This window comes from Paenibacillus xylanexedens, assembly GCF_007680605.1.
GTDB lineage: Bacteria > Bacillota > Bacilli > Paenibacillales > Paenibacillaceae > Paenibacillus > Paenibacillus xylanexedens_B.
This window is the reverse complement of the sequence record NZ_VEIO01000007.1, coordinates 1-57,671: the sequence shown is the minus strand read 5'-3', so window position 1 is coordinate 57,671 and position 57,671 is coordinate 1. Positions and strand designations below refer to the sequence as shown.

Annotated in this window: 51 protein-coding genes, 1 tRNA gene and 1 rRNA gene; 14 read left to right on the top strand and 39 right to left on the bottom strand. The window is 45.1% G+C overall.

Annotated features, from left to right (window positions below):
• Positions 1–132 precede the first annotated feature (132 nt).
• The 22 genes from FS818_RS22930 to rpsF form a co-directional block, all read right to left on the bottom strand.
• On the bottom strand, positions 133–891 hold the full coding sequence (locus tag FS818_RS22930) for a class I SAM-dependent methyltransferase (protein ID WP_145335254.1): 759 nt from the start codon (positions 889–891) through the stop codon (positions 133–135).
• A gap of 405 nt (positions 892–1,296) precedes the next feature.
• Positions 1,297–1,983, bottom strand: a complete 687-nt coding sequence (locus FS818_RS22925) for a hypothetical protein (protein WP_145335023.1) — start codon at positions 1,981–1,983, stop codon at positions 1,297–1,299.
• A gap of 161 nt (positions 1,984–2,144) precedes the next feature.
• On the bottom strand, positions 2,145–3,431 hold the full coding sequence (locus FS818_RS22920; RefSeq protein WP_145335021.1) for an adenylosuccinate synthase: 1,287 nt from the start codon (positions 3,429–3,431) through the stop codon (positions 2,145–2,147).
• Positions 3,432–3,872: 441 nt separating this feature from the next.
• Positions 3,873–5,234, bottom strand: coding sequence for a replicative DNA helicase (gene dnaB, locus FS818_RS22915; RefSeq protein ID WP_090923572.1), 1,362 nt, complete (start codon positions 5,232–5,234; stop codon positions 3,873–3,875).
• Between the two features lies 1 nt (position 5,235).
• Positions 5,236–5,679, bottom strand: a complete 444-nt coding sequence (gene rplI / locus FS818_RS22910; protein WP_090923573.1) for a 50S ribosomal protein L9 — start codon at positions 5,677–5,679, stop codon at positions 5,236–5,238.
• Positions 5,676–7,673, bottom strand: a complete 1,998-nt coding sequence (locus FS818_RS22905) for a DHH family phosphoesterase (RefSeq protein WP_145335019.1) — start codon at positions 7,671–7,673, stop codon at positions 5,676–5,678. The genes rplI and FS818_RS22905 overlap by 4 nt, the downstream gene beginning before the upstream one ends.
• Positions 7,674–7,684: 11 nt before the next feature.
• Entirely contained in the window at positions 7,685–8,605 is a 921-nt protein-coding gene (locus tag FS818_RS22900; protein ID WP_260984785.1) for a DUF2232 domain-containing protein, read from the bottom strand.
• Positions 8,602–8,904: a MazG-like family protein gene (locus FS818_RS22895; RefSeq protein ID WP_090923575.1), complete on the bottom strand. Its 303-nt coding sequence runs from the start codon at positions 8,902–8,904 to the stop codon at positions 8,602–8,604. The genes FS818_RS22900 and FS818_RS22895 overlap by 4 nt, the downstream gene beginning before the upstream one ends.
• A 211-nt stretch (positions 8,905–9,115) precedes the next feature.
• On the bottom strand, positions 9,116–9,541 hold the full coding sequence (locus tag FS818_RS22890; protein ID WP_090923576.1) for a CBS domain-containing protein: 426 nt from the start codon (positions 9,539–9,541) through the stop codon (positions 9,116–9,118).
• Between the two features lie 195 nt (positions 9,542–9,736).
• Positions 9,737–10,771, bottom strand: coding sequence for an LCP family protein (locus tag FS818_RS22885; protein ID WP_145335015.1), 1,035 nt, complete (start codon positions 10,769–10,771; stop codon positions 9,737–9,739).
• A gap of 251 nt (positions 10,772–11,022) precedes the next feature.
• Complete coding sequence (locus FS818_RS22880; RefSeq protein WP_472924438.1) at positions 11,023–12,633, bottom strand: MFS transporter; 1,611 nt, start codon at positions 12,631–12,633, stop codon at positions 11,023–11,025.
• A gap of 243 nt (positions 12,634–12,876) precedes the next feature.
• A complete protein-coding gene (locus FS818_RS22875; protein ID WP_145335011.1) occupies positions 12,877–15,303 on the bottom strand; it encodes a S9 family peptidase in 2,427 nt (808 codons plus the stop codon).
• A 114-nt stretch (positions 15,304–15,417) separates the two neighbouring features.
• The gene (locus FS818_RS22870; protein ID WP_145335009.1) at positions 15,418–16,314 is read right to left on the bottom strand and encodes a D-alanyl-D-alanine carboxypeptidase family protein; all 897 of its coding nucleotides are present in this window, start codon (positions 16,312–16,314) and stop codon (positions 15,418–15,420) included.
• A gap of 156 nt (positions 16,315–16,470) precedes the next feature.
• On the bottom strand, positions 16,471–18,297 hold the full coding sequence (locus FS818_RS22865) for an oligopeptide ABC transporter substrate-binding protein (protein ID WP_145335007.1): 1,827 nt from the start codon (positions 18,295–18,297) through the stop codon (positions 16,471–16,473).
• Positions 18,298–18,316: 19 nt separating this feature from the next.
• Entirely contained in the window at positions 18,317–19,222 is a 906-nt protein-coding gene (locus FS818_RS22860; protein ID WP_145335005.1) for an ABC transporter permease, read from the bottom strand.
• A gap of 28 nt (positions 19,223–19,250) precedes the next feature.
• Positions 19,251–20,213 carry an oligopeptide ABC transporter permease gene (gene opp4B / locus FS818_RS22855; protein ID WP_090923583.1) on the bottom strand — a complete coding sequence of 321 codons (963 nt, stop codon included), beginning with the start codon at positions 20,211–20,213 and terminating at the stop codon, positions 19,251–19,253.
• A gap of 7 nt (positions 20,214–20,220) precedes the next feature.
• A complete protein-coding gene (locus FS818_RS22850) occupies positions 20,221–21,153 on the bottom strand; it encodes an ABC transporter ATP-binding protein (protein ID WP_145335003.1) in 933 nt (310 codons plus the stop codon).
• 4 nt (positions 21,154–21,157) lie between these two features.
• Positions 21,158–22,156, bottom strand: coding sequence for an ABC transporter ATP-binding protein (locus tag FS818_RS22845; protein ID WP_145335001.1), 999 nt, complete (start codon positions 22,154–22,156; stop codon positions 21,158–21,160).
• A 733-nt stretch (positions 22,157–22,889) separates the two neighbouring features.
• Positions 22,890–23,489, bottom strand: a complete 600-nt coding sequence (locus FS818_RS22840) for a M15 family metallopeptidase (RefSeq protein ID WP_145335252.1) — start codon at positions 23,487–23,489, stop codon at positions 22,890–22,892.
• A gap of 243 nt (positions 23,490–23,732) precedes the next feature.
• Positions 23,733–24,002: a 30S ribosomal protein S18 gene (gene rpsR, locus FS818_RS22835; protein WP_090923587.1), complete on the bottom strand. Its 270-nt coding sequence runs from the start codon at positions 24,000–24,002 to the stop codon at positions 23,733–23,735.
• Positions 24,003–24,058: 56 nt separating this feature from the next.
• Entirely contained in the window at positions 24,059–24,544 is a 486-nt protein-coding gene (ssb, locus tag FS818_RS22830; RefSeq protein WP_090923588.1) for a single-stranded DNA-binding protein, read from the bottom strand.
• A gap of 51 nt (positions 24,545–24,595) precedes the next feature.
• On the bottom strand, positions 24,596–24,889 hold the full coding sequence (gene rpsF, locus FS818_RS22825; RefSeq protein WP_024629534.1) for a 30S ribosomal protein S6: 294 nt from the start codon (positions 24,887–24,889) through the stop codon (positions 24,596–24,598).
• A gap of 215 nt (positions 24,890–25,104) precedes the next feature.
• On the opposite strand from rpsF, the gene FS818_RS22820 reads away from it, so the two are divergent.
• The gene (locus FS818_RS22820; protein WP_090923589.1) at positions 25,105–25,299 is read left to right on the top strand and encodes a YjzC family protein; all 195 of its coding nucleotides are present in this window, start codon (positions 25,105–25,107) and stop codon (positions 25,297–25,299) included.
• Between the two features lie 431 nt (positions 25,300–25,730).
• Here the strand turns inward: FS818_RS22820 and FS818_RS22815 are convergent.
• The 4 genes from FS818_RS22815 to FS818_RS22800 all read right to left on the bottom strand — a co-directional run bounded on the left by FS818_RS22815 (position 25,731) and on the right by FS818_RS22800 (position 27,405).
• Positions 25,731–25,821 (bottom strand) — tRNA-Ser (locus FS818_RS22815).
• Positions 25,822–25,985: 164 nt separating this feature from the next.
• Complete coding sequence (locus tag FS818_RS22810) at positions 25,986–26,189, bottom strand: DUF951 domain-containing protein (protein ID WP_145334999.1); 204 nt, start codon at positions 26,187–26,189, stop codon at positions 25,986–25,988.
• Positions 26,179–27,123 carry a mechanosensitive ion channel family protein gene (locus tag FS818_RS22805; protein WP_145334997.1) on the bottom strand — a complete coding sequence of 315 codons (945 nt, stop codon included), beginning with the start codon at positions 27,121–27,123 and terminating at the stop codon, positions 26,179–26,181. The genes FS818_RS22810 and FS818_RS22805 overlap by 11 nt, the downstream gene beginning before the upstream one ends.
• 18 nt (positions 27,124–27,141) lie before the next feature.
• Positions 27,142–27,405 carry a putative Se/S carrier protein gene (locus FS818_RS22800; protein WP_186331827.1) on the bottom strand — a complete coding sequence of 88 codons (264 nt, stop codon included), beginning with the start codon at positions 27,403–27,405 and terminating at the stop codon, positions 27,142–27,144.
• A 117-nt stretch (positions 27,406–27,522) separates the two neighbouring features.
• On the opposite strand from FS818_RS22800, the gene yyaC reads away from it, so the two are divergent.
• On the top strand, positions 27,523–28,128 hold the full coding sequence (gene yyaC / locus FS818_RS22795; protein WP_145334995.1) for a spore protease YyaC: 606 nt from the start codon (positions 27,523–27,525) through the stop codon (positions 28,126–28,128).
• Here yyaC and FS818_RS22790 read toward each other — a convergent pair.
• The 12 genes from FS818_RS22790 to rpmH form a co-directional block, all read right to left on the bottom strand.
• Positions 28,103–28,603 carry a DUF4446 family protein gene (locus FS818_RS22790; protein WP_145334993.1) on the bottom strand — a complete coding sequence of 167 codons (501 nt, stop codon included), beginning with the start codon at positions 28,601–28,603 and terminating at the stop codon, positions 28,103–28,105. The two genes, yyaC and FS818_RS22790, sit on opposite strands and share 26 nt — an antisense overlap.
• Before the next feature lie 147 nt (positions 28,604–28,750).
• Positions 28,751–29,905, bottom strand: coding sequence for an aminotransferase class V-fold PLP-dependent enzyme (locus tag FS818_RS22785; RefSeq protein ID WP_145334991.1), 1,155 nt, complete (start codon positions 29,903–29,905; stop codon positions 28,751–28,753).
• 139 nt (positions 29,906–30,044) lie between these two features.
• Positions 30,045–30,893, bottom strand: coding sequence for a ParB/RepB/Spo0J family partition protein (locus tag FS818_RS22780; RefSeq protein WP_145334989.1), 849 nt, complete (start codon positions 30,891–30,893; stop codon positions 30,045–30,047).
• On the bottom strand, positions 30,886–31,647 hold the full coding sequence (locus FS818_RS22775) for a ParA family protein (protein ID WP_090923627.1): 762 nt from the start codon (positions 31,645–31,647) through the stop codon (positions 30,886–30,888). Before FS818_RS22775 ends, FS818_RS22780 begins: the two co-directional genes overlap by 8 nt.
• A gap of 190 nt (positions 31,648–31,837) precedes the next feature.
• Entirely contained in the window at positions 31,838–32,656 is an 819-nt protein-coding gene (noc, locus tag FS818_RS22770) for a nucleoid occlusion protein (RefSeq protein WP_090923596.1), read from the bottom strand.
• A 728-nt stretch (positions 32,657–33,384) separates the two neighbouring features.
• A complete protein-coding gene (rsmG, locus tag FS818_RS22765) occupies positions 33,385–34,107 on the bottom strand; it encodes a 16S rRNA (guanine(527)-N(7))-methyltransferase RsmG (RefSeq protein ID WP_145334987.1) in 723 nt (240 codons plus the stop codon).
• Positions 34,107–35,996 (bottom strand): tRNA uridine-5-carboxymethylaminomethyl(34) synthesis enzyme MnmG, encoded by a 1,890-nt coding sequence (mnmG, locus tag FS818_RS22760; protein WP_145334985.1) that lies wholly within the window; start codon positions 35,994–35,996, stop codon positions 34,107–34,109. The genes rsmG and mnmG overlap by 1 nt, the downstream gene beginning before the upstream one ends.
• Before the next feature lie 142 nt (positions 35,997–36,138).
• Positions 36,139–37,515, bottom strand: coding sequence for a tRNA uridine-5-carboxymethylaminomethyl(34) synthesis GTPase MnmE (gene mnmE, locus FS818_RS22755; protein ID WP_145334983.1), 1,377 nt, complete (start codon positions 37,513–37,515; stop codon positions 36,139–36,141).
• A 166-nt stretch (positions 37,516–37,681) separates the two neighbouring features.
• Positions 37,682–38,383 (bottom strand): RNA-binding cell elongation regulator Jag/EloR, encoded by a 702-nt coding sequence (gene jag, locus FS818_RS22750; RefSeq protein ID WP_145334981.1) that lies wholly within the window; start codon positions 38,381–38,383, stop codon positions 37,682–37,684.
• Complete coding sequence (locus FS818_RS22745; protein ID WP_123066993.1) at positions 38,380–39,258, bottom strand: YidC/Oxa1 family membrane protein insertase; 879 nt, start codon at positions 39,256–39,258, stop codon at positions 38,380–38,382. The genes jag and FS818_RS22745 overlap by 4 nt, the downstream gene beginning before the upstream one ends.
• A gap of 74 nt (positions 39,259–39,332) precedes the next feature.
• The gene (gene rnpA, locus FS818_RS22740) at positions 39,333–39,683 is read right to left on the bottom strand and encodes a ribonuclease P protein component (RefSeq protein WP_145334979.1); all 351 of its coding nucleotides are present in this window, start codon (positions 39,681–39,683) and stop codon (positions 39,333–39,335) included.
• 268 nt (positions 39,684–39,951) lie between these two features.
• A complete protein-coding gene (gene rpmH / locus FS818_RS22735) occupies positions 39,952–40,086 on the bottom strand; it encodes a 50S ribosomal protein L34 (RefSeq protein WP_019914530.1) in 135 nt (44 codons plus the stop codon).
• Positions 40,087–40,725: 639 nt separating this feature from the next.
• On the opposite strand from rpmH, the gene FS818_RS22730 reads away from it, so the two are divergent.
• From FS818_RS22730 to gyrB, 9 genes are all read left to right on the top strand, one after another.
• The gene (locus FS818_RS22730) at positions 40,726–41,400 is read left to right on the top strand and encodes a GntR family transcriptional regulator (protein WP_145334977.1); all 675 of its coding nucleotides are present in this window, start codon (positions 40,726–40,728) and stop codon (positions 41,398–41,400) included.
• 292 nt (positions 41,401–41,692) lie between these two features.
• The gene (locus FS818_RS22725) at positions 41,693–43,054 is read left to right on the top strand and encodes a GntT/GntP/DsdX family permease (RefSeq protein ID WP_145334975.1); all 1,362 of its coding nucleotides are present in this window, start codon (positions 41,693–41,695) and stop codon (positions 43,052–43,054) included.
• A 53-nt stretch (positions 43,055–43,107) separates the two neighbouring features.
• The gene (gene gntK / locus FS818_RS22720) at positions 43,108–44,655 is read left to right on the top strand and encodes a gluconokinase (protein ID WP_145334973.1); all 1,548 of its coding nucleotides are present in this window, start codon (positions 43,108–43,110) and stop codon (positions 44,653–44,655) included.
• Between the two features lie 621 nt (positions 44,656–45,276).
• Positions 45,277–46,623 (top strand): chromosomal replication initiator protein DnaA, encoded by a 1,347-nt coding sequence (dnaA, locus tag FS818_RS22715; RefSeq protein ID WP_090923606.1) that lies wholly within the window; start codon positions 45,277–45,279, stop codon positions 46,621–46,623.
• Between the two features lie 235 nt (positions 46,624–46,858).
• Complete coding sequence (gene dnaN / locus FS818_RS22710) at positions 46,859–48,001, top strand: DNA polymerase III subunit beta (protein ID WP_145334971.1); 1,143 nt, start codon at positions 46,859–46,861, stop codon at positions 47,999–48,001.
• Between the two features lie 18 nt (positions 48,002–48,019).
• Positions 48,020–48,235 (top strand): S4 domain-containing protein YaaA, encoded by a 216-nt coding sequence (gene yaaA / locus FS818_RS22705; protein ID WP_090923608.1) that lies wholly within the window; start codon positions 48,020–48,022, stop codon positions 48,233–48,235.
• Between the two features lie 58 nt (positions 48,236–48,293).
• Positions 48,294–49,406 carry a DNA replication/repair protein RecF gene (recF, locus tag FS818_RS22700; protein WP_145334969.1) on the top strand — a complete coding sequence of 371 codons (1,113 nt, stop codon included), beginning with the start codon at positions 48,294–48,296 and terminating at the stop codon, positions 49,404–49,406.
• Positions 49,407–49,419: 13 nt separating this feature from the next.
• Positions 49,420–49,668 carry an extracellular matrix regulator RemB gene (gene remB, locus FS818_RS22695; RefSeq protein WP_090923610.1) on the top strand — a complete coding sequence of 83 codons (249 nt, stop codon included), beginning with the start codon at positions 49,420–49,422 and terminating at the stop codon, positions 49,666–49,668.
• A 90-nt stretch (positions 49,669–49,758) separates the two neighbouring features.
• Complete coding sequence (gene gyrB / locus FS818_RS22690) at positions 49,759–51,669, top strand: DNA topoisomerase (ATP-hydrolyzing) subunit B (protein WP_145334967.1); 1,911 nt, start codon at positions 49,759–49,761, stop codon at positions 51,667–51,669.
• 60 nt (positions 51,670–51,729) lie between these two features.
• Here the strand turns inward: gyrB and FS818_RS22685 are convergent, their stop codons facing one another.
• Positions 51,730–52,683 carry a YheC/YheD family protein gene (locus FS818_RS22685; protein WP_186375571.1) on the bottom strand — a complete coding sequence of 318 codons (954 nt, stop codon included), beginning with the start codon at positions 52,681–52,683 and terminating at the stop codon, positions 51,730–51,732.
• A 425-nt stretch (positions 52,684–53,108) separates the two neighbouring features.
• Between FS818_RS22685 and gyrA the strand changes: the two genes are divergently transcribed.
• The 3 genes from gyrA to FS818_RS22670 all read left to right on the top strand — a co-directional run.
• On the top strand, positions 53,109–55,670 hold the full coding sequence (gyrA, locus tag FS818_RS22680) for a DNA gyrase subunit A (protein ID WP_145334963.1): 2,562 nt from the start codon (positions 53,109–53,111) through the stop codon (positions 55,668–55,670).
• Between the two features lie 215 nt (positions 55,671–55,885).
• Positions 55,886–57,001: an HD-GYP domain-containing protein gene (locus FS818_RS22675; RefSeq protein ID WP_145334960.1), complete on the top strand. Its 1,116-nt coding sequence runs from the start codon at positions 55,886–55,888 to the stop codon at positions 56,999–57,001.
• A 495-nt stretch (positions 57,002–57,496) separates the two neighbouring features.
• Positions 57,497–57,671: ribosomal RNA gene (locus tag FS818_RS22670) — 16S ribosomal RNA — on the top strand; the annotation flags it as partial.

The following is a 57,671-nucleotide window of genomic DNA, read 5'->3' as shown; positions in this document are numbered from 1 at the left end:
ACTTATTTTTTTCATGTAAATACAAAAAGAAATCCCTCATCAGCGTAACTCTGATGAAGGATAATGACTCTTACTTATTCTATTCAAACTCACACTCTGGCAGGCTCATCGTGCTTAAAGCAAGATTCATTTTTACTTCTTCTTGCTCGCACCTATAATAAACCGCTTTTGCTGCACATCCCAAAACCCATGTTGCTCCATCTCCAGATGGATCTCCCATAATGGTTCACGGAATCGTTCCACTGTAAAGTCAGGTACCTGCCATGGGATGGTTTTTAAATAGTAGACCAGAGCTCCAATATCATAAAAACGTTGCACAGGTGCAGCCTCATGCTGAAGCCAGATGTGGAATCCGTTTCGCACCAACTGATCTGCGGCAAAATCAAGCTCCCATCCAGCATAATCGGACGGCATTGGAATGCCTAATCGATCATTAATACCACGGCAATCTGACCAACCAACCTGCTGTGTCAGGAACACTCCGCCTTCAGAGAGCACACGCCATACTTCCCGAGGATCATATGATTCATGCCGGTTAAGGATGAAATCAAACTCCCTATCTGCAAAAGGAAGCTGAGAATCATCCGTTACAGGATACACGTTTACGCCTAACGGGCTAAGACGTTCCTTCGCAATCGCTATATTTGGGGCGTATCCTTCCGTTGCACAAGTGTATGGCGGTAACGGATGCAGACTCGACAGCAGCTCACCACCGCCTGTGCCCATATCCAGCATTCGCTTCGCATCCTTCATACAGCTCCGTGCCATCTCGTCGTAAGACCAGCGCAACACACCACTCTGCATCCGCCCAGTATCCGTAATATATCCAAAATCCCAACCATGGAAGGGCTGTTCTGCTTCCTTTAATCCTTGCTCAAATCGTTCCTTCATTGCAGCAAGTTGTTCAGCCGGCATCATTGATGTTGTGTTCTTATTATTTTTAGCACCTGTAGTATTAGTATTCAATGTATTCATATTTGTTAGGCCTCCAATTGTCCATATTCATGCTCTTCTCCGGTATCGGTACAGTATACCTGTAATACACGGGCATGAAAGGAGGGCCACGACTCCGAGGACTGGGAGCCTGTGGTAAGGAGAGGTCCTGTTGTTATATATCGTGTTCTTTACGGTTCATTCTCATATACTCTTCCTCCTGGGTAGGTACGTTCTCTACTATTTCATGCAATTATATGGGAAATGAGTCGTGCATTTCAACATGGATGTACCATTTCTCCAGTCAATCTAGTTTGTTGCCCTACTTGGAGGATACGGGCAACAACATACAACACCCCACCTTTATTCTGCTTGCAACACTTGCATCAAATCATTGTACTCCTCACTCGTGAGATACTTCGAGATCACCTGTTCAATCTCTCGCAGCTCCTGCTCGGTCAGTCCACCCTCCATCGCTCCTGAGATCTGTTGCATTTCCTTCTGGGGTAGCTTGTTCATCAGCAACGTGAAAATGCGTTCTTTTTCCTCCGTCGGCAGTTTATTTTTGGCGCCTGTAATGTCATCTGGTGTAATAACGATTTCATCATTGCCCGTTGCCTGGTTACTGTTCGCTCCTTGACCACTTGATGTGTCACTTCCAGCCGCTGTTCCGTTGCCGTCTACTGTTCCATTTCCAGAATTCCCGCTTACCCCTGCTCCGCCCGTTTCATCGTTGCCCGGGGTTCCGGGGTTCGTCGTTCCGTTGCCCATCACCGAAATTGAATTCTCCGGAGCTTTTTCCTCTTTCGTTCCCGCTCGCTGATCCGTAGACGTATCCTCTGACTTTTCCCCCTCACTGGACTGCTTGCCGCCCAAGGCCCCTTGGAACATGCCCATCAGACCCATAGGCTGACCTTCCCACTGTATATTAAAACTGGCTAGCAATGACTTGGCATACGATTGCACGATTAAACCTGTCGTAAGCAACGTCAGTGAACTGACCAGCAGCACGATAAGCACCATTTTGACAAACCACATCAGCAACTTCATCTCTGTTTCTCTCCCTCCATATACATATCATTCGTTCAACGTACATCCTGTTAGCCAGTATTGACGGAAATCTCGGGATTATATCCGAAACAGACACAAAAAACCTCCAGTCGCCGCTGAGTAGCAACAACTGGAGGTTTATCTATTATTCAAATATCATGTTATACGTAGATTGGCAGAACTTGATTTGTTTGCTCACGGTTACGACCTACAGAGAAGATCGCGATCGGAATGCCTGTCAGTTCAGATACACGCTTCACGTAGTTCTGTGTGTTTACAGGCAGATCTTCCAGCTTCTTCGCTCCTGTGATATCCTCGCTCCAACCTGGCATTTCTTCGTATACGGCTTCACATTCAGCCAGCATTTTGAGGCTTGCCGGATAGTGAGTGATTACTTCACCACGGAATTTGTAACCTGTGCAGATTTTTACGGTATCCAGACCTGTCATAACGTCCAATGAGTTCAAGGACAGCCCTGTAATGCCGCTTACACGACGGGCGTGACGAACAACCACACTGTCAAACCAGCCCACACGGCGCGGACGCCCGGTTACTGTTCCGTACTCATGACCTGTCTCACGGATCTGGTCGCCAATCGCATCATGCAATTCGGTCGGGAATGGGCCATCGCCTACACGAGTTGTGTATGCTTTCGCTACGCCAATAACTTGCTGAATGCGTGCTGGACCAACACCGGAACCGATACACACACCGCCTGCAGACGGATTGGAAGAAGTCACATATGGATACGTACCTTGGTCCAGATCCAGCATCACACCTTGCGCGCCTTCAAACAGTACTTTTTTATTCTCATCAATGGAATCATTCAGCACAACCGATGTATCCTTTACATAAGGACGGAGAATTTCCGCATAACCGAGGTAATCCCTCAGAATCTCTTCCACATCAACCGGCGTACCGTTGTATACTTGCTCGATAACACGATTTTTCTCTTTAACCAGATGACGCAGCTTCAATTCAAAATCTTCTGCATCCAGCAGATCCACCATGCGGATACCGATCCGGGCCGATTTGTCCATGTAACAAGGGCCGATCCCTTTGCCTGTTGTACCGATTTTGTTCGGGCCTTTGCTCTCTTCCTCCAGTGCATCCAGAACCATATGATAAGGCAGGATGATATGTGCACGCTCACTGATGGACAGGTTTTTCGTTGTAAATCCGTTATCATGAATATAATTAATTTCTTCGATAAGTGCCTTCGGGTTGATAACCATACCGTTACCAATCACACAAGCTTTGTCTGTGTAAAAGATACCCGATGGAATCATCGTCAATTTATATTTTTTGTTGTCGATCAGGATCGTATGGCCAGCATTGTTACCTCCTTGGTAACGAGCCACCACATCAGCGCTCTCCGCCAAATAATCCGTGATTTTACCTTTTCCTTCGTCTCCCCATTGCGTTCCCACTACAACTACCGTTGACATAGTTAACATACCTCCGTGGGTGCCTTGCGCACCTTTGTATTGGTCTGTCCGTCCTCTATCCCGGCAGGCATGTTACGCAATAAACCGACTGAGAAGCGTGCTAACGGACAGTAAAAATGTCCTTCCGTTACATTCAAGGGAAGGTTTTCGCCGCTTTAACGCAGCAATATTAGTGTACCAGTCCCCTTTTTCAAAGTCAAATGAAATGGCGAACAATTATATATGGCACTTGGTTAATGTTCGGAATTATGACCGAATTTCACCGTAAAAAACCGGTGATCTCAGTCTTGTTTACCTTGACTGCATTCTCACCGGTACTTTTACATTTGCGATGGATCGACGCTATATATGGTATATACTGATATTCAACCAGACATTCTCCTGTTACTGGTTGTACGGATAGCCTGTGCACCCCTGTTCAGAGTAATCGCAGTCTATCCGCTACATCGCGAAGGCATCATTATGTGCCCTCTCGTAATTGACGAATTTATTAAAGTTTTTCAAGAAGACTAATTCTACGGTTCCTACCGGACCGTTACGCTGTTTAGCAATAATGATCTCGATAATATTTTTCTTCTCGGTTTCCTGGTTGTAGTAGTCATCCCGGTACAGAAAGGCTACGATATCAGCATCTTGCTCGATCGAACCGGATTCCCGCAAGTCACTCATCATCGGACGTTTATCCTGACGTTGCTCTACACCCCGGCTAAGCTGAGATAAGGCGATAACCGGAACTTCCAGTTCCCGGCCAATCTGTTTCAGCGTACGTGAAATCTCGGATACCTCTTGTTGACGGTTCTCCCCGGCTTTACCACGTCCACTAATCAATTGAAGGTAGTCGATCAGAATCATACCGAGACCCTTCTCTTTTTTCAGACGACGGCATTTCGCACGAATATCGGCTACCGTGATCCCTGGCGTATCGTCGATATAGATGTTGGCTTCGTTGAGAGCGGCAATCCCCATGGTCAGCTTCTGCCAGTCTTCATCGCCTTTGAACTCCCCTGTACGAAGAACTCCCGCGTCCAGATTGGCCTCCGCGCAGATCATCCGTTGTACAAGCTGTGCCGCGGACATCTCCAGACTGAAGATGGCTACCGTTTCTTGTGCCCTGATGCCTACATTCTGAGCGATATTCAAGGCAAAGGCGGTCTTACCTACGGATGGACGTGCCGCTACAATAATCAAGTCACTACGCTGGAATCCAGCGGTCATCTTGTCCAAATCGATGAAGCCGGAAGGAATCCCGGTTGTCGTTCCCCGGTTCTGATGCAACGTTTCGACCTTGTCGAACACTTCCATGAGTACATCCTGGATGGCGATAAAACCACTGCTGGAGCGTCTGTTGGAAATCTCCAAGATGCGTCGCTCTGCTTCCCCGAGCATACCTGCAACATCTTCTCCGCCTGTGTAGCCTTCGCTTACGATCTGCGTAGCTGTACGAATCAGACGACGAAGCATCGATTTCTCTTCGATAATCTGCGCATAATAATCTACGTTGGCCGCTGTTGGCACACCGTGAGCAAGCTTGGCAAGGTAGCTAACGCCACCGATGTCCTCCAGCTCGCCTTTATCCTTCAGACGCGAAGTCAGCGTAACAAGGTCAATCGGTTGATTTTCCTCACCCAGCTGAATCATCGCTTCATAAATCAATTGATGGGGCTTATCGTAGAAATCCTCGGTTTGCACCCGTTCCATCGCTGTAATCAGAGCTTCGCCCTGCAACAGGATCGCACCCAGCACAGCCTGTTCGGCCTCCAGGTTCTGCGGGGGGACCCGGTCGAATAACATTTCGCCGCCCATCTTACTCCTCCGTTACCTGTACCTTCAAGGTTGCCTTCACTTCTGGGTGAACCTTAACGATCACTTGCGTTACACCGAGCGTACGGATCGGATCATCCAGCTCGATTTTGCGCTTATCTATTTTCAGGCCCTTTTTGGACAAGGCTTCCGCGATCTGTTTGCTCGTAATGGCACCGAACAGACGGCCACCCTCACCCGCTTTTGCCTTGAGTTCCGTAACTTCTGCCTCCAGCTTCTTCGCAAGTGCTTCCGCTTCGGCTTTCTCTTCCTGTTTAAGTCTTTCTTCTGCCGCCTTCTGATTGTCCAGTGTCTTCATGTTACCCTCCGTTGCCGGACGCACAATTCCACGCGGCAACAGGAAATTCTGTGCATAACCCTCAGATACTTCCTTCACTTGCCCCTTCTTGCCTTGACCCTTCATATCTTTTATAAAAATGACTTTCATTCGAATAACCCCTCTTCCTTTTCGATTTCAGCCAGGACGTTCATCAGCCGTTTCTCCGCTTCTCCCAGCGTTCCTTCAAGCTGCACCGCAGCGTTGGTTAAGTGACCGCCGCCACCTAATCGTTCCATAACGACCTGAACATTCATACGCCCCAGTGATCTTGCACTGATGCCAATTAATCCATCCGTTCGCTCACTGATGACAAATGAAGCGACCACGTCGGTCATGTTCAGCAATGTGTCCGCCACCTGGGCGATCATCATCTGTGAGATCTTGTTGCCAGGGCCAGTGACCGCCAGCGCAATGTTCCCATATACCATTTTAGCATGCTTTATGATTTCTGCCTTAGCAATATATTCTGACAGATCCTCTTTCATCAGCTTCTGGACCATAATGGTATCCGCACCACTGCGACGAAGGAAGCCAGCAGCTTCAAATGTCCTCGAACCCGTATGCAATGCAAAATGTTTCGTATCCAGCGTGATGCCGGCGAGAAGTGCCGTTGCTTCAAGTGGAGTAAACTGCACCTTTTCATGAATATATTGCAGAAGCTCCGTGACAAGCTCAGCGGCAGATGAAGCGTACGGTTCAAGATAGATCAGTACTGCATCATTAATAAATTCCTCACCGCGGCGATGATGATCCACTACCACTACACGCGTTGCAGATTGCACCAGTTTAGGTTCCATCGTCATCGAAGCCTTATGGGTATCCACAACAACCAGCAGCGTATGCTCTGTCATCATCTGTGTAGCTTGCTCCGGCGATACCAGAGCTTTGGACAACTTCTCGTCCTTGTTTACCTGTTCCATCAGCCGTTCAATCGAAGGATTTACCCCGTCCAGCACAATCCGAGCCTCAACGTTGTACAGACTCGCTGCCTTCCATACCCCAATCGATGCACCGATGGCATCCATATCCGGCATTTTATGCCCCATAACGATTACCCGGTCACTTTCCTGCATCAAGTCCCGCAGGGCATGAGCAATAACCCGCGCTCTGACGCGTGTGCGTTTCTCCACCGCATTGGACTTTCCACCGTAAAACGATAAACGCTGACCCGACTTCACAGCCGCTTGATCCCCGCCTCGTCCAAGTGCCATATCCAGACTGGACTGTGCCAATTCTCCCATCTCGCTGATGCTGTCTGAACCCGATGCAAGGCCAACGCTTAGCGTCATCGGTACTTTCAGATCGGCTGTCATCTCCCGGACTTCATCGAGAATAACAAACCGGCTCTGTTCAAGCTCCTGCAGAGACTTATGATTCAGCATCATCAAGTAACGATCCGATGAAAGACGACGGAGATAGACGCCATATTGCTTCGCCCAGGCTGTAATCTCACTGGCTACTCGTGCGATCAGCGCTGTACGTTGTTGGTCATCCATGCCTTGAGCAGCCTCATCCAGATTGTCCAGAACGAGAATGCCCAGCGCAATACGTTCATTCTCATATTTATCCCGCAGTATAGCTAACTCGGTGATCTCGTACACATATACGTACCGCTCCTGCGGGTTGTGAATTACACCGTAATACCGGTCATCCAGTTGGAATTCATCATGGAATTCCTTGGGGGAAGATTCTTTCGATCCATCCTTATCCTTCTTCTCCTTCGGTTGGGGAAGATGTGGGAACAAGTTAAGCAGTGAACTGCCGACGACCGTCTTCTCATGGAACATCTCTGCAACGAAGCGGTTATGCCATTCTATCGTACGATCCTCGCTATACAGCACAATCCCGAAGGGAAGCATGCTAACCGCCTCACCCTCCATACGTTTAATACGAATGGTAAGGCCATTAATATAGTCATTAAGCTCCCGACGGAATGCAAGTTCAGCCTTGATCATGACGATTCCCAGCGCCGAAGCCAGTATCAGACTAATCAAACCAAGCGTCCAGTTATAGATAGTAACTAACATCACTAGTAGCAACAGCAGTATGAACGCCCATACGGTATAATAGCCGTGCCAGCGTTTCTTTAGAAATTTAGGCATGACTCATCACCCTATCGTTTTGATTTCGATATTGCCTCACGGATCGGGAACGCCAAGTCGATAATTCCGACAATGCGGAGCGGACCAATGAAGAACACTGCCGCACCCAATAAAAATGGAATAACCGGATTCCATCTTCTAGTATGTGAGAGGAAGAAGAAGAAACCGATGGCCTGAATCATGAAACCAAGGTTAATTAATGGCGACAAGTTCATTGCAATCATCTTCCAATACGATCCGTCATTTTGTCTGGATACGACCTCAATAATCAATGCGAGGAAATAATACCAGATCAATGCACGTGGCATACGCCATTCTCTTGCAGGTGGTAGTTTGGATACGTTCAAGCCCATAACACTTAGAATCGGACGAGCAATGATATGTGTAATGAATGCCATGACCATGGATGTAACGACCAGTGCAAAAGGAATCATTAACTGCGTTTGTTTAGCAACATCTTCGGTCATTTCCGGCGTCCAAACGAAGCCATTGATCATCTGACTCGAAGAATTCGTGAGTGGTTCAATCGTCAGTTGCACCACATCCCTGATATAACTGGACAGATCGAATTGGAAAATGAGACTGCCCACTAAAAGTAACAAAAGGTATTCCGCAAGCATGGTTCCGGCACCTGTCATTAAAGCAAATAACGCCGATTTTTGATTTTTATAGGCGTGCCCCATAGCGATGGCCGGCAAAATTAAGATCACCATGAACAACAGATATATCGGATGGACCATGACCAAAATAATAGCAACCGACACAAGATGCAAAATAAAGGATTTTACAGATAGCGAGGCATACAAAATAACTCCCGGAATCATCATAAAAAATATAGAGAGCACCGATAAAGGAGTTAATAGCGAAAGCAGCAAAAGTAAAAGCACTGCACTCCAGACAGCTGATTTAAAGCTAAATTTCAACAAATTCACCTCTTACGCATATGATCTTCTAGCGCGGAAATATCCTGGTACCAGTCTTCCAGCTGGTGACCTTCCTGTTTATGCTTTTTTAATTTCTCCACAAGCAGAGCATCGAGATCCTTAAACGGAATACCGAGCCGACGGCCCAATATGTAACTGCTCATCATTAAGCTGGCAAGACTATCTCCGATTCGAATCGTGCTGCCTTCCCACAATGCTTTGAATAATCGGGATACTTGATCAAGTACTTCGGTTTTCAGCCATTCAATCACTTTAGCCCGCTTGGCTACATCCAGTTCTTTAGGCATTTGGCGAAAGTCACTCTCCCCCGAAAAAGCTTTATTCTTGATTATAGCATAAAACAGGGGCCTGCAAAATTACCCCAAAAAACGAAGAAAGTCTTCGAAACTCCATGTCAGGTGCGATGCCAGGCCCCGTATGTCTTATTCATATATATATTCGTAATAATCGCTGTGATTATCCCTGCAAGTGCCATCATCTTAAAAAGAATTCATTTATTTATTTAGCCTTCATGGACTCCTTGGCAACAATTCCTTCGCAGTATTCGATGATCTGACTGCGTCTCACAATGCCGATAAAACGTTCCATATCATCCACGACCGGGACAAAGTTCTGCACCTTGGCTAGATTAATTAAATCCTCCATATTGGCATCGATGGATACCGGCTTGATATCAAGCCTTAATGGAACGTCCTTGAGAAGAAATTTTGAAGCGTTTTCAAATGATATCTTCCCCTCTGCATTTTTCATATACCACAACAGATCGCCTTCCGTAACCGTACCAATATATTTGCCTTCCTTATTCAAAATAGGCACTGCTGTAAACCGATGATATTCCATCCGTTCCAGCGTTTGCCGCAGTGTAGAGTCCGACGTCACACATGTAACCTCTTGTTTGGGTAGCAAAAAAAACGCGATGTTCATACCCTTATATATCCTCCTTGTCTATTTCTCGTTCAACTAGATCGCTCAACTTATATTATACGTTATAGAACGAAGGATGTTCCATAAGGATGAAGTTCCTACACGATGAAAAGCCTCACACAAAGAAAAAAAACAGCAGCCCGCTTAAACGTACTGCTGATTGTTGTGTAAGACAAACCATCTGTATGGAGTTAACTATTCAATCTTCTGCCGGTCAGGAATCATGACTTCACCGGCTGGGGTCGATTGATCCATCCAGTTTTTAATCAGCTCTTTAGCATATTGAACATCTTTCTCATCGGCACGCCCATAATAAATGCCGTTTTTACGCATACCCTCGCTCAAAATCGTAAAGCTGGAAACCTGTGGTTTTTCCTGTGTCAGCACTTGTTTCGCCAGATCAATGATAAAGTTAGGCTGCATGTCGGTCTGAAAATTATCACCCATGATCTGAAATAACTCAGGGATCTTCGCGATCTGATTCAGATTCAACATCTTGTTTGCAAAAGCATTCAGGAAAATTTGTTGCCGATTCGTGCGGTTAAAGTCACTATCTTCCCGATATCTCACGTAATAGAGTGCTTCCTGCCCGTCATAAATCGGTTTACCGCCCTTAATCGTGAACTGTTCATGATTTGGATCTTTGTTCACGATGTCCTTATCAATCGGTAGCGATATGCCCCCGAGGGCGTCAACTACCTTTTTGATCCCCTGAAAGTTAATCGTTGCGTAATAACCTACGTCCGCATTAAGGAACTTTTCCACCGTATTGATGGACATATTCTCCCCGCCGAAGGCGTAAGCATGCGCGATTTTGTCATAATCATCCGTCCCGTCCTTGTCCGCGTCTCTTCCTACGATCTGCACATACGTGTCACGCGGAATAGATACCAGAAGCACCCGAGATTCCTTTGGACGTACCACAGCATAGATGACTGCATCCGAACGTCCGCGGGACTTCTCGTAATCTCGTTTATCGGAGCCCAGGAGCAACACAGAAAATGGTTCCTTGCGGTATACCGTTGGATCAGGCGTTTTATTCCCTTCCTGCGGCACGTAAGAATGCGTTAGCTGTGCTTCTACCGTATCCGCCAGAAACAGGTCAAAAGCGGCCACGGCCAATTGCTGACGGAAAATATAACCGCCAATGAGCAAAACGACGAGGGATATAAGTGTTATATAGAGGCCTTTGCGACTTTTTTTCTTCTTTTCTTTAGTTCTGCTTTTCATCCGTCGATTCCTTCTTCACTCTCAAAATTGAAATTCATTACTACCCATTAAACGTGAGCAACGTCTGATGACACGCCGTTCTCCAAACTTTTATTTCTCTTTGAGCCGGAATACCGCTAATGCTCGTTCTATTGTAATCATTCCTGCATCATGAAAAGTTACAATCGGGTTAAATTGAAAAGAACAGCGACCCCTTTTCGGTTACAAAAGGTTCACTGTTCCTCCGTATCTTCTCATTTTACTTCTACATATTATATGGAACCCAGTGATCTATCTGGTTGCTGCCCCTGTTTCTCTCTTTGACGAAGACGCCCCGTTATTAGAGCCACAATCAAGGTTAACACGCTAAAAATAACTGCTGACCAGAAAAGTCCATTGTACCCCTGGCCTGTTGTTTGATGTACAGCCTGAAGCAACGTCTCGCGTATATTGGCATCCGGAATCTTGGACAACCCCGTCATGAGACTGGAGACGTCATTGCCGGATGCTCCACCAGAAGCATATTGCTCCAGCGCGGCTGGTGGTATTTCGATTCCACGATCCGCTAAACCTGACTGGATGTTCGAACCCAGGTTAGAAAAGGAACGTGCCAGGAATCCGGCGAAGATCGTCGGTGCAATAGCCATCGCCATTTGACGGAACAAGGAGCTGGTTGCTACCGCAATACCTTTATTGTTCTCGCCTGCCTGTTCCGTGACCAGAACGTTGACTGGCGCACCCAGCATCATGCCAAAACCAATGCCGACAAGGGTGCTCGCAATAACAAACTGCCAGATATGCTCCACCCACAGCGGAAATAATAGGAAACCAATGGCAGAGAGCAAGCCAGCTACCGATAATGTCCAGATTGGTCCTTTGCGGTCAACGAGGTATCCTCCTCCTCCTGCTCCAATCCCTGAGGCCAGAGCGAGCGGTGTAAACCAGTAACCCGAAGCTGTGCTCGATACGCCTAGATATTGCTCTACAAAGCCCGGAATGAAGATAACAGAGGCCAGAATGGCTCCTGAGAAAAAGGCAATGAGCAACGTCCAGCGGAAGGACGCAATGCCAAGCAGTTTTGTGGAAACGACCGGTTCGCGGTCGGACCCTTCCAACCTTTTTTCCATAAAATAAAAGATGACCAGCACAGCTACGCCCACTAGAAAGAAGCTGTAAAACATGGGCGAAGCCAAGCTTTGAAGCAAATTCACACCGTCGAGATTGCTGAAGCTGTACATCAGACTCAATACGCCTAATGTTAAGACCGCTATGCCGCTCCAATCGACAGCTGCTCGGCTTAACTCCTGTTCTTCCTGGATATAACGAATTCCGGCAATGAACAGCAGGATTGCAATCGGTACGTTGATGAGAAACAACCAGTGCCAGTTGCCTGTAATATCAAGGATGAATGCGCCGATGTTAGGGCCAAGAATGGCTGCAATGCCGTTCATGCCTCCCAGAAGTCCCAGAGCTGTACCCTGCCGCTGAGCAGGAAACTTGCTAAGCACATAAGAGCTTGCAATGATAAATATCCCGCCTCCACCAAGCGCCTGAATGACCCGGGCAATCAGAAAAAATGTAAACGAAGTACTTAACGCGACAAGGAGCGATCCGATTCCGAATAAAGCAACCTCAATGAGGAACAGTTTTTTGCGTCCAAACCGATCTGACAGCTTACCGGCAATGGGTACACTGATTGCAAGCCCAAGCGTGTATAGCGTAATCGTCCAAGCACCCCATGTTGGCGAAACACCAAACGAGGCATTTAATGTGGTCAGCGACGATGTAATTATTCCGTTATCGAGTGCGGCCATAAATACACCCACGGCAAAGAGAATCAATGGCCATTTCATTTCTTTTTGCATCCCGGATTCCTCCTTCATCTAATCTTGTACGTTCTTGTAACGACTCTAATACGATCTATATAAACCTGAATGAATAAGAATGACTCACTGGTCATTTTAAAATAAAGTGAGGATATATGTCAATTGATGAATATGGATTAGCTAAATTATGTAATACCTCCATTCCACTTCAATGATGTGTTTCTCTATCCCACGATTCAAAAAAAGAGGCTGTTCCCTAATCCCTTATCGGATCAGAGAACAACCTTGCTCTTGTTTTTGTTACTGCATCAGATGACGGTTCAGGAATTTCTCTATAGCGCGGTAGAGATCCAGTTGATTCTCTACATTGGCGAAGCCATGCCCTTCATTCATTTTCAACATATAAGGCACATCAACTCCACGTTTACGCAGTGCTTCGACAATCTGATCAGACTCTGCCTGTTTGACACGCGGATCATTGGCACCCTGAACAACAAATAACGGTGCTTTCATCTGATCGACATGGAAGAGCGGTGAGATTGCGGTAAGCAACTCTTTATCCTTCACAGGATCACCAACGCGCTCATAAAACAGGTTGCGCCCTGATTCCCAATATGGCGGTAATGAGTTAAGCAGCGTAAAGATGTTGGATGGACCTACATAGCTAACCCCAGCAGCATATACGTCGGGTGTAAAGGCCAGGCCTGCGAGCGCCGCATAACCCCCATAGGATCCACCATAGATAGCAACTCGCTTCGGATCAACTGTACCCTCTTTTACCAGCCAGTTCACACCATCGGTGAGGTCATCCTGCATAGCTTTTCCCCACTGCTTGTTGCCTGCCTCTAGAAACTTCTTACCATAACCTGTTGATCCACGGAAGTTCACTTGGAGGACTGCATATCCACGGCTTGCCAAGAACTGAACATCCGGACTATATCCCCATGAATCCCGGGCCCAAGGTCCACCATGGGGAAGAACAACCAACGGAAGATTCGATGTCGTCGCACCCTGTGGCAGTGTCAGGTATCCATGAAGATCCAGGCCATCCCGGGACTTGAACGTGATTGGTTCCATATCTGCCATTTTGGTTTCATCAATCCATGGAGCCTTATCCGCCAGCTTGTCTAACTTTCCTGTTTTGGAATTATAGAAATAATACGTGCCCATCGATTTGTCACTGTAAGATATAAAGAGTACCTGCCCATCATCACTTGTGCTTATAATACCAACCTCTTTGCCAGGCACCTTAGCTTTGATATCCTGCATGAGTGTCTTGAACTCGTTGTCAAAATACTCATAGTTGACCTTATCTGTCTCATAGACTGCTGCAAGGATCTTTCCTTTTTCTTTGGAAGGAATAACATTGCTGACATCCACATCTTTGTTTTCAAAGAGAGTTCTGGTGACCTTCTTTGTTGCCAGGCTGTACTCCACGACAGCCATCTTGTCCTGCTCCAGATTGGATACTCCGTACAGGTTTTTGTTGTCGCTTGTGAACATGACAGGAACAAACGTATCTCCCAGATCTGTTGTGAGCATTGGCTGGAACGGTTGATTTTCCGCATCACGATACAATAAGGAAGATACATTACCATCACTGGATATGGCCACACGAATTTTTCCTTCGTGGTCTGTCATCCAGCCTGTAATGTTACCCGGATTCTCCGCAGTAATAACTGCCTCTCCTGTCTTGATATTGATACGGTATACGTCAAAAACTCTAGCGTCACGCTTGTTCATACTTACCAAAATTTCATCTGGGATATTCTCCAAAGGATCGACAAGCATAGCTCTTGTATTTGGATAAGGCGTCAGATCTTTGCTATTTTTGCCATCGATATCTGTAATATACAGGTGGTAGTTCTCATCTCCAGCCGCATCCTTTGCATATAACAGCTTGTCATTCGTTGCCCATGCAAAACTAGCAATACTGTGATCTGTTTCACTTGTAATACGTACAGGCTTATCTTGACCATTTGCCGTAACTACGATGTTCATTCGATTGTTCCACGGCTCCATGTATGCCAGATGTTTGCCGTCCGGGGACATTTGGAAACCTGCCTGAGCAGGCTGTTTGAAGAAGTCCTCGAGCGGTGTGACCCCTGCTTTCTTCACATCAACCCCTAGGGCAAGGTACAGTGCACTCGCAAATTCCCCATGCGTTACTGCTTGTTTTGCATGAAATGCATTACCTTCGATAATGAAATGCTGTTTAACTCGGACAGCATCATTCGCATGTACGGCCGGGATTTGGTCAGCATCACTGTAGATCACCTGTATCCCGTTATCCTTCAATTCGAAAGCTCGTGTGAACAAAGAGGCCATCTGAGCACGTGTGAGCGGAGCATCCGGTTCATACCCTTTGGTATTACCTTGAATGAGATCACCTTGTTTCAGCGCATAAATGGCTGGTGCTGCTGCATGATCGGACAGAACGTCTGCAAAGCCTGTAAGGGTTGCCGGAGCATCCAGTTCAAGCACACGCTGCAGAATAATCGCAGCTTCTGCACGTGTAATAGGTGTTGCCGTTTCTTTCATTCCATCTGTGGTGCCATCTATGTATCCCAGTTGTTGCAGTGTCTGTGTTGCCTTGGAAACGATAGATTCCGAGACTGCCGCCTTAGGTTTGACTGCTTCGGCCGCCTGTACGGCAGGCTGAATCAAGGCAATCGACATGGCCATGGACAGCGTGAGTGCATACACTTTTTTACTAATTGAGTTCAAATGTTTTCCCCCTTATAAGTGAATTACAGGATAATATGGAAATACGCGTATCCTATTTTATTATGATTATCCATTTTGGAATAGCGGAAACCCTCCTTGACACGGGTGGTGTGTTTAGTTTATTTTTGTGTTCGAAAAACCGTAATTCAACAGCTTGCGCGTCTCAACGAACCGCCCTTCCCTCGTATCTGATCCAAATACAACCGAAATTAGCCGTTTGCCATCTCGCTCAGCCGTTCCAACGAAATGATACCCCGTATCCTCATCATATCCAGTCTTTAATCCATCATTACCTTCATAAGCATATGGGCCTCCGATTGAAGATAACATCCAGTTTGTATTACTCATATAGATCCCCTTTTGGTGCAAGGAGACTTGCATTTGATTGGAAACTTTAAGGATCTCGGGGTGATGGTTAAGCAAGTAACGGGCAAGCTTGCAGGCATCCATCGCAGTCATTAACGTTTGACCCTGGATATCCTTTGGACGATAAGGGCCAAGCAAGGTCTCACCTAGACCTGTAGAGTTGGTAAAGTGAGTATCCCCTGACAGACCAATCTCAGCAGCCTTTTGATTCATCCTTTGTACAAATTGATGTTCTGAACCACTGATATGTTCCGCCAAAGCAACAGCAGCATCATTGGCAGAATATACTGCCACCACTTGGAACAGCTCCTGAACAGTGAATCGATCCCCCTGTTTGAGTGCAAGCTGATTCCCGCCAACAGAACTGGCATAACGGCTTACATTAACAGGATCATCCCAACGAATATCTCCTCTCATGGCAGCTTCCATTACAAGTAGCTCGGTCATTAGCTTGCTGATACCTGCAGGAGCAATCTCTTCGGAGCCATTGTAATCCATCAGCACCTGTTCCGAATTCATATCCATCAAAACAGCCGATTCTGCCTTGATGCCTGGTTTACCAACCAGCATGTCCGGTTTTACGCCCAAATATATAATAACTAGTAAAGTGAACAGCATCCCTGCGCGTTTCCACCATATTTTCATCGATTCATCACCTCTTACCTATATAGACGTAGCAAAGAGGCATTTTGTCTGCATTTTTTTGAGAAAAAATTAATTTTTTTTTATTTTTTGGTTACAAAAAAAACATGGATTCCTTCCACCCCATGCCAGAGTGTTGGAATCCATGTTTATTAATAATTACTGAGCAACAACCGGTTTATCTGCATTTACAGCCAAATCGCTCAAGTATATGCCAGTTCCATCACCAATCGCATAGTTCATTACACGTTTGTTAACAGGAGCTACCACAGCACGGTACAATGTTGGGAATACTGGAACTTCATCTACCATGTATTGTTGCCATTCATTGTAGATCTCTTTACGTTTCTCTACGTCAAATGCTTCAGCAGAGATACCACGTGCCAGCAATTTGTCGTTCTCTTCACTGGAGAAACGAGGGAAGTTATAGAGTGCATCGCGTCCATACAGACCTGATGGATCAACGTCGATACCTACACCCCATGCCGCTTGGTACACATCGACATTAGGATCATCTTTACCTGTGTTACCTACACGGTCGTAGAAGTTGTTAAACTCGATCATTTCCAAGTTTACTTTCAGACCGATCGCTGCCCAAGATTGAACATAGTAACGTGCGAGTGGCTCAGCAGTGTCGCCACCAGTCATGGAGATAAAATTGATCTCAAGTGGTGAACCATCTGGCTTCGTACGGAACTCTCCATCCAGTTTGTAGCCAGCCTCGTCAAGCAATTTCTTTGCAGCTTCCGGATCATATTTCACACCCGGATTGTTGGAATCATGGAATTCAGGGTGAGAAGGTGGAATCAGTGTTGTTGCATTCCAGCGAAGACCGTTGTAGAAACGTTTACCTACTTGGTCATTATCTACAGCCATCCACATCGCTTTACGCAGGTTTTTATCTGCCATTTTTGCGTCAGGGTTCGATTTAACTTTATTGTTCTCAGCATCCCACGTTCCCAGTTTGAAACCGATGTACGTATACGCACGGTCGATTGCACCCAGGAATTCAACGTTGGATAGATTAGCATTATCTTTATACTGATCTGTCGGGAAAGCATCTACCAAATCTACACCGCCAGATTTCAGCTCTTGAACAACCGTTGTCGGGTTGATTACTTTCAATGTTACTTTGTCCAGTTTTGGAGCTCCACGCCAGTAGTCATCGTTTTTAACAAACGTTACAGACTCACCTGGTGTGATCGTTTCTACTTTAAACGGACCAAAACCGATTGGCTTCTCACGTACTTCTTTGGAAGAAGACATTTTCGCTATGTCCATACCACCAAAAATATGTTTCGCCAATGGATATGTCCACACGCCACCTGTCAGCAGGGATGGTGTTGCTTCTTTATACGTAATGCTGATTTGTTTGTCGCTCAGCACTTTAATACCAGAGATTGTTTTTGCTTTTCCGGCATGGTATTCTTCCATACCTACAACACTCGTGAAGTTGGAATCATAACGAGGGCCATCATAGCCTTTGCCACCGATAACTTCATAAGCGAATTGCAAATCTTCTGCCGTTACCGGCTTGCCATCATGCCAGTTTACATTGTCACGAATCGTGAGCGTAAACGTTTTGCCGTCTTCGGAAGTTTCATATGTCGCAGCACCATCGTTGGTGTACACATAGTCTTTATCCCAAGTCAGCAAACCTTCGTCAAACCACTGCAACACTTGCGAATCCGGGTTACCGGAGTAGAAGTTATAGTTCAATGTGCCTTCAAAAGCAGTATCGGATACGAGACCAAAGGTAAGTGATCCACCCTCGATGGCTGTACCTTCATTCTTTTTAACATTACTGAAATCTTCAATGGAGTAAACACCCTCTTCTTTCGCAGGCTTCTCCTCCGTCTTTCCTTCTTCTGTTTTGGCTCCCGGTGCAGGAGTTGCTGCTTCTTTCTCGGAGCACGCCGCAAGCGCCAATACAAAGACCAGCATCATCGTGAAAAATAGTCCTCGTGAAAATAATCCCTTTTTCATGAACCTTTCCTCCCTTTTTTTAACCTCTTCTTTGTCTTGCATCCGTCGCACGTTTCAAGGCCTGTCCGACATTATTTATACTCAACATCAATACCAGGATCAGCAGTGATGCAGGTAGCCAAATCCACCATCTGTATTCCAAGGTTTGCGGATTACGTGCATAACTTACGAGTGTTCCAAGACTTGGTGTGCTTTCCGGGAATCCAAATCCTAGGAAAGACAACCCGGATTCAAGACCAATATTAGCTGCCAGGTTCAATGTCATCGTTACAATGATAATTGAACTTAGGTTAGGAAGAAGCTGCGATACAATAATTTTAAAGTGAGAAGACCCAAGTGTTTTGGATGCTTTAATATACTCCAGTTCACCCTCCTGAAGAGCCTTGGATCGAATCAATCTGGCGATTCCCATCCATAGGAAGGCGGTCATAATGAGTGAGAATGAAACAATATTATATTTCGGTACAGCCGTTACAAAGGCGATAACCATCATCAGGAATGGCAAGATCATGAAAAAGTCCACCACACGCATGAACATATTATCAATCATTCCGCCAAAGTATCCCGAGAGCACACCAACCAGAATGCCAATAAATCCAGTCATTAAGGTTACCAGAATACCGATAGTTAGAGAGTTTCTTGTCCCAATAACAAGCTGACCGAATACATCTCGTCCACCATAGTCTGTTCCCAGCCAGTATTGTGCGGAAGGCGGCTCATACAGTGCAAACAAATCAACTTTAACAATATCGTCCTGATTCAGAATCATAGAGGTTCCATATACAAGAAGGATGACAAGCCCCAGGAATATGAGCGAAACGAGGGCTACTTTGTCCCTGACCAACTCTCGCCACACAATGCTTAAGCCGGAAGGGCTTTTATCAACCTTCTGTGAAGTTACAACAACATCATTGGTCTTGCTCATCTGTTTTCACCCCGAAATCTTCAAGTTCTTACTTAATGCGAATACGCGGATCGACCAATCCCAAAATAATATCAGACAGCAGTGAGCCTAGAATCGTAGCAATCCCATATAATAATACGAGTGCTGTGACTACACTGAAATCCCGTAATGAGATGGAATTCAGGAACAACTGTCCCATACCCGGGTAGCTGAATATACTTTCAATAAAGATGGTTCCGCCGATCAGCCCCGTAATCTCATACCCGAAAAATGCAGCAATCGGCAACAGGGAGTTTCGCAAAATATGTCTGTTGTAGATTCGGGATTCCGAAGCACCTTTGGCTCGCGCCGTGAGTACGAATTCTTTGTGTTTGATATCAATAATCTCACTGCGTAGATACTGTACCGTGGATACAGTGGAGATTAGTGCCATTGATAACGCTGGTAAAAGCAAATGCTGAATCTTGCTTATAACGTATTCGAATGTTCCTGGTGTAAGCCCTGGTGCTACACTTCCCCCGGTCGGGAACCAGCCGAAACGGAAACCAAAAATCCAGACCATGACCAGAGCGAATATAAAGAGCGGTGCTGCAAAACCCAGGTACGTATATCCTGTAATCAAACGGTCAGACCAGGTGTCATTATAACGACCACTGATGATACCGAGTGGGATAGCGATAAGATATGTGAGAATCAGTGTTGCCAAAGCAAGCCAGAATGTGTTGGCAATCCGTTGACCAATAAGATCTGTTACTGGCATTTTAAAACGGAAGGATTGTCCAAAATCACCCATAGCCGCATGTCTGATCCAGTCCCAATACTGTATATACCATGGATTGTTCAATCCTAGCCGTTCACGCTGTTCTTCTAGCGCTTTGGGATCGATACTCGGATCAAGCAGTCCCGTCAACGCGTCACCTGGCATGGCTTTGGCCATCAGGAAGACCAGAATACTGAGCAAAATTATTTGAGGAATCATAATAAATATTCGGCGTACAATAGTTTTCCACATATGGCTTTCAACCTTTCTGAGGTAAAGCTACCCGGTGAGTATCGGAAATGGATTGGAGCGAATAAGCAAGCCCTTCCTCATCGAAGAAATTGCGGTATGAATTTTCATACTCGGATTTGATCTGCTGTCGGAAAGCTATCATTTCCTCACGTTTGGTTGGGTCCATATCCGGAATCGCTGCAATAAGACGTTTGGTATAGATATGTTGGGGATTTTCAAAAATATCATCTGTTGTCCCTTGTTCCACATATCGACCTTTATACATAATTCCAATCTGGTCGCACATATGACGAATAATGCCCAGATCGTGGCTGATAAACAAATAGGTCAGATTCAGTTCCTTCTGGATCTCCTGCATGAAGTTAAGCACCTGGGCTTGTACGGATACATCCAGTGCAGATACGGGTTCATCAGCGATAATCAGTTTGGGCTTGAGTGCAATCGCACGAGCAATCCCGATCCGTTGACGTTGTCCCCCTGAGAATTCATGCGGATACTTGTAGATAGACTCTGGACTTAATCCTACCTTCTCTAGCAAGCTGCCGACCTGTCTCTTTTCTTCCGTTGCCGTCAGTCGTTCATAGTTCCTTAAAGGCTCAGCAATGATGTCCATAACACGCTTCTTCGGATTAAGAGACGAGTAAGGATCTTGGAAAATCATCTGTACGTCCCGCTGAAGCTGGCGATCTTTGCGTCGTTCTTTGGTCAAGTCCCTGCCATTAAATAAAATTTTGCCTCCAGTTACATGGTTCAGACCAATCACAGCTCTGCCTGTTGTTGTCTTGCCTGATCCGGATTCCCCAACAAGCCCGTAAGTCTGGCCTTCTTCAATGGAAAAGCTGACATCGTCAACCGCTTTGACACTGCCAATCTCCCGTTTCAGTAATCCTCCGCGAATCGGAAAGTGTATTTTGAGTCCTTCTACTTCAAGTAGTGCCATTATGTTATGCCTCCTCCGCTTGATCAGGGAAATGAAAGTGCTGATAGCAGGTACACCTTACGAAGTGTCCTGGCGCAATTTCATGCATCTGCGGGTTATCTTCATGAGCCGAGTCGCTAATCCATGGAATTCGCGCCTTGAATCTGCACCCCTGCCTTGGAAGATTTTTAAGAGAAGGTACGATACCTTGAATGACATGTAATTTGGATTTTTCTTCAGTAATAGTAGGGATCGAGTTTAATAATGAACGTGTATAGGGATGTTTTGCATTCGTCATCAATGTAACAATATCCGCTATTTCAACAATTTCTCCTGCATACATGACGGCTACACGATCAGCCATCTCGGCCACTACACCAAGGTCATGCGTAATAAGGATAATGCCTGCGTTAATCTCATTCTTCAGCTCTCGGATCAACTCGAGAATTTGCAACTGAATGGTAACGTCAAGTGCTGTTGTTGGTTCATCGGCGATGAGCAGTTCTGGCTTATTGGCAATGGCGATCGCGATAACAATACGTTGCCTCATGCCGCCAGATAGTTCGTGGGGGTATTGCTTATATATTTGTTCGGGACGTGGAATCCCTACCTGGTTCAATAAGTGAATAACCTTATCCCGCTTCTCTCTGGAAGACAGCTTCGGTTGATGAAGCGTAAGAATCTCTTCAATCTGTTCACCTATGATCATTAGAGGATTGAGTGCGGATAATGGATCCTGAAAAATCATGGCCATTTCTTTTCCGCGCAGTTTGTTCAATTGATTAGGGGATATGTTGGCGATATCCTTCCCTTTATAGAGAATCTGACCTTCGATTTTGGCTTTGTTATGCAATCCCATTAAAGAAAACGCAAAAGCACTCTTACCTGAACCTGATTCTCCTACAATAGCCAACACTTCATTTTTCTTAACCTTAAGATTAACGTGATCGACTGCGGCATAATAGTTATCTTCAATTCTGAATGATGTCGTTAAGTCTCTGACTTCCAATAGCTCTTTATTCAAATCAATCACCCTAACCCTGTAATTTCATCAGACTGTATCCATAAGTAGAAGAGTGCATCCACTGTATATTTCCATGTTGTCCCTTAAATTGAACAAAAGTGTATACAAAATACCTTATCGTTAACAGAATCAAGATTATAGTCTTCAATTTAAACCATTGGTCAATTAATGTTGATAATTCCTAGCGGAATTATAAATACAAATAATTACTGTAATCATACGTGTAATTTTAGTTAACGTCAATCATTATTTTGGGATATTTGGAATAAATGTTTTCTATACTACAGTTTTGGGTAATAGTTTTGGCTAAAAGGTACATATAACAGGGTTTTAGTGTGAGATTGAAGTGTGCTTGGGTGGATTTACAATAATATGAGGCGTGTGTATTGAATTTTCTTGTGTCCATATATAACATGTATATGACATAATGTGTAGATTTAATAAAAAATAATATGCAGTTGAATTACTTGATGTAATTTATATGTCACATTCAGGGGGATTTTGTCGTTTCTTAGCATCTCAACTTAGAAGTCATAAGAAGCTTATATATATGCATTTATTCAAGGTTTGTAAGGTAAACGTAAAAATCTAGTTATTATAGTATAGTTTTATTTAATTGCTGCTGTAAAGAGTTAATTGTTACTTTTGAACATTTATTTTACAAAAGAAAGAAAAAAGTCCTGCAAAAAGCAGGACTTTACTAATAAATATTCATAATTACGCATATATACTATTATCTTTTTGGTGCTAATGGTGGCCTTTTACCACGTTTTAAATCACGAATGCTCAAATCAAAGTCCATCTGTAAATGAGGATAGTCCGGAAAGTTAGTCCAGTCTCCACCCCAGGTGAAGCCTAACTCTTTAGCTAAATCGACAACCTCCATCCAATCTGATTTGCCATTGCCATTATCATCTCGTTCCATATCCCAGACAATATCTCCATCAGGGGTCCTTAAGGCAAAATCAATGGCAAGTCCATAGTTATGATAAGATTCCCCGCCTCTTGCATTGGTGACAATATTCCCAGAAGATGAGCGTCCCTGTGCAAATAGAGCATCTTGTTCCTCCACACTCCGATATCCATGCGTAATCACAACTTCTATGCCTCGCCTGGCAGCCATACGGACTAATACACCTTCGCTTTCGGCAACAGCTGGATGCAAACCGGTAATTGGTAAAGGCTCAGGGATTATTTCTTCTTGCCATATCTCTCCCAAGTCTCCTTTTTGTTGCAACCATACAAATATAATAGATAGAACAATCGTTGCGATGATCCAATTTTTCAGGCTTTTTTTCCTTCGCTGTCTTTGCTTACGTAGTGATGAATTCATATACTCTCCTACACTTTTTCTACTCATCAAGCTTCAATTCTTTTCAAAGGCTTCATTTCAGGTAAACTAACTTCTATTATAATTCATCTCAGCTTTGAAAGCTTCTTCTGCAAAAATTACATGATTATACGTTTTCATTTTCTTAAATTTTCATATGCGTATCCTAGGGATGCGTAGAATATGAGAATACAAAAAAGCAGCCGGCTATAAGCCGACTGCTCTTGTATGCATACTGAGTAATGACTACTCAGTTGTGTATGGCAGCAATGCGATTTGACGGGAGCGTTTGATTGCAATCGTCAGCATGCGTTGATATTTAGCGCTAGTACCTGTTACACGGCGTGGCAAAATTTTTCCACGTTCGCTGATAAATTTACGAAGCAAGTCCGTATCTTTATAATCGATGTGAGTAATTTTGTTCGCTGTGAAGAAGCACACTTTACGACGTTTGTTGCGACCACCACGACGTGCCGGTCTTTTATCGTCTCCGCCTTCTCTTTGCTTGAAGCCCATGCTTTTCAGTCCTTTCCTATCATGTAACCGATATCTCGTACGAGTAACGGCTCACGTTAAAATGGCAAATCATCATCCGATATATCAATCGGTTTTCCGTCATCGGAAAAAGGATCCTGATTGTTGCTACGCGCAGCATTATTATTGCTTGCACGTCCGCCGCCGCCTCCATAAGAAGGCTCTTCACGCATAGGTTGTCCCCCGCCGCCACCGCCTTCGCGGTTAGCTGACTCCAAGAAACGAACATTATCGGCAATGACTTCGGTCACGTATACACGCTTTCCTTCGTTATTCTCGTAGTTCCGTACTTGAATGCGTCCTTCGACTGCAGCCAGACGACCTTTACGCAAATAGTTTGCACAAGTCTCGGCAAGCTGTCTCCAGGTTACGACCGGAATAAAATCTGCTTCCCGCTCTCCTCCTTGGCTTGTAAACGGTCTGTCTACGGCCAAAGTAAATTGTGTCACGGCTACTCCTGCTGGAGTGTAACGCAACTCAGGATCCCGGGTTAACCGGCCGATCAGAATGACACGGTTCAACAATGTAATCCCCTCCTTCTGAGCGTATTGGTGCGATAATCACGAGTTAATGTCTTAGGCAGACTTAACGTCGTTGGTAATGAGATAACGAATTACTTCGTCAGAAATCTTCATGAGACGCTCAAGCTCAGTAACTACTGCTGGTTCAGCAGTGAAGTGTACCAAAACATAAACACCATCACGGAATTTCTTGATCTCATACGCAAGACGGCGTTTACCCATAACGTCGTGAGCTGTAACCTCACCACCGCCGTTGGAGATGATGCCTTGGAATTTATCGACTGTAGCTTGAACAACTTCTTGCTCAACGTCAGGACGAATAATGTACATCACTTCATATTTGCGCATAATTTTCACCTCCTTATGGACTCTGGCCCTCAATCCATGTTGAGAGCAAGGAACGAGCACAAACTCGAACTATATTAATATAACAAATACGCAAACGAAATGCAAGCAAACGTTCCCTGTTCATATTGGTACATAATCCCCATCATGTTTAGACTTCAGATGGAACACACTACAGAAGTAACACTGATCTCATTCTGTGGAGGAGGCTACTTATTATGGGTGAAAGAACCGAGTTCGAACCTGGGGACAAAGCGCCGAATGATGGAGAGTACACTGAAGTCGGAGAGAAGAGCTTTCACACGGAGATTAATGATCCCAAGCGAGTCACGCTAAAAAAAGGCGAGGCCTTTCCGGAAACGAGCAATCACAATCGCAAGTGGAAAAAGCTGACTAAAGCACGCGTCCACTAATTATTTTTTCAGTACCGCGTATATAAAACGTCAGTTAGCACATAATACAATCAGGCGGTACACGAGAGAGGTGTGGTTCCGTTGGACAACGAAGCCGATTTTTCGATGTTGGAGATGCATCACGTAATATAAGAAGCTTGTGGGTGTGTAAGACCTTAGTCCGAAGCACAAGTATTGCTACAAGCAGTACAGCCAGCGTTTCTGTCGTTACGACCGATTGTGATCTAACTAAACATGTACCGCCGGATAAAGAGCCCGTCAGGGCTCTTTATTTTTTTATAGGTAACCATTATAAAATCAGCATTAAGATTAATTATAAGAAACAAAATAAAAAGACTATCCATAGGATAGTCCCTTTCAGTCCTTTATGATGACCCCAGTCAATGGAGTTATGTAAGCATTATATCTTCACCAAATCTAAATAACTTAAATGGCGGAAAGGGTGGGATTCGAACCCACGCACGCTGTGACACGCCTAGCTGATTTCGAGTCAGCCCCCTTGGGCCTCTTGGGTACCTTTCCGCAGCAAAATTGATTATACCATGCCTGTGGGAGGAAAGCAATACCTATACCCTGTGTGCATGTAAACGCTATTTCACCATTACGTTTCATCGCCGCGCGATATAGCTAAATCATGCAACTAAAACACCGGGTATATGTTTTCCTCTTCCAGCCTACCCTCAGGATTACGCATCCTCTTCTACCGAGCGTAACACTTTTTTCATATTCTTCTCAAACTTGGCCCGAGGAATCAGTACGCTATGTTTGCAACCAACACACTTGATCCGAATATCCATCCCCATCCGAATGATTTCCATCTCATTGCTTCCACAGGGATGCTGCTTTTTCATCTGTACGATATCTCCAAGCTGGAAACTTTTACGCTCCACCTGCACCATCTCCCTCATCATTATCCATCGCAGCTGCCTGCTCTAATGCAGCCAACTTGCTTCTCTCATGGTACTCGAGTATTTTCTTCACATCTCCCTGAATTTGGCGTTCGACCGAAGACCGGGAGTTCGGCATACATTCTGCTACCACACGAATGACATAATCAGAAGTGGACATCGACTGAATCCCTAGCACATCCGGTACCTTCACAATATTCAGATCTCGTTCTTCAATACCTGCGAGTGATTGCTTCACCAAATGTACGGACTCATCCAGTGTCAGATCAGCCTTCATCGGGATATCCACTACAGCCAGCGAATTAGACATCGAATAGTTAGTCACACTTGCAATTGTACCATTCGGAATGATGTGTACTTCTCCCTGCCAGCTTACCAGTTTGGTTGTTCTTAAGCCAATAACTTCAACAGTTCCTTTGAACGTTCCTGTCTGAATCACATCTCCTACAGCAAACTGATCCTCTAAAATAATAAAGAATCCGGTTATGACATCCTTCACCAAGCCCTGAGCACCAAAACCAATGGCAAGCCCCAGAACACCGGCGCTAGCTAGCAATGGTCCGACTTGTACATTGATTTCCGATAACAGCAACAAAATCATAATGAAATTACATGTTATCGAGGTCGCATTTTTCAATAACTCACCAATTGTTACGAATCTGCGCGGGTTGACACGAATTTTGCCTTCCTGCTTCCGTGCCATCGATCGATCAATAACCCTGGACACCACTTTAATGACAATACGAGTGATAATAAAAATAATAAGGATGCGAATCGAACTGAACATGATGTTAAGCCACATATCCGTATCGGAAATTTTAGCCCACACCTGATCCGTCCAACGAATGGCATTGGTCACTACCTGCTCAGCAGTTTTATTATCAGGATCATTTCCCTGTGCAAAATAAAATGACATCAAAGTCTGATTCCTCCTCTACATCGGTATGTTATCATAGCTGTCTTCGGTTTTGAAATAGAGGCCGCGAATCTCTACAAACTCATCACGAATAATTTTCTGTACCCGCATCAGATCCTCTTTCGGAAACTGGATACACAGTGCACAGCCCGCTGTAATCTCCTTAGGTGTCGGAAACAAGTCAATCTCGATCTCAGCAAACTCTAGGAGCATCTCTGCTCGCAGTGCCTGCTGCGTTGAATCAAACGCAATCAGCATCCAATCGTCCAGCCATTCGTCCATGTCCTGCTCCTTTCAAGCTACAACCACTCTCAGGTAAAAAGCCTGTCCTTCCGAAGTATAAAACACTCTACCTTTCCATATACTGATACTACTATTCCAAGGGAAAGGATAGATCCTATGAATCCTACTTCGCGTTCCTTTTCATCACAAGATCTGACCAGCCTGAAAGTTCCTCATACTGATCCAGGTGTGCATGCTGCCATTGTACATCGTTTAATGTTCCATCTCTACAAAGCTCATTCTTTGCAAAATGTAGTGATTGTCTGCATCGGTACTGACCGTTCCACAGGTGACTGTCTCGGACCGCTGGTTGGTACGTCACTGGCAAAATGGGACAGCCCTCTGTTCCATCTATATGGCACATTGGATGAGCCGGTTCATGCTGTAAATCTGCAAGACACACTACACAAAATCTACAGCACCCATCACAATCCGTATGTGATTGGCATTGACGCCTGTCTTGGCCAATCCTCTAGTGTCGGTTGTATCCAGGTCGTAAACGGCCCGCTCAAGCCTGGCGCAGGCGTAAATAAAGAATTACCGCCGGTCGGCGATATCCATCTGACAGGTATCGTTAACGTCGGCGGTTTTATGGAATACTTTGTGCTTCAGAACACACGGCTTAGTCTCGTTATGCGAATGTCTGAAATTATAGCGAGTAGTCTGTATTCGGCCATTCGGGAATGGCATACTCGCTCTACTCTGCTTGCTGTGCCAGAGTAATAGCTTCCTTCTCCTCTGGGGAAAGTGTATACGTCGACTCTCCCCCTTTTAGAGGTTTTGCATATACATATGAACCGTCACGATTAAATAATCCCGTAAGGATCATACCGTCCTGACTTTCATTAATCATGGCTATCGAAAAGCTCAGGTCGCTACCACGCTCTCCATAAGCGTTGTATCTTTTCACACCGACCTTGCCCTGAATACGAGCCAGCTTCTGCAATGCTGTTTGCAACTGATTCGTTTGCAGTTTGTGTTCGTCCTCAATACTGTCCATCTGGATTTTCAGGTTAATCAGTAGGGACTCCAAATCCTCCACACCACTGCCAGCCATCATGGCTTCGTATTTACGTTTAAACTTCCGTAACTTTGCCCCTTGAGCAATACTCACGATCAGCAAAATCACCGTAAGCAATGTCAATCCGCCAATAATCCACAACAGCTGTTCCAGAATCAGCTCATTTAATTCAGCCATGTAAGTGCAACTACCCCTCTATGTTTTTGATCAGATTCACGTCTGTCCGTAGTTCTTAGCTTTTATTATAAATCAACCCGTTATTCAAGGAATTAATCATATATTTCCATTTCGAATAACAAAACGTTGAACACTTTTGTTACTCCTTTATCTCCCTGCTGTCAGCTCAGTAATGGCCCGAATAAGTTCATCGACCTCTTCATGGGAAGAACTGTATCCAACGCTTGCTCTGACAGCCCCGGTAGCTGTTGTACCTGCTGACTCATGCGCAAGTGGAGTACAGTGAAATCCTGAACGAACCGCAATCCCATAATTCCGATCCAGCCGGAATGCAAGCTGAGCTGAATCATATCCCTCAATTATAAAGGATACTAATCCTGAACGAGGTTGTCCAATGTCCGGGCCCAACAGTTGAATACCTTTAATCGAAGAAAGTCCTTCCATTATAAGTTGTGTCAGCTCCCACTCATGCTGATAGATTGAAGCAGGTGTCATGGCAAGTACATGCTTCACCCCCGCTCCTAACCCAGCAATCCCAACTGTATTAGGGGTTCCAGCTTCATAACGATCTGGGCGAACTTTAGGTTGTTCTACCGCCTCGGATTGACTACCCGTACCTCCATGAAGCAAAGGTTGCACATCGAGCTCGGGAGCGATGTACAAGCCACCTGTACCTTGGGGTCCCAGCAACCCCTTATGTCCTGGAAAAGCCAGCATATCAATACCTAGTTTTCCTACATCCACCGGCATCACCCCAACGCTCTGAGCTGCATCCACCAGTAAAAGAGCCTGATGTTGACGGCATAGTTCTGAGATTTCTCCAATTGGCAAAATACTGCCTAGCAGATTAGAACTATGTGTGCATACGACCAAACGGGTGTTTTTCCGAAACATCCGCTCCATCTGTTTTAAGTCTATGGCTCCAGAGGCTGTGACGGGTACATAATCTACCTCAATCTTACCTTGTCTGCGAAGGAACTCCAGAGGGCGCCGGACTGAATTATGTTCCGCCATGGTGGCTATTACATGATCCCCCTCTTGAAGTACACCCTGAATCGCAAGATTAAGAGCTTCTGTTGTGTTTGAACCAAATGCAATATCATTAGGGTTTTTAATACCAAACAGAGTCGCCAAGCCTTTTCTCGTTTCAAACAAAACCCTGCTCGCCTGCACAGCCATCCGATGACTCCCCCTGCCCGGGTTAGCCCCTGCAAATTCGAGGGCACTCATCATTGCCTTACCAACAGCAGGTGGCTTAGGCCAAGATGTTGCTGCATGATCCAGATAGATTGTGTTCTCCATCCTCCTACCACCTCAGCTCATAAGAAATAATTACAGGATTTGTTACAAACAAAGAATGACATATCGTTTCTCCAGAACACAGAGTCGATATGTCATGACATGAGTAGCTCTGCATGTTGTTAATGATGCATCCGAGTTGTTATTGCAACAGTTCTAATAACCGTTCGAGATCTTGTTTGCTATAGTAGTTGAGCTCTATTTTACCTTTATCTTTCTGACCATGTTTAATTTTCACTGTCGTTTTGAATCGTTCCCGCAGTGACTCTTCCAAGGTGTCGATAAACGGATCTTTCTTCTTTAGCTTGGCCTTAGCCTTCAATTCACCTGTTTTGGAACGATCAAGTTGCTGCACTGCTTCTTCCAGCTCACGTACACTCCATTGCTGATCAATGGATTGCTTAGCTAGCTGTTTGACCAGATTCTCGTCCTTCACACCAACAATGGCACGTGCATGTCCCATTGACAATGTTCCACGTGAAACATGATCCTTTACTTCCTCTGGCAAAGCCAGCAATCGCAAAAAGTTAGCGATGTGAGAGCGTGATTTACCGACCTTCACGGACAACTCTTCTTGGGTCAAAGAGAACTGATCCATTAATCCCTGATAGGCTACTGCCAGTTCCATTGCATTCAGATTCTCCCGTTGCAGGTTCTCAATCAGGGCTATTTCCATCACCTGCTGATCATTAAACGTACGAACAACAGCTGGTATAGTCGCATTACCACAATACTGTGATGCCCTAAACCTGCGCTCGCCTGCAATAATCTCATATCCTCGAAGTACAGGACGAACGATAATGGGTTGGATTACGCCGTGTTGCCGGATCGATTCCGCAAGTTCATGTATTGCTTCCTCATCAAATGCTTTACGCGGCTGATAAGGGTTAGCCCGCAGTTGACTAATCGGGATTTCTACGACTTTATCATCGTCATTAATTGAAAGCGAAGGAATTAGGGCATCTAGTCCTTTTCCAAGCCGCTTACTCATAAGAAATCACTTCCTTTGCGAGCTCTAGATACACTTCCGCTCCTCGGGAACGGGGATCATACGTAATAATGGATTGCCCGTGAGATGGTGCCTCACTCAGCCGTACATTACGCGGAATAATCGTTTGATATACCTTTTGCTGAAAATACTTCTTCACTTCTTCTATAACTTGAATGCCAAGATTCGTCCGAGCATCAAACATCGTCAGTAATACGCCTTCAATCTGAAGAGAAGTGTTTAAATGTTTTTGCACCAGCCGAACCGTATTCAGTAATTGGCTTAGCCCTTCCAATGCATAGTACTCACACTGAATCGGAATAATCACGGAATCGGAGGCAGTTAGTGAGTTAATTGTCAACATTCCGAGCGATGGCGGGCAGTCAATAAGAATATAATCATAATTATTTCTCACTTGTGCGAGCGCCTTTTTCAGACGAACTTCTCGCGATATGGTGGATACCAATTCGATCTCGGCTCCGGCAAGTTGAATCGTTGCAGGTATGATATGAAGTCCCTCAATTTGTGTCTCCGCGATTGCCTCTTGGGGAGGCACATCATTAATCAGAACATCATATATACAATTCGCCACATCTGCTTTATTAATTCCGACTCCACTCGTTGTATTTCCTTGGGGGTCAATATCGACAAGCAGTACCTTTTTTCCAAGTGAAGCAAGTCCTGCTCCCAAGTTAACCGATGTCGTTGTTTTCCCCACACCGCCCTTTTGATTTGCTACGGCCATAATCTTAGACAATACCTTCACCTCAAATAAAATAGGAGTCTTTTCTTGTAGGTTGTGAGTTACAGTTAACAATAAGCAGGCGGCCACCGTCCACAAGAACAACAACTACCGTTTCCTTAACAGAACGATTTGTTCCCTTCACGTCGCATGAAAAACGGACTATATAGACAGAAAAAGCGGCCATTGCCGCCTTAAGCTTCAATTATTTGCGTTTTGGAATATGAATAACAATTTCGTAGTGATCCTCATGATCCGCTTCTTTTGTTTTGATATCCATACCTGAACCTGTTACCATATCAATGGATTGACGAATCGTGTTAAGTGCCAGTCTTACATCCTTCGTAAAGGATATCCGTTTGGATTTTTTAATCTTGGATGCTTCCTTATAAAAAGCAACACGTACCTCCGTCTGCTTCACATTCAATTCCTTATCGATAATCTCGCCCAGCAATTTCAATTGCAGTTCTTCCGTATCCAGCGACAACAAGGCTCTTGCGTGACGTTCAGATATTTTGCGCTCCATTAAGGCTGTTTTTACACCTTCTGGAAGATTCAACAACCGAATCTTATTAGCAATGGTAGATTGGCTTTTACCAAGTCGTTGGGCAAGGCTCTCCTGTGTCAACTGATGCAAATCAATCAACTTTTGGTAGGCAACCGCTTCCTCAATCGAGGTTAAACCTTCACGTTGCAAGTTCTCAATTAAAGCAATGGATGCGGCTTGAGAGTCGTTGAATTCACGCACAATGGCCGGGATATGCTCAAGGCCCAGTTTGCGAACAGCACGCCAGCGACGTTCCCCAGCGATTATCTCATATGATCCATTGCGAACCCGAACAACAATAGGTTGAATAACGCCATGTGTTCTGATCGTTTGCAGTAACTCATCAATTTTATCATCATCAAAAATAGTACGGGGTTGATATGGGCTACTCACAATTTCGTTAACCGGAACCTGTTTAATCTCATCTCCGTTATTGCGCTCCGCCAAACCAAACAACTTCGAAAATTGTTCTTTCATTCCGTAGATTACCACCTAGTTTCGTAATAGCTCCCACATGAGCAGGTGCTTCTTATTCCATAAGCGAGACTTCATACTCATCGTTCCTGAAATAAGTTATGCCATTCATATTGCCCTGCTGCGAAACAGCATCAAATGCTTAACCATCTATTGATATGAACTAATCTAAGATCACTGTTTACGCAGGAACTGATACTTCTATTCTATCATCTTTTTCACCATAATCCTATGTTTACCTATTCTTTAAAAGAATCAAATTTTCCTGCTTTTTTATCCGGTTTATTAGGAAAATAAAATGAATGACTCCCTATATAAGTTGAACTAAATATGTTTACACGGAGCACTCCGACGACAGAATAACCTTCCCATCGCTGTTATCCCCGGATTTTTTTGATTCCCTTTTCTAAGGGGAAAAATCCGATGATAAGCTTATGCTTCCGATGTAGCTTTCTTGCAGAAAGCTTTTAGCCGACCGCTTCGCTTTTTCAGTTTTTTTCTGTCCTCTCCGTTTCTGTGTAAATAAAAATAGTTCAACTTATATAGATCCTGATGAACTAAAATTATTACTTGTCCTAATTTTGTATATTAAAATCTCATCGTATAAATTTAATATAACGCGTTTCTATTTTAGAAAACACAAAAAAATAGAGAATGTTTCACGTGAAACATCCTCTATTTCCATCTGGTCATTCAACACGTTATTATGTTTTTATCCTTATGTCACAATACTACACGAGTGGAGTTTTAAGTGGTGTCCCCGGTTTACGTGGATACTTATGTGGTGTCTTGTCAAACTTCTGAATCAAAATGATATGACGTTCTGATTCCTCCACCGGTAACTGGAATGGATGAACAGCCTTCACCCGTCCTCTCAGCTGATTAAAGCTGAACTCTGCTTCTTTCATTTCCTCCCGCGGGTCTCCACCCTTCATCGCAGCGAACATACCGCTTTTACGTACAAAAGGAAGACAGAATTCATTCAGCACTGCGAGCTTGGCTACCGCACGTGCAGTAACCAGATCATAGCTATCCCGGTATCCTTCTTTGCGGCCCAGCTCCTCAGCACGACCATGGATTAATTCGACCTGCTCCAGACCAAGTGTATCCACTACATGCTGTAAGAAACCAATGCGTTTATTCAATGAGTCAATAATTGTAAGCTGGATATGTGGAAAACAAATCTTAAGCGGGATTCCCGGGAACCCTGCTCCTGATCCGATGTCAGCCAGCTTGTTTACTTTGGTCATATCCGTATAAAACGCTAACGATACCGAATCATAAAAATGTTTGGTATATACCTGCTCACGGTCTGTAATGCCGGTAAGATTCATTTTTTCATTCCAGGAGACAAGTTCTTTATAGTACAATTCGAACTGCTCCAGCTGGAGTTCTCCCACTTCCAGGCCATGCTCCTTCAAGCGTTGTTGCAACTGCTGTTGAATATCGTCCATTATTGTCCCCTTGCTGCGGTAACGCGGTTATAATGCTCCAGGTAGACAAGCAAAATGGAAATATCCGCAGGTGTAACACCCGCAATACGAGATGCCTGACCAATAGAGATTGGACGGATCTTTGCAAGCTTTTGCTTGGCTTCCATTGCAAGACCATGAATCTCATCGTATACGATCGTGTCTGGAATTTTCTTTTTCTCCATTTTCAGCAAACGTTCTACATGGATCAATTGTTTCTCTATATATCCTGCATATTTGATCTGAATTTCAACCTGTTCCTTCATATCAGCTGTCAGTTCCACTTCGGAAGGAGAAATCTGTTCTATCCAGTCATAGCCAATCTCAGGACGGCGCATCAGATTCAGCAATGTACTTCCATCTTGGATCGGTGTAGAACCAATCTCTTCAAGTTTGGCATTAACCTCAACCGGACGCACTTTTGCCTCTTTCAGACGCGCAATCTCCTGCTCGACTTTTGCTTTTTTGTCCAAGAAAGCCTCATAACGTTCATTAGTGATCAGTCCAATGTCATGACCAATCTCGGTAAGGCGCATATCTGCATTGTCATGACGAAGCAGCAAACGATACTCGGCACGAGAGGTCAACAAACGGTAGGGCTCATTCGTGCCTTTGGTAACGAGATCATCAATGAGTACACCGATATAACCTTGGGAACGATCAAGCACAATAGCCTCTTTGCCTTGCACTTTACGTGCTGCATTGATACCAGCCATGACTCCTTGTCCTGCAGCTTCCTCGTATCCGGATGTACCATTGATCTGACCCGCTGTGAACAGTCCAGGCAGACGTTTTGTTTCCAGAGATGGCCATAATTGCGTTGGCACCATCGCATCGTATTCTATGGCATAACCGTTACGCATCATTTCGACTTTTTCCATTCCCGGAATGGAACGAAGAACAGCCAGCTGTACATCCTCTGGCAAACTTGTAGATAAACCCTGTACGTAATACTCAGATGTATTTTTGCCCTCCGGCTCCAGGAAAATTTGATGCTTCGGCTTATCGCTGAAACGTACAATTTTATCCTCAATGGATGGGCAGTAACGCGGCCCTGTTCCTTCAATTACACCAGAGAACATCGGTGCACGATGCAGATTATCATTAATAATCTGATGTGTTTCCACAGATGTATACGTCAGCCAGCATGGTAGTTGCTCATTTGTAGAGGATTTTGTCTCATAGGAAAAGAACTTCGGCTCATCATCACCGGGCTGAATTTCAGTTTTGCTAAAATCAATCGTATCCTTATGCACACGCGGTGGTGTACCCGTTTTGAAACGTACAAGCTCAAAGCCCAGCTCACGCAAATGCTCTGACAATTTAAGGGATGGCTGTTGATTGTTTGGTCCACTTTCATACATCAGCTCTCCCATAATGACTTTACCGCGCAGATATGTGCCTGTTGTCAGCACTACAGCTTTGGCACGATATTCTGTACCTGTTTGGGTGACAACTCCGACACACTGACCGTCCTCAACAATTAGACGATCCACCATACCCTGACGCATGGTCAGATTAGGTTCTTTCTCCATCGTTTCTTTCATTGTATGCTGATAAGAGAACTTATCCGCTTGTGCACGTAGCGCATGGACGGCAGGTCCTTTACCCGTATTTAACATCCGCATCTGGATAAAGGTTTTGTCAATATTCCGGCCCATTTCCCCGCCCAGTGCATCGATTTCCCGTACAACGTGTCCTTTTGCCGGCCCACCAATGGATGGGTTACAAGGCATGAACGCCACCATGTCGAGGTTAATCGTAATCATCAGCGTTTTTGAACCCATTCGGGCTGCTGCAAGAGCTGACTCTACCCCGGCATGTCCTGCTCCAACGACAATAACATCATAACTGCCGCCATCAAAAGCCATGTGTATTACCTCCTTATTTTGCGTTATCTATATGAAAACCAACACTTCCTGGCAACAACATCATTCCATCCTTTGACAACGGGCAGAAATTGTACCTTCCCATCATACACAACCATTTCATTGAAAGAAACGGGTTAATGATTTACTTTCCTAGGCAGAACTGGGAGAAAATCTGATCTATTAATGCATCATGTGCTGTATCCCCCACGATCTCTCCAAGCTGCTCCCATGCCAAACGAACATCGATCTGGATCATATCAATCGGAACAAACTGATCCGCAGCCTCATACGCATCGATTAGAGATTGCTTCGCCTTTTTCAATAAGGCAATGTGACGAACGTTACTTACATACGTCAAGTCAGCAGACTCCAGCTTTCCACTGAAAAACAGCGTCGAGATGGCATCTTCCAATCGATCAACGCCCAGATCATCCTTCACCGACATCGGAACAAGCCGCTCCTCCGGAATGTAACGGAGCAGGACGTCACGGTCAATCTGTGGCGCTAAGTCCATTTTATTCATAATGATAATTGATTGTCTACCGCGGATTTGTTCCAGCAACTCAATCTCATCCTGATGAAGCGGCTCAGCCGCATTCACAACCATCAGAATCAGATCCGCATCATTGACAGCTGAACGTGAGCGCTCGACCCCAATCTTCTCAACGACGTCCATAGTCTCCCGAATCCCTGCTGTATCGAGCAATTTCAAAGGAATATTGTTTATTGTAATAAATTCCTCAATGACATCCCGGGTCGTGCCCGGAATATCAGTTACAATGGCCCGGTTATCTTGCGCAAGTGTATTCATTAAAGAGGATTTACCTACATTAGGTCTTCCAACGATTGCTGTCGTGATACCTTCACGTAATATTTTTCCTTGTTCTGCTGTCGTGAGCAACTTATCGATCTCAGCCATAACCTCGTTGGATTTTTCTTTTATAAATTCGGACGTTAATGATTCCACATCATGCTCAGGATAATCGATATTTACTTCGATATGAGCCAGTGTCTCTACCAATGTATATCTCAAATCACGCAACTTGGAGGAGAGTTTACCTTCTACCTGCTTCAGTGCTACTGAGAAAGCACGATCCGACTTTGAACGAATCAGATCCATGACCCCTTCTGCTTGGGACAAGTCAATTCGTCCATTGAGGAAAGCGCGTTTCGTAAATTCACCCGGTTCAGCCAAACGGATGTTCAGCTGCAGTAGCAGATCCATCACCCGCTTAACAGATACGACACCACCATGTGCACTAATCTCAACAACATCCTCTGTGGTGAAGGAACGAGGCGCACGCATCACTGTGACCAGTACCTCTTCAACCTTTTCCCCATGGCCGGGATCTATAATGTGACCGTAATGAACCGTATGGGAAGGTGCCTGAGTCAAAGGTGTTTTGCTGCGGAAAATCTTTTCTGTCTCGGTCACCGCATCCGGCCCGCTGACGCGAATAACGGCTATGCCGGCTTCACCAACCGCCGTAGATATGGCTGTAATCGTATCGCTAATCATTGTGATCTCTCCCTACTCTCTATAATGAAGTTGTCATCCATCCCATTCCGGAGAACGCCAACACATATTCAACTCTATGGGTACACTACCTATTGCATATGCTTCGGTACGAAAAAAGCAATGGCTTCTGCACCGGGCAGGCAGCCATTGCGTCATCAATTGCGTGTTATTTCAACGTAATAACCACACGCCGATTGGGCTCTTCGCCCTTACTTAAGGTCTTAATCTGCGGGTGATTTTGCAGTTTGGCATGAATCACTTTACGTTCAAGCGGAGGCATCGGCTCTAGCACAACTTCCTTACCTGTACGAATGGCTTGTCCAGCCAACCGTTCAGCCAGATCCTCAAGCGTTTTCCGCCGGCGCTGACGGAAGTTCTCCGCATCAAGTACGATGCGAACGAAGCTTTCCGAGTACCGATTGGCTACGATATTGGTCAAATACTGAAGAGCATCTAGCGTCTGTCCACGTCTGCCAATAATCATGCCGAGGTCTTCCCCGGAAATATTGAAGATATGACCATCCCGCTGTTTCTTGATATGCACTTCCACATCCAACCCCATACCTGCCGCAACCTCTTTCAAAAACGCAGCTGCTTCTTCATAGGGATTATGGACTGCTACACCCTCAAGTAATGCTTCAATCTCAGGTTCAGGTGTGGCTGGTTTGATCGGCTGCGGTGCAGCTTCGGGTACGGACAACAAGCTCAATTCAACTTTAGCAGCCTTCACCCCGAACAAACCCAGGAATCCTTTTGACGGCTGCTCTAAAACTTGTATCTCGACCTTGTCCCGGCTCACGCCAAGCTCAGCCAATCCTTGGTTTACAGCATCTTCAACGGTTTTTCCTGACGTAATGACTGTGGTCATTTCGATTTTTTGGCCCCTTTCGACCCTTTCCCAGAGACGGTTGCCTTGCCACCGTTTTTGCGTTTAGCTCCATTTTTGGAAGAGCTGCTTTGCTTCACGTTGACCTCGGCCACAACTTTATCATTATTCCGGTAAAGGAAATAGTTTTGCACGATCGTGTAGATATTACTGTAGAACCAGTAAAGCGGCAACGCTGAAGGGAACTGATACGACATAACAAAAATCAAAATCGGATATACCCACAGCATGAACTGCATTGGGCCGATCTGCTGTGCAGGATTCATACGCATCATCATCCACGTTTGGATGAATGTCGTGATGGCAGCCAGCACTGGCAAAATAAACAGGTGATCCGGTGAGCCCAGTTGGAGCCACAAGAAATCATGCGTTCTCAGACTGGAGTTTCCGTAAATGGAGTTATACAGTGCGATGTAAATCGGCATCTGAATGATAAGAGGCAGACAGCCAGCCATCGGGTTAACCTTGTTCTCCTGAAACAATTTCATCGTTTCTTGCTGTACTTTCTCAGGTGTATCTTTATACTTGGCTTGAATCTCCTTCAGCTGCGGCTGAATAGCCTGCATCGCTTTGGAGCTGCGGACCTGTTTCATCGTCAATGGTAAAATCAATGTCCGTACAATAAGCACCATCACCAGGACAGCCAGTCCATATTCACCATTAAACCAGTTGGCGAATGTATCGAGCGCCAGTGAGAACCAGTACACGACATTGGCTTGCCAGAATGATTCACTATTCTTCAGATCTTCCGTTGTAACTCCTGCACCTTGTGGAGTACATCCGGCGAGTACAGTGACCATTGCAATGACTGCAATGAGGAGAATCCACTTCCCCTTAGATGTCTTCAATCGCGACACTTCATAACCCCTCTCTTAACCATTCCATTCCACCGTAAATCATACCATAATTAGGAGGACAAATAAACCGAAGCTTACCGCTTACACGACTTCAATAGAGATGCCTTACGCATCACATGCAACAGACTTTTCTCCATTTCCTTATAGGGCATGCCTAATGCACCTTTGCGGACGATGAAAATCAAATCCATCTGCGTAACAATCTCTTGTTCATGATGACGTACAATTTCCTTGATCATGCGTCTCATCCGGTTACGCACGACAGCGTTTCCTATCTTTTTGCTGCAGGATACGCCCACCCGGAATTGTTCGGTATCTTTACGGCGGCAGCCATACACCACGAATTGATGATTGGCAAACGATTTCCCAAACCGATATACACGGCTAAAGTCCGCACGGTTTCGCAGACGCAGTCTTTTATACACGGCGCTTCTCCTTGCTGTCCTTCATCAACGTTATTGACGGAGGTATCATTACTAATTTAGTATAGGCTTTCTTGATCGACGGTAAACCGTCTTGGCGGCAACTTGTATATAAGGAAAGTTTCTGAAAAAGAGAAACTTATCCAACAATTATGATTAGCTAACTGGTAAGCTTCCTCACAGCCTGTAAAGCAATGAATTACACTATATAACCAGCCTGAATAATCCCGTTTTAAGAAAAAAAAGACCACCTCGGTGGTCTTCAGATGCATTAAGCACTCAGGACTTTACGGCCTTTCAGGCGACGTGCAGCCAAAACTTTACGGCCGTTTTTTGTGCTCATTCTTTTACGGAAACCATGAACTTTTTTACGCTTGCTAACGTTCGGTTTGAATGTAGGTCTCAATGTATTGCACCTCCTTACAAGGAAATACTTATGTGATGAATCCTTTTCATCTTCACAGAAAACACCTTTATATATTTAACCACGTCCAATTGGAAAAGTCAACTGAAAAGCGACGCCCCTCTCCCTCTTTTTCATATGCTTTCCAGTGCTCAAAAAACATGCCACCGAATCATGGACTTTTCTCTCCCAGTATATAGCCACATAATCATCAAGAAAAAGTTATCCCCAATCTCCGAAAAAGTGCTGATTTTTCCTCATCTCCCGTTATCCACACCTCTGACAATCTGCCCATAAAATCTACGTCCTTGTTTTAAGTTATTCACATGTGGATAAAGAATAATAGGTTAAAGTCCGAAAAAATAACGCTTGATGTATCCGCTTCACTGTACAGGTTTACAACGTTTTGAGAAAGGTGTAGGATGGAAATCAGCATCTTGTATACAAGTATACCTTTTGTTTTTTACCGTTTTATTTCGGTCCAATCGACAACCTATGAATGTGTTATTAGAACAGCGCACGTTACTTCTAACGTATACATTCCGTAATTTGGGCTTTACGACAATAGTTCGAGTTCTGAGGTGTAGCATACTGTGTTATGATTCTAACGTACGGATTATTTAATTTAGGAGCGTTAGCCATATGCAATTTCCATCTTCCTGGCTTCAAGGAGCATCTCGCGGTGAGGCCATAGCTTGCGAATTAAGGCTGAGAATCATCAACGGAACCCTTAGGCCTGGGGAAATTTTGTCGGAAAATCGAATTGCTGCTGATTTTGACAGTAGCCGCTCGCCTGTTCGCGAAGCATTGAGAACGTTGTCAAACGAAGGACTGATTCGGCTTGAACGGATGGGCGTTGTCATCCTGGGCCTCAATATGAAGGATGTCGAAGAACTGTATGATGTACGTTTTCTCATTGAAAGCTTTGTACAGCAACGACTAGCGGCCGATGTGCCTCCAGCTCTAATCACGCAACTGAGCAATATCATCGACAAGATGCAGCTCGCTGGCAAACATCAAGATGCTGTCGAATTTGCTTATCAGGATCTTACGTTTCACGAAACCATTGTCGAAGCAGCTACCCATTCCCGTATCTCACACCTGTGGAAGAGCATCAGATATGTCGTGATGACGGTCATGCTACTTACTACGCGTAGAGTGTTTGCCCAAGGTGAGTCTAAAGTAAGCGCTGTAATTGAAAAACACCGCTCCCTTGCAACTGCTCTGGAATCAGGGGACAAAGCTCTGATCCAGCACGGGGTACGCACATATTTTAAAGACTCTGGCCAAACGTTACACGAAAGCTTTGAATTTTGAACTTGAGTTCTTACAGCATACCGATGTCAGAAATCTTGGTATTTGTTAGAACCGAAAGCGTTGCGTACAGATTTCTTATGAGTGACGGTAGAGTTGGCAATCAATCCAGCGTCAAGGACGTGAATGATTGCCACATAACTTGTCGACAAGTATACAAAATGCGATTTTATTCATTTTTCGGACATGATAAGGGTAGTTTGCTTCTCTACATTGTTATCAGATCATCAAGATGCTAATTTTTTATTGCTTATATTGTAAGCGTTTATCCCCAAGAAAAAGGAGTAATCACATCATGAGCACGATTTTCGGATTATCCCATAATGCTACATTGCTGATCTGGACGTTGATCGCCATCATCTTCCTGATCCTCTTAATCTCCAAATATAAATGGAACCCCTTTATCACCCTTTTATTATCTGCGTTAATGCTAGGCTTGCTTGCAGGTATGAAGCCAGCTGATGTCATTTCCTCCATTACGGGCGGACTTGGTGGTACTTTAGGCACAATCGCTATCGTTATCGGACTTGGCACCATGCTTGGTAAAATGATGGCTGAATCTGGCGGTGCCGAGCAGATTGCGACGACCCTTGTTGACCGATTCGGTGTGAAACGTGTGCACTGGGCCATGATGATTGTTGGATTCATTGTAGGTATTCCTGTTTTCTTTGAAGTCGGCGTCATTCTAATGATTCCGATCATCTTCACGGTAGCCCGCAAAACCAATATGTCCCTGCTTCAGATCGGGATTCCTATTTTGGCCGGCCTCTCCACAGTTCATGGGCTTGTTCCGCCACATCCGGCACCGATGATTGCCATTGAAGCCTTCAATGCGGACCTGGGAAAAACGATTCTATACTCTTTGATTGTGGGCATCCCTACTGCGATTATTGCTGGACCGGTATTCGGTAAATTTATCGGCAAAAGAATTCACACCGAAGCACCAGCTGAACTCGCTGAACAGTTCTCGGCTAAGAAAACAAGCAATTTGCCCGGATTTGGCATTACATTGTTTACGATTCTACTGCCCGTCATTCTGATGCTGATCGGCTCCATTGCGAACATCGTTGATCCTGATGCAACAAGTGCATTTACCATTTTTAGCGAGTTTATCGGCAATGAGATTATTGCATTGTTAATCTCTGTGGTCTTTGCCCTCTTTTCACTCGGCTTTGCCCGCGGATTTACCAAACATGAACTTTCCCGCTTCACCAGTGAATGTCTGGCCCCTACAGCTACCATTATTCTCATTATTGGAGGCGGCGGTGCCTTCAAACAGGTGTTGATTAACAGCGGCGTGGGTAATGCCATTGCAGAATTCGCCACCAATGCACACATTAACGTGATCCTGTTTGCCTGGCTTGTAGCTGCACTGATTCGTGTCGCTACCGGTTCAGCTACGGTTGCGATGACCACAGCTGCTGGTATTGTTGCTCCAGTGCTCGCTCTTACGCCAGGAGCTAACATTGAGCTGGTTGTACTTGCTACGGGTGCAGGCTCCCTTGTACTTTCCCATGTTAATGATGCAGGCTTCTGGATGATCAAGGAGTTCTTCAATATGAGTGTTGCTCAGACACTCAAGACGTGGACTGTTATGGAAACACTACTTTCTGTGGTTGGACTGATCTTTATTTTGCTACTAAGTACAGTGGTGTGATTGGACGCTAACATCATTTTTCTCATATAAAAAATCGAAAGAAGGACGAACGAATGACCAACTATATGATTGGAATCGATATTGGAACAACCAGCACTAAATCCGTGTTATTCACAGAGCAAGGCGAGGTGGTCACAACCTCTACTCAGGAATATCCGCTCTATACTCCCGCTCCGGATGTTGCAGAACAAGACCCGGATGAGATTGTGCAAGCAGCCATTAGCTCGGTACGCGGCGTGATGACCCAGAGCGGAGTTTCCGCTAACCAGGTTCTCTTCGTATCCTGCAGTTCAGCCATGCACAGTGTCATCGCCATGGATCAAAACGATCATCCGCTGACGCGCTGCATCACCTGGGCTGACAATCGAAGCGCAGCTTGGTCCGACAAGCTGCAAGAAAATGGTGTCGGTCATCAGATCTATCTACGTACAGGCACCCCCATTCATCCGATGTCGCCCCTGACCAAATTGATGTGGATGCGTCATGAGGAGCCAGAACTGTTCGAACGTGCGGTAAAGTTTATTTCGATTAAAGAGTACCTTTTCTTACGTCTATTTGGGCAATATGTCGTCGATCATTCCATCGCTTCCTGTACGGGGCTGCTGAATCTCGAACAACTGGACTGGGATGAGGAAGCACTGGACATCGCAGGGATTACTCCGAATCATCTATCAAAGCTTGTACCAACGACTTATACAATAGAGGGATTGCATGTTGAATGGGCTGAAAAAATGTCTCTTTCCCCCTCCACGCCTTTTGTAATCGGCGCAAGTGACGGGGTACTATCCAACCTTGGCGTTAACGCCATCAAACCGGGCATCGTCGCCGCAACCATCGGCACGAGTGGAGCCATTCGTACTGTCGTTGATCGCCCTGTGACCGATCCGAAAGGCCGTACCTTCTGTTATGCCCTGACGGAAAAACTATGGGTTGTAGGTGGGCCCGTGAATAACGGTGGAATGCTTTTCCGCTGGGTACGGGATGAGTTTGCCGCGTCGGAAGTGGAAACAGCGAAACGCCTCGGCATCAACTCTTATGATGTACTAACCAAAATTGCAGAACGTGTTCCGCCCGGCTCCGAAGGGCTGTTATTCCATCCGTACCTCTCAGGCGAACGTGCTCCACTCTGGAATCCAGATGCCCGTGGCTCCTTTTTTGGTCTGACCCTCCATCATAAGAAGGAGCACATGATTCGCGCAGTACTTGAGGGAGTTATTTTCAACCTCTATACCGTTCTGCTTGCCATGGAGGAACAGATCGGGCAACCTACCTCTATTCAGGCTACGGGTGGATTTGCACGTTCGCCGTTGTGGCGGCAGATGATGTCCGACATCTTTAATCAGGAAGTCGTTGTGCCTGAGAGTTTTGAAAGTTCATGTCTCGGTGCTGTTGTTCTCGGTCTATATGCTACAGGACGAACCAAGTCCCTTGATGCCGTTTCTTCTATGGTAGGCACAACTCATCGGCATACACCCATCAAAGAACATGCCTCCCTCTATAAAGAATTACTGCCGATCTACATTCGAATTTCGCGCAAACTGGAAGATGAATACGCGGACATTGCTGCATTCCAACGCAAAATGTCTATGCTTCATATATAAGTAGAGGAAGACCCGTAGCCAATATGGTTGCGGGTCTTCCTCTTTTTAATATTATTTTGTCTCTATTAATGAGCATTCAGCAATCCAAAACCTCACCTTTCACGACATAACACCTCATGAGGTTGAAGCGTACTCACTACTTATCTTCTCATTTTTCCCCTTAATCAATTCAATTCACTTTCACTTTATCCACATCCAAGTTATTCACATTGCAAGTCCACTTTTGCACATCATTTAGCATCTTTCGACGGATATCCTGTGTATAAAAGTTTTTTGTACTTTAGGTCATGCTGTCGAAAATTAAACAATTTATAAACAATATATTGTGTTGTGACTAAAAATTATACACAAGTTATTGAATTTGTGGATAAAATCTCGCCATACGTTGAAATGCGGGGCTTCTTTTGCTATGATTGTATTACTTTTGGATGTGAATATGTGATCTGACCTATAATATTATCAACAGCCTGTGGATAAAGTTGTGAACAATTTTCCGTTGTTCCTTCTTTTTTTGTTTTTGAACTGCGGGGGTTTGGGGATAAATTCGGCAATATATCTCGTATTTCGACACTGCATCATGGCTTAAGCCACACTTGGAACATGTAAAAGGAGTGACAGTCTGTGGACAGCCATACTTCTGATTTATGGCAGCAAATTTTATCAATCATACAAAATAAACTCAGCAAACCCAGCTTCGATACCTGGTTCAAAGCAACCAAGGCCACCAAGCTGAACGATCAGACCATCGTCATCTCCGCCCCAACTACGTTTGCCGTCGAATGGCTGGAGAGCCGTTACACTAAACTGGTTGGCTCGACGGTCTATGAACTGCTTGGCAAACAGGTCGATGTGAAATTTGTCATCGAGGAGAACAAACCTGTAGAGCCAGATCCGCAGTTGCCGGCACCGACGCCGACAGTCGTTCAAGAAGAAGCCGTGCTCAGCATGCTGAATCCTAAATATACGTTCGATACCTTTGTCATCGGGCCGGGTAACCGTTTTGCCCATGCCGCATCGCTGGCGGTCGCCGAAGCGCCCGCCAAAGCCTACAATCCTCTTTTTCTATATGGAGGCGTAGGACTTGGTAAAACCCACTTGATGCATGCCATCGGACATTATATTTTGGAGCATAATCCGAGTAGCAAGGTGGTTTATTTGTCATCTGAGAAATTCACGAATGAGTTCATCAACTCCATCCGTGATAATCGCGGGGAAAGCTTCCGGAACAAATACCGGAGCGTAGATATTCTGCTTATTGATGATATTCAGTTCCTGGCCGGGAAAGAATCAACACAAGAGGAATTTTTCCATACGTTTAATGCACTGCATGAGGAACGGAAGCAGATCATCATCTCCAGTGACAGACCGCCAAAGGAAATTCCGACCCTGGAAGAGCGTCTGCGCTCCCGGTTTGAATGGGGATTAATAACGGATATTCAGCCTCCGGATCTGGAGACGCGAATTGCGATTTTGCGTAAAAAAGCGCGTGCGGAGAATCTGGATATTCCAAATGAAGCGATGATGTACATCGCGAACCAGATCGATACGAACATTCGGGAGCTTGAAGGAGCCCTGATTCGTGTCGTTGCTTACTCTTCACTGACCAATCAGGACGTCAGTTCTCATCTGGCCGCTGAAGCACTGAAGGATATTATTCCTTCCAGCCGTCCCAAAATGATCACAATTCAAGACATCCAACAAAAGGTCGGCGAATACTACAGCCTCAAGCTTGAAGACTTCAAAGCACGGAAACGGACAAAAGCTGTTGCTTTTCCACGGCAGATCGCTATGTATCTCTCTCGTGAACTGACAGACTTTTCTCTGCCCAAAATCGGGGAAGCTTTTGGAGGACGAGATCATACCACGGTCATTCATGCCCATGAAAAAATCTCTCAAGCGATCAAGAACGATCAAGATCTCTATAAAGTTATCAACAACTTAACCGAAAAAATTAAGAATCCAACCTGAACAAGTCCCAAGCCTATGCACAACGTGTACACATGTGGATAGGCTTAATTTTATGGGTTTAACCCTACTTATCCACATATTCAGTGCCCCTATTACTATTATTACTATAAAGATCTAAAGATATCTTCTCCAAAAAGCCGTTGCAAAGCATGGCCTTCGGCCTTTCGATAAACACCTTTTTAAGACCAAAACAAAACCCAAAAAACATCTAACAAAATCCGCTAGGAGTGAAACCATGAAAATCAGCATAATGAAAAGTTATCTTAACGAATCCATTCAACAAGTGTCCAAAGCAATCTCAAGCCGTACGACGATCCCCATTCTGAGCGGTATCAAATTCGACGTGAATCACCAAGGTGTAACGTTGACAGCAAGTGACACGGATATCTCCATTCAGTCATTTATCCCGCTTGAAGAGGGAGACAAAAGTGTTGTTCAAGTAGAACAACCGGGCAGCGTCGTTCTGCCAGCCAAATTTTTCGTAGAGATCATCAAAAAGTTGCCTTCGCAGGAAGTGCATATGGAAGTCAAAGAAAACTTCAACACGTTTATTTCTGCAGGTGCAACTGAGATTCAGCTGGTAGGCCTGGACCCGGAAGAGTTCCCGGTACTGCCAAGCATTGAAGAGAACCAAACGGTCTCCATTCCTGGAGATTTGCTGAAAAATATGATTAAACAAACGGTGTTCTCCATTTCCACCCATGAAACGACACCTATTCTGACAGGTGTATTGTGGAGTCTTGGTGATAACGAGTTGAAATTTGTGGCAACCGACCGTCACCGTCTTGCTACACGTGCGGCAATGCTGGATAATGCAGAGGGTATCCGTTTCAACAACGTCGTCATTTCTGGTAAAACACTTAACGAGCTGAGTAAAATCGTTCCCGACCAGAACACACTTGTGGATATCGTTGTCGCAGATAATCAGGTGTTATTTAAAATTGACCGTGTATTATTCTACTCCCGCATTTTGGACGGAACATATCCGGATACTTCTAGAATTATTCCAACGTCATACAAAACAGAACTTGTTTTGGACACAAAAAAATTAAGTGAATCGATTGACCGGGCTTATTTGCTGTCGCGTGAGGAAAAAACAAACATTGTGCGCATGCAGACGATGGACTCCGGCACGATTGAAATATCCTCCAGCTCCTCCGAGCTTGGTAAAGTAAGAGAAGAGATTGAGCCGGCTGAATTTACGGGTGAACCGCTTAAAATCTCGTTTAACTCCAAATACATGCTGGATGTGCTGAAAGTGGTGGAGAGCGAGCAGCTGATGATTGCCTTTACGGGTGTCATGAGTCCGATCATCTTGAAACCGCTCGACGACAGCCAGAGTCTATATGTCATCCTGCCTTACCGGACGACCAATTAACGAAGGGAAGATCACACGATGAAGCAAGTATCGATTCGTACGGAATATATTAAGCTTGACCAATTTTTGAAACTCGCAGACTGCATCCCTACTGGAGGTATGGCAAAAGCCCTCCTCCAAGAAGGGCTTGTTCGTGTGAATAAAGAGGCTGAGGAACGCCGTGGACGGAAGTTATACCCTGGGGATATCGTAGAGGTAGACGGAGAAGGCACGTTCGAAGTGGTTGCGGAGTAGAAGACCAAGGTGCAATCCTGCTGCCTCCTGACGGACGGAATAAAAGGGAGGTTAACGTGTGTTTGTAAACAGCATAGAATTGCAGCAATTCCGCAATTATGAGCATCTGAAGCTGGATTCGTTTGGACCCGTCAATCTGTTGATTGGACAAAACGCCCAGGGCAAGACCAATTTGGCAGAGGCTATTTTTGTGCTGGCACTCACCAAGAGCCACCGTACTTCCCGAGATAAGGAATTGATCCGATTTGGGGAAGAACGGTCAAGGCTCACTGCCGAGGTCGACAAAAAATACGGAGCAGTTAAGCTTGAGCTATCCTTATCACAGCAAGGGAAAAAGGCAAAGATTAACGGTCTGGAACAGCGTAAATTAAGCGATTTTGTCGGATCACTCAATGTGGTAATGTTTGCCCCTGAGGATCTGGAGATTGTCAAAGGCACACCGGGGGTACGCCGCCGGTTCCTTGACATGGAGATCGGGCAGGTAGCTCCAGGTTATCTCTATCATCTGCAGCAATATCAGAAGGTGCTGGTGCAGCGGAATAATCTACTCAAGCAGCTGTGGGGAAAAGGGGATTCAGCTCAAGCGATGCTGGAGATCTGGAACGAACAGCTTGCAGAGCACGGTGTTAAAATCGTCAAAAAAAGGAAACAATTCATAAAGAAACTTCAAAAGTGGGCAGAAACGATCCATCAGGGGATTACTGGAGGTGGAGAAGTTCTGCGTCTGGCCTACCTTCCCTCCTTCAGCGAAGCCGCTGAGGAAGATGAAGCTGTCTTAATGGAGCAATTTATGATAAAATTATCACAAATGAAAGAGCAGGAGATTCGCCGGGGCACAACGCTGAGTGGGCCACATCGGGATGACCTGTCCTTTTTCATTAACGAACGGGAAGTACAAACGTACGGCTCTCAGGGGCAACAGCGCACAACAGCGTTGTCTCTTAAGCTTGCGGAGATTGAACTGATTCATGAAGAGATCGGGGAATATCCGGTTCTGTTGCTGGATGACGTATTATCCGAACTTGATCCTTTTCGTCAGACCCAGCTGATCGAAACATTCCAAAGCAAGGTACAGACTTTTATTACCGCTACGGGAATTGAGAGCCTGAACGTTGACAAGCTTAAAGACGCTAGTATCTATCACGTTCATGCCGGACAGGTGGAACGCTAAGGAGTGAGGGCTTATGTACATTCATCTGGGCGGTGAAAAAATCATCCGTTCTTCTGAGTTGGTTGCTATTTTTGATATATCGATTGAGAAATCCTCAAAAATATCCAAGCAGTATGTTACACATGCCGAACAGGAAAAAACGGTCGAACATATTGGCGAAGAGGAAGCAAAGTCTATTGTGGTGACGAAAAACATTGTGTATTACTCACCGATTTCCTCCGCAACGCTCAAGAAGCGTGCGCACCATTTTCCTGATCTATAGCGGATATTCAAGAGAGAACTTCTGTGTCTGCTAATATTCTTAAGTTAACGCATATTCAAGATATTGAATCTATAGAAGTAGGTGAAAGGCATGTCTATGAATCAACCGTCATATGATGCGAATGAAATTCAGGTCCTTGAAGGACTGGAAGCCGTACGTAAACGTCCGGGGATGTACATCGGTTCCACCAGTGCCAAAGGTCTGCATCATCTGGTCTGGGAAGTAGTGGACAACAGTATCGATGAAGCGCTGGCGGGTTACTGTGATCATATCGAGATCAACATCCATGAAGACAACAGTGTAACCGTTGTGGATAATGGACGGGGTATTCCAGTTGGCGAACATGCCAAAATGAAACGTCCAGCCCTGGAAGTCGTTATGACTGTTCTCCATGCAGGGGGTAAATTTGGCGGAGGCGGATATAAGGTATCCGGTGGTTTGCACGGTGTAGGTGTATCCGTTGTTAACGCTCTTTCTGAAAAAGTAGTGGTCACTGTAAAACGGGATGGTCATATCCATCAGCAGGAATACCGCCGCGGTGCTCCGCAATATGACCTCAAAGTGATCGGCACAACAGACGAGACAGGAACTACGGTAACGTTCCATCCCGATCCTGAAATTTTTACAGAAACGACTGTATATGACTACGAAACATTGCTTACACGTGTCCGTGAGCTGGCCTTTTTGAACAAAGGCATTGGTCTGACGTTAACGGACGAGCGGACAGGTGCAACCAATTCCTTCATGTACGAAGGCGGGATCATTGAGTATGTATCCTTCTTGAATCAAAAGCGTGAAGTGTTGCACGAGAATCCGATCTATGTTGAAGGTGCTCGGGATAACATTCAGGTAGAGGTTGCTTTGCAATACAATGACAACTATACCGAAAATATTTATTCTTTTGCGAATAACATCAACACTCATGAAGGCGGAACGCACGAATCAGGCTTTAAGAGTGCACTCACCCGGATTATTAATGACTATGCCCGTAAGGCTGGTGTAATCAAGGATAGTACCGGCAATCTGTCTGGTGACGATGTGCGTGAAGGTCTGACGGCCATTATTTCGGTCAAAATTCCGGAACCGCAATTCGAAGGACAAACGAAAACAAAGCTCGGAAACAGTGAAGTACGTGGTATTGTGGAGTCTTTGTTTGCAGAGAAGTTGCAGGAGTTCTTGGAAGAGAATCCTTCCGTATCCCGTCGTATTTTGGAGAAAGGATTGCAGGCTGCCCGTGCCCGTGAAGCGGCTCGTAAAGCTCGTGAACTGACACGCCGTAAAGGTGCGCTTGAAGTCAGCTCCCTGCCGGGTAAGCTAGCGGACTGTTCATCCAAAGATGCGTCCATCAGTGAACTGTACATCGTCGAAGGAGACTCCGCGGGTGGTTCCGCCAAACAGGGGCGTGACCGTCACTTCCAGGCTATTTTGCCGCTTCGTGGTAAAATTCTGAACGTGGAAAAGGCGCGCCTTGACCGCATCCTCGGTAATGCCGAGATCCGTGCAATTATCACAGCGATGGGAACAGGGATCGGCGACGATTTTGACATCTCCAAAGCACGTTATCACAAAATCATTCTGATGACCGATGCCGATGTCGATGGTGCCCATATCCGTACACTGTTGCTGACATTCTTGTATCGGTATATGCGCAAAATCATTGAGGCAGGTTATGTATACATTGCTCAGCCTCCGCTCTTCAAGATTGAGCGTAACAAAGTCATCCGTTATGCAGGCTCCGAGAAAGAGCGTGACGAGATTATTGCTTCTTTGGGTGAGAACGCCAAGTTCAACATTCAACGGTACAAAGGTCTTGGCGAGATGAATGCCGGGCAGCTGTGGGAAACCACGATGGACCCGGAAAGCCGTACGATGCTACAAGTATCGATCAGCGATGCGATGCTGGCGGATGCCATGTTTGATACACTGATGGGGGATAATGTTGAACCTCGTCGTGATTTCATCCAGGAAAATGCAAAATACGTGAAAAACCTCGATATTTAACGAGTTGCGAAGAGGCGCCTGTGAGGGCGCCTTTTTTATATTATGAGGGTAGGCGCTCATTTATCTGGCACTTCGTCGTTTGATGGCGGAAGCCTGCGCTTTGGAAGCCTTTGAGGTTGTTTTTTTCGCTTTGCCTTTTTTGGAGGGTAAGCGTCCGTAAGCAATGGCATAACGTTTGATTTTGCGGTAAGCCTCTTTATCGGGAAGCAGACCAAAGGCATAGATACCAGGCAGTGTGTTGACCTCCAGAATCCAGGGACGCCCATGATCATCCAAAGCGATATCAATGCCGATCTCTTTGAGTCTGGGAAAAGAGCTTTGCAATTGGACAGCAGTATGGATACCCAGGCGGTGCAATTCATGCTCAAGCTTTTGATATCCTTCCCTTTTGAGTTGCGGGAGTACAAGTTCTTCAAAGGTGGCCAGACGTCCGCCTCCGTGGATATTGGTAATGATTTTGCCTGGTGCAGCAACACGTCCGAGAATACCTGTCGTTTCCCAGCTGTGCTGTGGGTTCTTCTGGGTTAATACACGCAGGTCAAAAGGCAATCCCTCATGTGTCATCAGCGGAATACCCTGTTGGATGATGTAGTCACGTTTCTGGATACGTTCGTTCAATGCGTTCTCAAGTTCTGTGAGCGAATGAAAGACTCGTTCTTCTGTTCCATGTTGCAGATGGTAGGTCGTTAGATCGGATAGGATAGGAGGAGTAGGCTCTAATTCTACCGAGTCGGGTGAGGCGGATTTGCCAGATGCTTCATCACTTGTGGATTCGTTTGTTGAATCTGTAGAACGAGGGACTGCGATTGAGGTGCGAACTGTCCTTACTCGCATCACCCCATTACCGTAAGTTCCCCGGTCGGGCTTAATAAAATTGGCTGGGAATAACTCGGTCATTCGTTCTAGCGTTTGCGAGCTATATTTTCGGGTCACCGGTAAATATTCGTTGACATGACGGCTGCGTTGCAAAATGGCTGTTTTGGTCCATTTGCTGGAGACACGCTGGATACTCATATGCATCAGTCCTTTCTTGTTTTGATCAGTTGCGCTGAGGGACATTATGCAGAAAATCAAAGGACAAGAGATGATTTCAGTGGTATAATAGAGGAATATGGCGATTTGTGCTGTCAGCCAATAAAATTGCAGTTTGATTGCCACGTGGGAACGGCTCTAGCCTTGATTGGACAGTACATATGCCGCTTTTCTAGCATTGTATGTGCAATTGCAGAGGAAGGCAGGGCGAACCCCCAGACACGCTCAAGTTCCCGGAAGAAAGGCTATTGCCTAGTGGACGTTTAATTGTGTAACTTTTGTGAAAGTAATATAATAAAGAGTAGCGTTCTTGCGCGGTTTTAGCCTTGTTAGGCTTTTCACATATATTAATTTTCTGGAAATGATTGATTTGGAACGTTTGTTGAAGGACAAGAAGGAGGTCCAGCATGGCGGAAGAAATGAACTCGCAGATTAAAGATCGGGATATTGGCGTCGAGATGCGTGAATCGTTTATGGATTATGCGATGAGCATCATTGTGAGCCGTGCCCTGCCAGATGTGCGTGATGGATTAAAGCCGGTTCACCGGCGCATCCTGTATGCAATGTCGGAGCTTGGCATGACACCTGATAAACCACATAAAAAATCAGCCAGAATCGTCGGCGAAGTTATCGGTAAGTATCACCCGCACGGTGACTCTGCCGTTTACGAGACGATGGTACGGATGGCACAGGACTTCTCCCTGCGTTACATGCATGTCGATGGACACGGTAACTTTGGATCAGTCGATGGTGATATGGCTGCAGCGATGCGTTATACCGAGGCACGTTTGTCCAAAATTGCGATGGAAATGCTCAGAGATATCAACAAGGACACCATTGACTTCCAACCAAACTATGATGGTGAAGAAAATGAACCCATTGTTCTCCCTGCTCGTTTTCCTAACTTGCTTGTCAATGGAGTTGGCGGGATCGCCGTAGGTATGGCTACCAACATTCCTCCTCATAATCTCGGAGAGGTTATTGACGGCGTACAGGCAATGATCAAAAATCCGGATATTACATCCATGGAACTGATGGATTATATCCAAGGCCCAGACTTCCCTACATCGGGTTATATTCTGGGACGCTCCGGCATTCGTCAGGCTTACCAGACTGGGCGTGGATCCGTAACGATGCGTGCCAGAACGAATATCGAAGAGAACAACAATAAAGCTCGGATCGTCGTTACAGAGCTCCCGTACCAAGTGAACAAAGCAAGACTGGTAGAGAAAATCGCTGAGCTTGTACGCGACAAAAAGATCGATGGTATTACCGACCTTCGTGATGAGTCTGACCGTACAGGTATGCGGATTGTCATTGAGCTTCGCCGTGATGTTAACCCTGGCGTTGTATTAAACAATTTGTACAAGCATACATCGATGCAGTCCACGTTCGGCATTAACATGCTGGCAATTGTAAATAAAGAACCGAAGATTCTGAACCTGCGTGAAGTGTTGTATCACTACTTGCAGCATCAGATCGAGGTTATTCGTCGTCGTACGCAATTCGAATTGAGAAAAGCGGAAGCGCGTGCTCATATTCTGGAAGGTTTGCGTATTGCACTCGATCACATCGACGAGATCATTACGTTGATTCGTTCATCCAGCAATACAGATGCCGCTAGAGAAGGTTTGATTGAGCGCTTCTCACTCAGCCATGACCAGGCACAGGCAATTCTGGATATGCGTCTGCAACGTCTGACAGGTTTGGAACGCGAACGGATCGAGAATGAGTACAACGAATTGATGGTCAAAATCCGCGAGTATCGCGAAATTTTGGCTAACGAGCATCTTGTACTTGAGATTATCAGTACAGAGCTTCAGGAAATTCGTGAGCGTTTTGGTGATGATCGCCGCACCGAGATCACGGTTGGAGAAGAAAGTATTCTGGATGAGGATCTGATTCCACGTGAAGAAGTAATCATCACGATTACCCACACAGGTTACGTTAAACGTCTGCCTGTATCTACCTACCGTAGCCAAAAACGCGGAGGACGCGGTGTTGTAGGGATGGATACAAAGGATACTGACTTTGTCGAGCATCTTTTTGTTACCAACTCTCACAATTACCTGATGTTCTTCACGGATAAAGGTAAAGTATATCGCTTGAAAGCTTACGAGATTCCAGAGCTTGGACGTACAGCGCGTGGGACACCAATTATCAACCTGATTCAGATTGAGCAAGGGGAGTCTGTCAATGCGGTTATTCCAGTACAGGAATTCGAGAGCGATAAGTATCTATTCTTTGCAACACGTCAGGGTGTAGTGAAGAAAACCCCGCTTGAAGATTACACGAACATCCGCAAAGGCGGACTTATCGGGATCTCCTTGCGTGATGATGACAGCCTGATTGATGTGAAGCTGACGGATGGGCAACAAGAGATCATTATGGGTACAGCTCATGGAATGTCTATTCGTTTCTCGGAGGGTAATGTACGTTCTATGGGACGTAGTGCTACCGGGGTTAAGGGTATCACGCTGGATGATCAGGATGCAGTTATCGGTATGGACGTCGTAGATGCTGATCTGGATGTTTTGATTGTTACAGCCAAAGGGTACGGTAAACGGACCCCAGTTAGTGATTACCGGATGCAAACTCGTGGTGGTAAAGGGATCAAGACGATCAATGTTACCGAGAAGAATGGTGCTGTTGTGAGCCTCAAAATGGTTAAAACGGAAGAGGATCTGATGATCATCACATCCAGTGGTACATTAATTCGAATGAGCATGGATGGCATCTCAACCATGGGTCGCTATACTCAGGGTGTGAAGCTAATCCATATTCGTGAGGAAGACGCTGTAGCTACCGTAAGCCGAATTGATAAAAATGAAGAAGAACCCGACGAAGATAACATTGAAGCAATGGAAGCTGGGGTGTCTTCTCTTACAGAGGAATCAAATCTGGAAGAGAACATGACATCTGAGTCAGAAGCTGATGTTCAAGATGATGATTCAGGTTCGGAAGAATAACATAGGTATCTTGTTTATTGAATCGTTGAAACAGGATACGTAAGGCTCCCTTATGGGAGCCTTTTTGATATGTACATAAAAAATGATGGAAGCTTCAAAATCTAGGATGTACAGCCTGTTTTCTGAGTAATATAATGGGAAATAACATGAGAAACCGGGACTATGGTCTTGTATTGTCATCATCTTAAGAAGAACGATGAGTGAGGGGAATCAGTATGGGATTAATTACCCTGTCAGAAGTCAAACCAGGACTAAAATTGGGAAGTGATGTGCAGACGTCGCGTGGCAATGTGTTGCTTCAAAAGGGTAAAATCATTTTACCCAAAGATATGGAAGTCCTCAGGGCGTTTTTGATTCATCAGGTGGATATTGAACAAGAGAGGGCGGGAACCGGCAGTGGAGGTTCCAAAGGATTAACTGGACCCAGCGGAGCAGTAGGAACAGCCGTCGCTGAGAAGAATGGGGATCGGATAAGTACAATAGTTTCAGCTCCAGTTATTACGCTTCAGGACGAATACGAGAAAATGGTTACGTTGACCAAAAACGCGTTTCTCTCCTCATTAGCTGCCGAATTACCCGTTTATGAGTTACGGACACAGCTAGAGGCTTTGTTCATGCATCTCAAACAATATAATGTGCTCACCTTCAGTCCACGCAATATGAAAGAGCATGATTATGTATACCACCATGCTGTGCTAAGCGCGATCACATCCTATCAACTGGCTCAGTGGATTGATCTCCCCTCCAAGGACTGGATGCAGGTTGCTTTTGCGGGATTGTTCCATGATATCGGTAATAACAAGGTTGATCCGCAGATTCTCCATAAACCTTCTTCGCTGACAGCGGAGGAGCAGGAGGAGATCAGGCAACACACCAAGTATGGTTATCAGATTCTTAAACAAGCTAAGGCCATCAATGAGGGTGCAAGACTTGCAGCACTGCAGCATCACGAAAAAGTGGATGGCTCGGGTTATCCCTTGCAACTTACCGGTACACAGATTCATATCTATGCGAAAATCGTAGCTATTGCAGATATTTTCCATGCAATGACCCTGGAAAAGATTTATCGTAAGGCTCAATCTCCATATCTGGTTCTGGAACAAATTCAAAGTGAGGCGTTTGGTAAACTGGAACCTTCTATCGTGAATATGTTTGTGCAACGGTCCACTCAAATTCATAACGGAATAAGGGTGAAACTCAGTAATAACCAGATTGGGGAGATTATTTTCTCGGATCGAGATCATCCTACTCGGCCAATGGTATCTGTAGAAGGTTCGATTATCAATCTGATGCAACAAAGACAGTTATATATTCAAGAAGTATTAGGTTAAAAACATATTTAGATTTGTAGTGTGAGGACCTTCTCCTAGAGAGTGGGTCTTTTTTTAGTATGGTTGTTAAAAGGACATCGTTTATATGTATATTAGTGATTACATGAGTCCAACTATAGTTTAGCGTTAAGTGATATATAAAAACAAAAAACACTTGCATTCAGATTCTATACATGGTATATTCTAATTCCGGCCAAGAAAACACAGTTTACACGGTGCGGCAAGCAAATGAAAACAAGCTTCGAAAGAAACTTGAAAAAAAGAACTTGCAAAGTTGGTTCGGAAATGATATGATATAAAAGTTACTGAAGCGAATGAGTGACGGTGACTGAACAAGTTTGATCTTTGAAAACTGAACAACGAGTGAGTAAACATTCTGCTTGCAGAATGACGTGAAGGTTTTGATGCATGCCATATGGCTGTATGAAAACTGGAACACAAATGAGATTTTAATCTCGTCAGATTCAAAATGAGCTTATCGCTCTTTTCAATACTTTATTGGAGAGTTTGATCCTGGCTCAGGACGAACGCTGGCGGCATGCCTAATACATGCAAGTCGAGCGGACTTGAAGAGAAGCTTGCTTCTCTGATAGTTAGCGGCGGACGGGTGAGTAACACGTAGGCAACCTGCCCTCAAGCTTGGGACAACTACCGGAAACGGTAGCTAATA

Bases quoted from the DNA above. Each gene is read 5' to 3' on its own strand.
- gyrB (WP_145334967.1), top strand. From the start codon at position 49,759: ATGTCTATGAATCAACCGTCATATGATGCGAATGAAATTCAGGTCCTT.
- FS818_RS22865 (WP_145335007.1), bottom strand. From the start codon at position 18,297: ATGAAAAAGGGATTATTTTCACGAGGACTATTTTTCACGATGATGCTG.
- FS818_RS22780 (WP_145334989.1), bottom strand. From the start codon at position 30,893: ATGAGTAAGCGGCTTGGAAAAGGACTAGATGCCCTAATTCCTTCGCTT.
- FS818_RS22800 (WP_186331827.1), bottom strand. From the start codon at position 27,405: ATGGACGAATGGCTGGACGATTGGATGCTGATTGCGTTTGATTCAACG.
- mnmG (WP_145334985.1), bottom strand. From the start codon at position 35,996: ATGGCTTTTGATGGCGGCAGTTATGATGTTATTGTCGTTGGAGCAGGA.
- FS818_RS22685 (WP_186375571.1), bottom strand. From the start codon at position 52,683: ATGAGTATCCAGCGTGTCTCCAGCAAATGGACCAAAACAGCCATTTTG.
- yyaC (WP_145334995.1), top strand. From the start codon at position 27,523: ATGAATCCTACTTCGCGTTCCTTTTCATCACAAGATCTGACCAGCCTG.
- opp4B (WP_090923583.1), bottom strand. From the start codon at position 20,213: ATGTGGAAAACTATTGTACGCCGAATATTTATTATGATTCCTCAAATA.
- yaaA (WP_090923608.1), top strand. From the start codon at position 48,020: ATGAAGCAAGTATCGATTCGTACGGAATATATTAAGCTTGACCAATTT.
- FS818_RS22905 (WP_145335019.1), bottom strand. From the start codon at position 7,673: ATGCCTAAATTTCTAAAGAAACGCTGGCACGGCTATTATACCGTATGG.
- FS818_RS22925 (WP_145335023.1), bottom strand. From the start codon at position 1,983: ATGAAGTTGCTGATGTGGTTTGTCAAAATGGTGCTTATCGTGCTGCTG.
- noc (WP_090923596.1), bottom strand. From the start codon at position 32,656: ATGAAAGAACAATTTTCGAAGTTGTTTGGTTTGGCGGAGCGCAATAAC.
- FS818_RS22870 (WP_145335009.1), bottom strand. From the start codon at position 16,314: ATGAAAATATGGTGGAAACGCGCAGGGATGCTGTTCACTTTACTAGTT.
- FS818_RS22850 (WP_145335003.1), bottom strand. From the start codon at position 21,153: ATGGCACTACTTGAAGTAGAAGGACTCAAAATACACTTTCCGATTCGC.
- FS818_RS22730 (WP_145334977.1), top strand. From the start codon at position 40,726: ATGCAATTTCCATCTTCCTGGCTTCAAGGAGCATCTCGCGGTGAGGCC.
- jag (WP_145334981.1), bottom strand. From the start codon at position 38,383: ATGACCACAGTCATTACGTCAGGAAAAACCGTTGAAGATGCTGTAAAC.
- rpsR (WP_090923587.1), bottom strand. From the start codon at position 24,002: ATGGGCTTCAAGCAAAGAGAAGGCGGAGACGATAAAAGACCGGCACGT.
- FS818_RS22790 (WP_145334993.1), bottom strand. From the start codon at position 28,603: ATGGCTGAATTAAATGAGCTGATTCTGGAACAGCTGTTGTGGATTATT.
- rplI (WP_090923573.1), bottom strand. From the start codon at position 5,679: ATGAAAGTCATTTTTATAAAAGATATGAAGGGTCAAGGCAAGAAGGGG.
- dnaN (WP_145334971.1), top strand. From the start codon at position 46,859: ATGAAAATCAGCATAATGAAAAGTTATCTTAACGAATCCATTCAACAA.
- remB (WP_090923610.1), top strand. From the start codon at position 49,420: ATGTACATTCATCTGGGCGGTGAAAAAATCATCCGTTCTTCTGAGTTG.
- rsmG (WP_145334987.1), bottom strand. From the start codon at position 34,107: ATGGACGATATTCAACAGCAGTTGCAACAACGCTTGAAGGAGCATGGC.
- mnmE (WP_145334983.1), bottom strand. From the start codon at position 37,515: ATGATTAGCGATACGATTACAGCCATATCTACGGCGGTTGGTGAAGCC.
- FS818_RS22930 (WP_145335254.1), bottom strand. From the start codon at position 891: ATGAAGGAACGATTTGAGCAAGGATTAAAGGAAGCAGAACAGCCCTTC.
- FS818_RS22880 (WP_472924438.1), bottom strand. From the start codon at position 12,633: ATGAAGGAGGAATCCGGGATGCAAAAAGAAATGAAATGGCCATTGATT.
- FS818_RS22890 (WP_090923576.1), bottom strand. From the start codon at position 9,541: ATGAACATCGCGTTTTTTTTGCTACCCAAACAAGAGGTTACATGTGTG.
- FS818_RS22675 (WP_145334960.1), top strand. From the start codon at position 55,886: ATGGGATTAATTACCCTGTCAGAAGTCAAACCAGGACTAAAATTGGGA.
- rpsF (WP_024629534.1), bottom strand. From the start codon at position 24,889: ATGCGCAAATATGAAGTGATGTACATTATTCGTCCTGACGTTGAGCAA.
- FS818_RS22820 (WP_090923589.1), top strand. From the start codon at position 25,105: ATGGGTGAAAGAACCGAGTTCGAACCTGGGGACAAAGCGCCGAATGAT.
- FS818_RS22885 (WP_145335015.1), bottom strand. From the start codon at position 10,771: ATGAAAAGCAGAACTAAAGAAAAGAAGAAAAAAAGTCGCAAAGGCCTC.
- gntK (WP_145334973.1), top strand. From the start codon at position 43,108: ATGACCAACTATATGATTGGAATCGATATTGGAACAACCAGCACTAAA.
- FS818_RS22860 (WP_145335005.1), bottom strand. From the start codon at position 19,222: ATGAGCAAGACCAATGATGTTGTTGTAACTTCACAGAAGGTTGATAAA.
- FS818_RS22725 (WP_145334975.1), top strand. From the start codon at position 41,693: ATGAGCACGATTTTCGGATTATCCCATAATGCTACATTGCTGATCTGG.
- FS818_RS22895 (WP_090923575.1), bottom strand. From the start codon at position 8,904: ATGCCTAAAGAACTGGATGTAGCCAAGCGGGCTAAAGTGATTGAATGG.
- dnaB (WP_090923572.1), bottom strand. From the start codon at position 5,234: ATGGGCGGCGAAATGTTATTCGACCGGGTCCCCCCGCAGAACCTGGAG.
- FS818_RS22805 (WP_145334997.1), bottom strand. From the start codon at position 27,123: ATGTCATTTTATTTTGCACAGGGAAATGATCCTGATAATAAAACTGCT.
- FS818_RS22840 (WP_145335252.1), bottom strand. From the start codon at position 23,489: ATGAATTCATCACTACGTAAGCAAAGACAGCGAAGGAAAAAAAGCCTG.
- FS818_RS22785 (WP_145334991.1), bottom strand. From the start codon at position 29,905: ATGGAGAACACAATCTATCTGGATCATGCAGCAACATCTTGGCCTAAG.
- FS818_RS22920 (WP_145335021.1), bottom strand. From the start codon at position 3,431: ATGTCAACGGTAGTTGTAGTGGGAACGCAATGGGGAGACGAAGGAAAA.
- gyrA (WP_145334963.1), top strand. From the start codon at position 53,109: ATGGCGGAAGAAATGAACTCGCAGATTAAAGATCGGGATATTGGCGTC.